Genomic DNA, 57,671 nt, shown 5'->3' on the forward strand with positions numbered 1-57,671 from the left:
GGAATCCCTGGGGCAGATGGGGTGGGTGCTGCTGCTGATGGGCCTGCCCGTGGGCCCGGTGATGGTCTCAATTTTCAGCGTGGGCAGCGTTGTCGCCCCGCAGCAGTGGATGGGCACCGTCATGACGGCCCTCTCCAGCGGCATCGTGGCAGGGACCGCCCTCGGCTCGGCCGTGTCCGGGGCCCTGGCCCAAAGCTCCGGCTACTACGCGGCGTTCCTCGTCCCCATCGCCGCGGCATCCACCTTGTTCGTGCTGGGCCTGGTGTCAGTGGTGGTCCTGCGGCGGCGCACCGCCCGGTAGGCCCGGAACCCCGTTGCGCAACTGGACGGCGCCTTGCGGAACCGGCGGCCTGGCCAAGGTCAGCCCAAGAATGCGATGGCCGCGTCCTTGAACTCCCGCGAGGTCACGGTGTTGTTGTGGTTGCGGCCCTCGATGACCAGCTGTTCCGTGCCGGGGCTGAGCTCGGCGAGCCGGCTCATGGTGCGGGCGCGCTCGTCCAGGCTGCCGGCCACCAGCAGGACCGGCATGTGCGGCACGGCGTCCGCAGGCTCAAACGGCTCCATCTTGACGGCCTGGACCAGGGCCAGCAGGGCAAAGATGTCATTGGAGGGCACCAGCTGTGCCATGTTCAGCAGCCAGACGGTGGACTCGTCCGCAATGGGGGTTCCGTCGTTGAGGAAATCCTGTGCCGCGCGCAGGTCAAAATCCGCCAGCGGGTCTTCCGGGTTGGGGCCGCCCAGCACTATCCTGCGCACCAGCTCCGGCTGCGTTGCGCCGAATTCCCAGGCCAGCCGCGAGCCCATCGAGTAACCGACCAGGTCCACCCCGCTGGTGGGGTCGCCGTCCCGCAGCGGCCGCACGCCCTGGTCAATGAGGATCTGCAGCAGGTCCGCCCTGATTTTGCCCGGCGTGTACGAGTCAAGGTCGTAGGGTGAGGTGCTTGCGCCGTGTCCCGGCAGGTCAACGCTCAGGACGTTTCGCCCGGCCCGGTTCAGGGCGGACACCCACCCGGTCTTGACCCAGTTCAATTCAACGGAGGAGGCGAATCCGTGGATCAGGAAAACAGGGGGCAGGGGGGCCGGCTCGTCGGCCTCGAAAACCACCACATGCAGCCCGGCCGGGGCGCCCTCAATGGAGTGTTGGGCCGCCGGAGCCGCGTTCTTGCCAAGGGAAGACATAACTGGACCTTTCCCGCGGCGGGCCGTGCCGCCGTCGTACGTCAACAATAGCGAATGGCGGGCGCGGCCGGGCAGGAGTCAGGCGCGCGTGGCGGACTGGGTCCGGCGGTACCGCTGCCCGACCCAGCTCAGGGCCGCAATCGCGGCGACCAGGGAGAAGGTGCCCAGCAGCTGCCTGCCGCTGACGGGATCGCTGAAGCCGACGGCGAAGATGGCGGCGAGCAGCACCAGGCCGGCGATGGTCAGCCACGGGAATCCGCGCATGCGCAGGGGCAGGGGGGTGCCGTCGCGGTCGGCCCGGCGCCGCAGGATGAACTGCGAGAGCAGCGCCGCGCCCCAGATCACCAGGCAGGTGGAGCCCACAAGGTTCAGCAGGATGCGCAGGACGGTGTCGGGGTAAAAGAACTCCCACAGGACCGTAACAAAGCCGAACGCCACAGACACGAGGACGGCGGCCACCGGTACCTGGCGGGAGTTGATGCGCTTGAACGGGCGGGGGGCCTCGCGGCGTTCGGAGAGTGAGTAGATCATCCGGGAGGCGCCATAGAGATTGGCGTTCAGGGCGGAGAGGAGTGCGGCGACGGCCACGAGGGTGATGGCGGTGCCTGCCCAGGGCAGCCCGGCATAGTTCAGCACGCCGGCGAAGGGGGACAACAGTGCCTGCGAGGTCCAGGGCAGGACGGCGGCGATGATGAAGATCGAGCCCACGTAGAACACCAGGATGCGCCACACCACGGTGCGGACGGCGACGGCCACGCTGCGGGCGGGGTCGGCTGTTTCGGCGGCGGCGACGGCCACGATTTCGGTGCCGCCGAAGGCGAAGGCCACCACGAAGAGGGCGGAGGCGATCCCGGCCATGCCCGTGGGTGCGAAACCGCCGTTGCCCGTTAGGTTGCCGAGTCCGGGGGAGGGTGTGCCGGGGATCCAGCCGAGCAGCAGCGCTGCGCCGAAGGCCAGGAACAGGACAATGGCGGCCACCTTCAGCAGGGCAAACCAGAATTCAAACTCGCCGTAGTTTTTCACCGCGGTGAGGTTGACGGCCGTGAAGATGACCATGAAGATCAGGGTCAGTGCCCAGGCGGGCAGGACGGGCCAGATGGTGACCAGCAGTTGCGCGGCGCCCAGTGCCTCCGCGGCAATGACCACCACCAGCTGCAGCCACCACAGCCAGCCCACGGTGGACCCGGCCACCTTGCCCATGGCCTTTTCCGCATAGACGGAGAAGGCGCCCGAGTTGGGGTTGGCCGCGGCCATCTCGCCCAGGGCCCACATGACCAGGATGATCAGCGTCCCGGCCACCAGGTAGGAGATGAGCACGGCAGGGCCGGCCAGCATGATGCCCTCGCCGGAACCGAGGAAGAGCCCTGCCCCGATGGCGGAGCCGAGGCCCATCATGGTCAGCTGGCGCTGCTTGAGCGAATGCCCCAGCCCGGACTTTGCGGGTGCTGTCGTGGCGGCGTCGGGTTGGTGCGTCATGAAAGGGGTGGCCTTCTTTGCTGTTCCGGGCAGGGTTGCTCCGCGGATGATCGGAATGTGTGATCCCTGTCAAGAATTATCCATCATGTGGGCGACAGTCCCAATTCGCCCGACGCCGGAGCCCGACCCCCGGCCCGATCCCTGCCAGGTGCAGGCGGGGTGGCCGCCGCCTTGTGGCGGGGGAGATTTGTTTCATTGCCCGCCGGCGTCGTAGAATCAGTTGTAGTCAAAATGACTCTAACTGGATCAGCCATCGGAAAGGTGGGGTGCAGGGCATGGAACGGACGGAATTTGTCAGCGCGGCAAACATCAGCGAGCGGCTCGCGCAGCCGCCGGCACTGGCCATCTCCACTGTCATTTTCGCGCTTCGGCCCAGTGAAAAGACCGGCCGCCCCACGCTGTGGCTGCCTCTCGTGCGGCGCATCCGCGAACCGTTCAAGGGGCTGTGGGCGCTGCCCGGCGGGCCCCTGACCCAGGCCGACTCGTTGCAGGATGCGGCCGCCCGCAACCTGCGCGACACCACGGGCCTGGCCCCGAGCTACCTCGAGCAGCTGTATGCCTTCGGGGGCCTGCACCGCTCGCCCAGCCAGCGCGTCGTCTCCATCGTGTACTGGGCCCTGGTCCAGTCCACCGAGGCCGAGCTTGCACAGGAGTCGGAAAACGTCCAGTGGTTCCGGGCGGACGGCTTGCAGGAGCTGGCCTTTGACCACAACGAGATCGTCAACTATGCCCTGTGGCGGCTGCGCAACAAGATGGAGTACGGATCCATTGCCTACCACCTGCTGGGTGAAAAGTTCACCCTGGCCCAGGTCCGTGAGGTTTATGAGGCCGTGCTGAACCGCAAGGTCGACCCCGCCAACTTCCGCCGCCAACTCAAGCAGACTCCGTACATTGAGCCCACCGACGAGTTCCTCCAGGGCGGCAAGCACCGCCCGCCCCGCCTCTACCGCTACACCGGGGAGGATGCGCACACGTGGCCGGGGGGCAAGGCAGGCGACATCGGCCCGCCCGGGCATCCCCCGTCCCGCCCCTAGCCAATCCCGCCCCTAGCACGTCCCGCCGGCCCCATTCCCCGCCCCATTCCCAACGCTGTCGCAGCAAATGCTGGATTATCCCGGACCCTGTCGCAGCATTGGCCGGATATTTTCAAACCCTTCCGCACCGTCCCACTCACGTCCCCCTGCCTCAACACCTTGGAGCAAGCCATGTCATCCGTGAACACCACCATCCAGCTCATCACCCGCGAGCAGGCCGAAGCAGTCCGGGTTCCCGGCCAGCCCGGCCGGACGCAGGAATCCTGCGACGACGACCTGGCCAAGGGCCCGTGGGAATTTGACCTGGCCGAGGCCCTCGCAGGCACCCCCGGCTACGGCCCCGGCGCCTCCAACGAGGACACCGCCCCGCCCGCGACTCCGGTGCAGGGCCAGCTGCCCCAGGAGTACAAGGACGCCTCCGACGACGAGCTTGAGGCCCGCATTCTCTCCGCCAAGGCGAAACTCGGGGACCGCGTGGTCATCCTGGGGCACTTCTACCAGCGCGACGAGGTGGTGCAGTTCGCCGACTTCGTGGGCGACTCCTTCCAGCTCGCCAACGCGGCCAAGACCCGCACCGAGGCGGAAGCAATCGTGTTCTGCGGCGTGCACTTCATGGCCGAGACGGCGGACATGCTATCCGGCAGCCACCAGTCCGTGATCCTGCCCAACCTGGCCGCAGGCTGCTCCATGGCCGACATGGCTGACCTGCCGTCGGTGGAGGCCTGCTGGGCCGAGCTCGAGGCGCTGTACGGCACCGAGCCCGACGCCGACGGCCGGGTTCCGGTCATTCCCGTCACCTACATGAATTCCTCGGCCGCGCTGAAGGCGTTCTGCGGCAAGCACGGAGGCATTGTCTGCACGTCCTCCAATGCCTCCACCGTTCTTGAGTGGGCCTTTGAACGCGGCCAGCGCGTACTGTTCTTCCCCGACCAGCACCTGGGCCGCAACACGGCCAAGGCCATGGGCGTACCGCTGGAGCAGATGCCGCTGTGGAACCCGCGCATGCCGCTGGGAGGAAACACGCAGGAGGTCATGGACGCCGCAAAGGTGGTGCTGTGGCAGGGATTCTGCTCCGTGCACAAGCGTTTCACGGTGGGCCAGATTGAGCAGGCACGGGTGGACTTCCCCGGCGTGCGCGTGATCGTGCACCCGGAGTGCCCCATGGAGGTTGTGGACGCTGCCGACGAGGCGGGCTCCACCGACTACATCCTCAAGGCGATCCAGGCCGCCCCGGATGGCACCACCTTCGCCATCGGCACCGAGATCAACATGGTGAACCGGCTCGCGGCCCAATACCCGCAGCACACCATCTTCTGCCTGGACCCGGTCATCTGCCCCTGCTCCACGATGTACCGCATCCACCCCGGCTACCTCGCCTGGGTCCTGGAAGGCCTCCTGCGCGGTGAAGTGCTGAACCAGATCACGGTCCCCGAGGACACCGCGGTCAACGCCAGGATCGCGCTGGAGCGCATGCTCGCCGCCCTGCCGCAGGCCGCCACGAAGCAGCCCGCCAAGGAGCCGCAGCCAGCACAGAGCGCCGCACGCGCATGAGCAACTCGCACCTGGTGGTGGTGGGCAGCGGCATCGCCGGGCTCTACGGTGCGCTGCTCGCCGCCGAGGCCGGGGTCCGCGTCACGCTCCTGACCAAGGGGACGCTGGCGCAGAGCAACACGCACCAGGCGCAGGGCGGCATCTGCGCCGTGTTGGCCGAGGGCGAGGCCGCACCCGGTGATTCGGTGGAGGCGCACATTGCCGACACCCTCAAGGCCGGCGCCGGCCAGTGCGATCCCGACGCCGTGCGTATTCTCTGCACGGAGGCTGCGGGCGACATTGCCGCACTGGAACGCTTCGGCGTCCGCTTTGACCGCGACGCCGCCGGCAGGCGCGCCCTCGGCCTGGAAGGGGCGCACTCCGCCGCCCGGATCCTGCACGCCGGCGGGGACGCCACGGGTGCCGCCATCGCGGACGGGCTCATCAACGCGGTCCGCGACGCCGCCGACCTGGGCCTCATGACGGTCTTGGAGGGCTGCTTCGCCACAGAGCTGCTGGCCCGCCCGGCCGCACCGGCCGCTGACCCGCACGACGCCGGCTCCCCGCCCCGCGCGGCGATCGCCGGCATCGCCTACCTTGACCAGGGAGACGAACGCCAGGCACTGGAAGCCGACGCCGTCCTGCTCGCCACCGGGGGTGCCGGGCAGCTCTTCGAATTCACCACCAACCCGGCCGTGGCCACGGGCGACGGCGTGGCCCTCGCCTGGCGCGCCGGTGCCGTGCTCGCCGACCTCGAGTACTTCCAGTTCCACCCCACAGCGCTCGCCGTGGGGCAGAACTTCCTGATCTCCGAGGCCGTCCGCGGCGCCGGCGCCGTGCTGCGCGACGCCAATGGCGAGGCCTTCATGCCCCGCTACCACCCGGAGGGTGACCTGGCCCCGCGAGACGTTGTCTCCCGCAGCATCGCCGCCCACCTGGAAACGCTCGCAGCCGAGGCCGGTTTGGCCGGCCGGGACGAAGGCCCGCACCACGTCTTCCTGGACGCCACCGGCATCGAAACGGCCAACGGCCACGGCTACCTCGCCCGCCGCTTCCCCACGATCGACGCCGCCACCGCAGCACTCGGCTTCGACTGGCGCCGCGACTGGCTGCCCGTGGCCCCTGCCGCGCACTACTGGATGGGCGGTGTCGCCACCGACCTGCACGGGCGCACCTCCGTTCCGGGGCTTTTCGCGGCCGGAGAGGCGGCCTGCACCGGCGTCCACGGCGCCAACCGGCTCGCCTCCAACTCGCTGCTCGAGGGTCTGGTCTTCAGCCGCCGTGCCGTTGCCGCCTTCACCGGCGGGAGCGCCTGGCACGTGATGCACGACGGCGCCGCGTCCCTTCCCGGTGTCCCGGCACCTGCGGCGGGGGAAGTGCGGGAGACGGCTGCGCCCGCGGCACCCCCACGCCCCGAACTGCGCCATGTGATGGCCGCGCACGCGGGGGTGGTCCGCGACTCGCACGGACTGCAGGAGGCTGCTGCAGCCCTCGGCACCCCGGCGGAAACCGGTGTGGGCCGCCCTCCCTCCGGGGACCACCCGGACACGTCCGAACGCCGGGAGCTGGAAGACCGCAACCTGGCGCTCGTGGCACGGCTCCTGGTCCACGCCGCCCAGGCACGGGAAAACTCTGCGGGGGCACACTTCCGCAGCGACTTCCCCCAGGCCACCGACGCCCCCTCCCCGCACCAAGCCGCCAGGGCGTCCAACCACTGGGTCAACCCCGTCCCCACCCTGACCACCACCGAACCCCAGCGTGAAAGCGAAACAGTATGAACGCCGTCGTGCCTGTCCTGAAGAAAACCACCGCAGCGCTGCCCCAGCTGCCGCGCACCGCCGTCGAGGAAATCCTGCAGCGGGCCTTTGCCGAGGACGCGCCATACGGGGACATTACCTCGGCCACGCTGCTGCCGGCCGACGCCAGCGCCACCGCCTGGCTCGTGGCGCGCGAGCCCGGCATCTTCTCCGGCGGGGATGTGTTCCGCGCCGCCATGGTGATGCAGGACCCGGAAGCGCATGTGGAGCAGCTGGTGGCCGACGGCGCCACGTTCGCTACGGGGGAGCGGCTCATGTCCGTGACCGGGCTGGCTCGCGGCGTGCTGACGGGGGAGCGGATCGCGCTGAACCTGACGCAGCGCATGAGCGCCATCGCCACCCAAACCGCCGAATACGCCGCGCTCATCGCCGGGACCGGCGCGCGGGTGACGGACACGCGCAAGACCACGCCGGGCCTGCGCATCCTGGAACGCTACGCCGTGCGCTGCGGCGGCGGGCACAACCACCGCTTCTCGCTCTCCGACGCCGTGCTGGCCAAGGACAACCACCTGGCCGTGCTCACCGGCGGCGATACCGGCAGGCTCACAGCCGCGCTCGCAGGTGTCCGGGCGCAGCTCCCGCACACCGTCCACTTTGAGGTGGAGGTGGACAGCATCGAGCAGATCGAGCCCGTGCTGGCGGCCGGCGTGGACACCATCATGCTGGATAACTTCAGCAACGAGGAGCTCGTCCAGGGCGTGGCGCTGGTCAACGGCCGGACCCTGGTGGAGGCCAGCGGCAATGTGAACCTGTCCACGATTGCCGGCATTGCGGCCACCGGCGTGGACATCATCTCCGTCGGCGCCCTGACCCACAGCGTGCGCGCCCTTGACCTGGGCCTGGACATTGCGGTGGAGCTGCCTGGCGCCCCGGATGTGCAGGAACGCGCGGACCTGCCGTGATCTTCCTCGACGCCGCCGCCACCACGCCAGTCCGCCGCGAGGTCATCGAGGCCATGTTCCCGTTCCTGACCAACCAGTTCGGCAACCCCTCCAGCCACCACGAGCTGGGGGAGGCGGCCGCTGCGGCGCTGGCAGCCGCCCGTGAACAATGTGCGACGGCGTTGGGCGCCCATCCGGAGGAGCTCACATTCACTTCCGGCGGCACCGAGGCGGACAACCTGGCACTGAAGGGCATCGCACTGGCCCGCCGCGCCGCTGACCCCTCCCTGAACCGGGTTCTGATCAGTGCCGTGGAGCATCCGGCCATTGTGGAATCGGCAGACCACCTGCGCCGCATCCACGGCTTCGAGGTCTGCGTGGTGCCGGTGGACGCCCAGGGGCTGGTGGACCCGGATGTGTTTGCCGGGATGCTGGCAGCTTCGGGTGCGGGCTCCGGCTCGGCTGCCGGTGAACAGGATGGTGCCGCAGCGGGGGGCGGCGTGGCCGTTGCATCCGTCATGTACGCCAACAACGAGGTGGGCACCGTCCAGGACCTGTCCGCGTTGTCGGCCGTTGCGGCCGCCGCGGGGGTGCCGCTGCACAGCGACGCCGTCCAGGCTGCCGGGTGGCTGCCCCTGGATGTGGCCCGGCTCGGTGTCACGGCGCTGAGCATGTCGGGACACAAGATCGGCGCCCCCAAGGGTGTGGGACTCCTCTATGTCCGGGGCGGAACCCTGTACGAGCCCCTGATCCACGGCGGCGGGCAGGAGCGCGGCACCCGCTCCGGAACAGAGAATGTGGCGTTCGCCGTGGCCCTTGGAACGGCGTTGGCGATGGCGGAATCGGCACGGCCGTCCGCCGCCGGCCGCGTCACGGCGCTGCGGGAGGGCTTCATGCGGCGCGTCCTGGCCGAAATCCCCACGGCGCAGTTGACCGGCCACCCGACAAGGAGGCTGCCCAATGTGGCCTCATTCTGCTTCCCCGGCACCAGCGGCGAATCGGTGCTGCTGGAACTGGAGCGGCGGGGGATCGTGTGCTCCTCCGGTTCAGCCTGTGCCGCGGGTGCGGATGAACCGTCGGCCGTGCTGAGCGCCATGGGCGTGGAGCGGACCGTTGCCCAGACCGCACTGAGGTTCAGCTTTGCCTCCGACATCACGGCGTCGGAGCTGGATGCGGCGGCCACCGAACTGGCGGCCGCCGTCGAGCGGATGTTGCGGCTGGGGTAGGGCAGGTGCCGGCCGGCTGAAGTGAAACCTCAGGCGGCCAGCGGCACCGTCCCTGCTCGCGATGATGCCGGGTCCCAGTCGAAGCGCTCGCGCAACACCCGGTTCCAGCGGTTGGCCGGCAGGTGCGGATGCAGCAGGGCGATGCCCACACAATACTTGCTCATGCTCAGGGCCCTGATGCCCATCTCGGCCAGGACCCTGTCTGCAACTCCCCGCCCGTCAGCCGATTTCGTCTCCACGACCACCAGGTCCGGACCGGCAACCTCACGGGCGCCGCCGTCCGCCCCGACACCGGCCGGGCCGTCCGCCCCGCCGGCGTCGCGGCACAGCAGCCCGACGTCAAGGGTGAGCCGTTCCCTGCTGTGCGGGTTCACCAGTGTGCCGCGGCGGTAGTCCACCGTCATGACGGGCCGCAGCTCGGGGAGCGGCAGGCCATACTCGGCGTCGAGCAGCGCGCCCAGGAATTCCCGGGCCTCACCATTCATGGTGCCGCTGTCCCCGAGGCCGTAGGGGATCCGGTGCTTGTCGGTTTCTCCGCGGGCACCCTTCAACTTGGCCTCAAACATGCACAGCCCCGAGTCCAGGTAGGTGCGGGTGCGGACCTTGAACCGGCGGCGCCGGCCCTGCCGGTGGGCACGGAACTGGTCCAGTCCGGGGGTGTCGAAGTAGGTGGAGCTGTAGCCAAAGACCCGGCGCCCGGCGATCTCCATGACGGCAAAATCACTGCCGAGCCGGTCCAGCAGCGCAGCCAGCTGGCTGCGGGTCAGGAGGAACTTTTTGTCCACGCGGCGCTGCAGTGCAGCCTCCTCGTTGACAGCTTCCAAACTGATCGGATCACGCAGCGCCAATGCTGCATCCAGGATGTCTGCGCAGCTCATGACCGGTTCCCCAGCTGGTGGGACGTCAGCTGGACCGGAATCGGTTCCATGCGGCCCGGTGCCACCGACGGATACTGCGGCAGTGCCGCGGCAGCGTGCTCGTGGATGCAGGTGCTCGAGGGTGCATTGACGGCAGCCTTGTAGCGGACGTCGGCAATGGTCAGGTCGCGGACAACATCGAGTTCCATCACTTCAATACGGGTGACAGGGCCGCCCAACAACGTTTCCAGCGCCACACGCAGTTCGCCCTCATTGGGGTAGGCCCGGTCCAAGGTGATGGTCTGCCTGCGGGTGCGCGGGGCAATGCGGGGGTGGTCTGCAATGAACAGCACGGCGACAAGCGCTGCGGACAGCACCGGGGAAAGCCATGCCGGGTCCGGGTGCAGGCCGTTCATCAGGCCCAGCACCAGGGCGGCGAAGTAGTAGCCGATCTCGCCCTGGGTCAGCGTGTCCGAACGCAAGCGGATGATGGAGAGAACACCGAACAATCCCAGCCCCAGGCCCATGCCGGCGGCGCTGCCGGACAGGAGCATCGTGACGAGCATGATGCCCACATTCAGGCATACGTAGGCAATGGCCAGGTCGCGGCGCTGGTAGCGGGGGAAGTACACGGCGTACACCAAGACACTGATGCAGACCATGTTGGCGGCGAGTGCGATCCAGAGGTTGAACATTTTTATCTCCCAAAACGTTGAGGTTGTTGACTAACCTCTACTGTTCCGCAGCCCTATGAGAGTAAAAGGAGACTGAGATGAGATCGTTCTCATGAACGCCCGGCGGCGCCCGGTTCAGTCCAACTTCAGCCGGTAGCCCATCCCGCGGACGGTCTCAATCCGCTCCGCACCGAACTTCTTGCGCAGATACCGGATGTAGACGTCCACAATGTTTGAACCCGGATCAAAGTCGAAACCCCACACCTGGGAGAGCAGCTGTTCCCGGGAGAGCACCTGGTCGCGGTGCCGGAACAGTGTCTCGGCCAAGGCGAACTCTCGGGCACTGAGATCCTTGTTGACGCCGTCCACCGAGGCCCTGCGGGTGCGCAGGTCCAGGCTGAGCGGCCCGGCCGTGAGAATCGTCTGTTCTTCCAGGACATGCCCGCGCAGGCGCAGCCGCACCCGGGCGAGCAATTCCTCGAAGGCGAAGGGCTTTGGCAGGTAGTCGTCGGCCCCGCCGACCAGGCCGGCCACCTTGTCCTCAACACTGCTTCGGGCAGAGAGAATGATGACAGGGATGTCCACCTTGTCCTGGCGCAGGCGGTGCAGCACCGTCAGGCCGTCGATGACAGGCAGGCCAATGTCCAGGATCAGCAGGTCGTGGACATAGGACCGTGCCTCATCGTAGGCGGACTGGCCGTCGCCGACCACCTGGGTGACAAAGCCTTCGGCGGCAAGCCCCTTCTGCACAAACGTGGCTATGCGGGCTTCATCTTCAGCGATCAGGATTCGTTTCATGCATGGCCTTTCTCATGGCTGCCGGGGCCTGCCCCACCAGCGTTCGATTCATCATCCGGGAGCAGGCTCACCGGCAGGAGCATGGTAAAAATGGAGCCCGCTCCCAGGGAGCTGGCCACCGTCACGGAGCCACCATGGCCTTCGGCAATCGACTTCACAATCGACAGGCCCAAGCCGGCCCCGGCACTGTGCCCGGAGTTGGGGCCTCGGTGGAAGCGGGAAAAAATCCCCGCCTGATCTTCTTCGGCGATCCCCGCACCAGTGTCACGCACCCACAAGAGGAGCGTGCCGTCGTCGTACGTGGAGCCGAGCGCAATGGTGCCGCCGGGCGGGGTGTGGTTGACGGCGTTGGAGGCCAGCTGCATGAGGGCCTGGGTGAGGCGCTGGCCGTCGGCAGCGATGTGGCCTTCGGCGAGCTCATCCAACGTCCAGTTTTGCGGGCCAAGCATGCTGGCCTTGCTCAGCGCATCCACCATCAGCTCCATGAGCTCCACCTCCTGTGGCACCACGAAGTCTGGCTGTTGGGACTTCGCGAGCAGCAGGAGGTCGTTGACGATGCGGGCCATGCGGTCCAGCTCATCAGTGACCAAGGCGATGGTTTCGGCCCGCTCGGCGGGATCCTCACTCATCATCTCAAGGTGCCCCCGGACCACTGTGATGGGCGTGCGCAGCTCGTGGCCGGCGTCGTCCACGAATTGCTGCTGCGTGGCAAAGGCGGTCTCGAGCCGGTCCAGCATGCGGTTGAACGTGGTGGCCAGGGCGGCGACGTCATCGTGCCCCTTCACCTCGATGCGGCCCTTGAGGTCTGTTTCACTGATGGTCTCGGCCGTCTCCCGCACCTGCCGCAGCGGGGCCAGCACCCGCCCGGCGATGAGCCAGCTGGCGATCCCGGCGCCGATCACGGCCAGCACGCCGGCCAGTGCGAAGATGCCCAGCGAGCTGAACAGCGGGGCGGCAACTTCACGGCGGAACTGGACGCTGACCAGGGCGCCCGATGCGGAGTCGCCCACCACCTGGACCGGGATGACGGCGTACGCGACCGGGCCGGCACTCGTGGCGTAGCGGCCGTGGACGGGCTGCTCGTGCCCGGTGACGAGCGCCAGGAACGCCGGGTCCCTGTCCAGCCGTGCGGGCGGGTCGCCGGCCATGCGCCTGTGCGGGACACCGTCGAGCAGGCTGAACGCGGTCTCGGCGCGGGTGGGCACGGTGTCCTGCAGGAACCGCGTCAGCAGCGCGTCGGCGGTGAACTGCGAACTGCCCGACGGGGACGTGGCGAAGGTGCGGAAACTTGTTGCGGCGTGCGTCAGCCGATCGTCCACCATGGCGTCGGTGCGCGCGTTCAGGATCTGCGCCGACAGCACAATCGAGCCGGCAAAGGCCACCGCCAGCAGCAGCACCATCGCACCGATGATGCGGCCCCTGGCGGTGAGGTGCCGGCGCGGGGAGTCAGTCATCATCGGGATCGTCCCAGTCGTCCGCGTCATCGCAGTCGTCGTCGCCTGCCAGCGGGGCGCAGCCGGGGACCACCACTGCGCCTCCATCTGCAGGTGGCGCAGGCGGTGCAGGTGGTGCGGACGACGGCGGAGGTGGTGTTGGGCTGGTGTCCGTTGGCGGGGCGGTGGTTGGGCTGGCAGACGGGCCGGGGCTGGGTGTCGCCGTGGCTGACGGTTCAGGTGCGGGGGTGGGCGTCCGGGAGGGTGGCGGCGTGCCGTGCGGGGTGACCACGATGGTGTCGCCAAGGCGCGGTTCCGAACTGGAAACGAGCAGGGTCGTGGCCACGATGGTCCCGCCCACCACCAGGGTGATGAAGGCGGCGAGGATGAACCGTGGGATGTGCATGGCTCAATCCTTTCGCACGGGATTGCCAATTGGATGAGGCCTGAATGAGAGTTCTCTCATCCAAACATGTTGCCAACGCGGTGGCGAATTGGCCAAGGGAAATTCGTGCTAATTGCTTGGGGGCGTGCGGACTTAAAGTGGAGGGAACCCGGCCGTGCGGGCCGGCTTCCCAGCAAGGAGCTCATCATGACTGCCACCGTTCCCGTCACAGAATGTGCAGTGTCGAACTGCTCATTCAACGACCACACGCATTGCGGGGCTGCGGGCATCACGATCGGCGGCAACGCCGACCACGCCCAGTGCGCCACCTTCATCGACACCGGCGTCCACGGCGGGCTGCCCAAGGTGCTGGCCTCGGTGGGCGCCTGCCAGCGCACCGAATGCATCCACAACGACCACCTGATGTGTGCCGCCGACTCCGTGCGGGTGGGGCCCGGTGCGGACAATGCCGACTGCCTGACCTACGAGCACGCCGGGTAGTCGGCGTGAACCCCGCTTCAGGATGACTGGTGCTGGTCCTGGCGGGCGGCGGGGCGGCCGTGGCGGGCCCGCCGGAAAATCCAGTAGCGCAGCAGCAGGAAGCGGGTCACGGCAGAGGCCACGTTGCCCAGCACAATGACGGCCAGTTCGAGGGCAACAGAAGCCTCGGGGTTGACCTGTTGCAGCAGCCACAGGCTGCCGCTTGTCATGGCCAGCGCCAGCAGCATGACCCACAGGCCCCGACGCTGGTCCCGCCACCACAGGTGCCGGCCCGTGAGGCCGAAACTCATGCGCCGGTTCAGCTCGGTGTTCAGGACGGAGCACAGCACCAGCGAGATGACATTGGCCCACTGGGTGCCCAGGGCGGGGCGCAGGCTGGTAAAGATGGCCATGGAGATGACGGTGCAGATCACGGCCACGAGGGCGAAGCCGCGCAGCTGCCCGGCCAGGACCGGATGGGCAAGCCCCCAATTTTTGGCGGCACCCAGCAGCCCGCGGGCCGCAGGGGCCTGGTCCGCGGGAACCGGTTCGGGAATTGTTGTGGTTGCCATGGTTAACTAAATCTTGCCAGCTGTGGGTGTTAAGTCCCAAACAGGAACGAGTATGTTGCCTGTGAACTCAAGGGCGGCCGCCGCCTTGCACGAGTCTGGTGCAGGGGCGGCAGCCGCCTTGCTATTGCCCGGCGGCCACTGGGTTGCGGAGTTCGCCAATGCCTTCAATGCGGCAGATGACCTCGTCGCCCGGGTTGATCCGGCGGCACTCTGCGGGGAAGCCGGTCATGATGACATCGCCGGGCTGCAGGGTCATGAAGGCGCTGAGGTAGACCAGGATTTCGTCCACGCCCCAGCCCAGGTCGTCACTCGAGGCGGGGGAAAGCTCGGTGCCGTTGTGCACAATGCTGATGGCCACGCCGTCGTCCTTCAGGCCCACAACAATCCAGGGGCCCAGGGGCGTGAAGGTGTCCGGGCTCTTGGCGCTGAGCCATAGCTCGTCGGATTTCTGGGCGTCGCGGTCGGAGACGTCGTTGCCGATCGTGAACCCGAGGATGGCGCTGCGGGCGTTCTCCAGCGTGAGGTTTTTGGCGGGGCGGCCGATCACGACGGTCAGCTCGGCCTCCGGGTCGGTGTAGCCGGTGCCGGGGCACAGCTCGATCGCGTCGCCGGGGCCCACGACGGAGCTTGCGGCCTTGTGGAAGGCCTGCGGCGGGAGGGCGCGGCCGGGGGCGCCGGTGTTGTGGGCCATGCCGAACACGTTGACCGGGGCGCAGGGTGCGAGGAAGGTGAATTCGTCCTCGGTGACGGTGGCGCCCAGTGTCCAGCCATCCCTGTAGGAGCTGTTTTGGTTGGCCGGCGAGGTGGGGAACGGTGTTTCAACAACCTGCCAGATGCGGCCTTCGGGGCTGTCGAATCCGGCAGCGTCGTTGCGGACGAAGAACTGCTCCGGCAGTGCAGGGCCGGCGCCGGCGCCCGGGCCTTCCTGTGCTGGGCTGCTGGGGCGGACACGGGCGAGGCGGTGGGGCGCAAAGGTCATGTGGACATCCTACCTCCTGTGATTGCCGGGTGCTCCCAGTCACATGGCCTAGAATCCCATTCATGCCTAAAGGATCCGTCAAATCGATCAACCGCGCAGTGACCGCCGCCCTGTCCGTGGGTGCCGCCGGCGCCGCAGCCGTCATCGGGGCCCGGGCATTCCGTGCCGGTCCGGGAACCCCCGTGGGGGACTTCGGGGCCGCCCCGCACATGGGCGAGATCGGTGCGGAGCATGCGCAGCCCGCGGCGGACATCCTCAGCGAACTGATTCGCTACCGCACGGTTTTTTCACCCGCGCGCGACCAGATTGAGCTGGAGCAGTTCACCGGCTTCATCGAGGCACTGGAGCGGTTGTACCCGGGTGTCCATGCCTCGCTGGAACGCGAGATGGTCAACGGCCACGGCCTGCTGTTCAGGTGGGCTGGCCACCTGCCCGACGCCGGGGCGCGGCCCACCGTGCTCATGGCCCATTACGACGTGGTGCCCGTGGATGAGCGCGACCCCTGGACCCACCCGGGATTCTCCGGCCACCAGAAGGACGGCTTCGTGTGGGGGCGTGGCGCGCTGGATGACAAGGGTGCCCTCGTCACAATCATGGGAGCCGTCGAGTCGCTGCTCTCCGAAGGCTTCTCGCCCGCGCATGACGTGTACCTGTCCTTCGGCAATAACGAGGAGACCGCCGGCGACACTGCAGAAGCGGCTGTTGCCCTGCTGGCCGGGCGCGGCGTCAAGCCGTGGCTGGTGCTGGATGAGGGCGGTGCCGTGGCACTGGATGCATTTCCCGGGCTGAAGGTACCCGCTGCCGTCGTCGGCGTGGCTGAGAAGGGCATCCTGGATCTGGAACTGCTGGTGCGCGGCGCCGGGGGACACGCCTCAACCCCGCCCCGGATGGGTCCCACGGCACGGCTGGCCCAGGCCATCGTGGCATTGGAGGAAAACCCGTTTCCTGCATCCATGCCGGATCCCATTGCCGAGATGATGCGCAGGATCGGCCTGAACAGCAGTTTTGCACTGCGCCTCGTGACGGAAAACCTGTGGGCCTTCAAGGGGCTGCTGACCCAGGTGTTCGGACTGGTTGGCGACGAAACCCGTGCGCTGACCCGCACCAGCGTGGCCGTGACCATGTTGGAGGGCAGCAAGGCCAACAACGTATTGGCTTCCACTGCCCGGGCCAATGCCAATATCCGCATCGCCGTGGGGGAGACCGTGGAGTCCGTTGTTGCGCGAGTCCGCGCCATCATTGACGATCCCGAGGTGGAACTTGCGGTGGTGTCCGGGCATGACCCGTCGCCGGTCTCATCTTTTTCCAACGAGCAATTTGCACTGCTGACCCGCGCCGTTGCCGCCTCCTACCCGGACGCCGTGGTGACCCCGTACATCCAGACCGGGGCCACGGATTCCCGCCATTTCACCTCCATCTCCCCGGCCGTCTACCGCTTCTCGCCGCTGCTGATGGACGCCGCCGACCGGGCCACCCTCCATGCCGTCAACGAGCGCGTTCGCATCAGCTCGCTCGGCGCCGGCGTGGTCTTCTACCGGGAGCTGCTGCAAGGCCTTCCCTGACCCCGGCGCAGCATTGCACCGCTCTGGTTTCTGGGCGTGCGTATGCATGATCTCTGGCGGCGTGAAGATCCTTGGCGCACCGTGGTTAGCAGCCGATGCCGTTGGGGTTTTCGAAGCAGTTGTCGGCGTAGAGGTTGATTTGTGCGCGCCAGACCTTGATCCAGAGCGGGGCTGAGGGGATGTTGCCTTGGCCGGGGATGGGCAGTTCGGGGCCGCCGTTGACGGTGTAGGTGCCGTTGAAGTGGGTGGTGAGGTTGATGTATTTTTCGCCGGTTTCGGTGTAGACGTGGCTGGTTCGTGTTTGTTCGCCGATGCGGTCTTCGTGCAGGGGTGCGCCGTGGACGTCGGTGGGGCCGAAGAGGGTGCCGTCGCCGTAGTCCCAGGTGTAGGCGGCCGGGGTGGCGGTGATGGTGACTTCCTGGCCCAGGAGGTTCAGTTGGAAGGTTTGGGTGGCGGCTTCTGCCCAGACGTTGGTTTCCCTGCCGCGCAGGGTGTGCGGACCGGGCTGGGAACCAATCACCGCCGGAGCAATCGGCACTTGCTGGAACTCATGGGCGATCTGCCCGGCAATCTCCGCCAGAACATCGCGGGGCTTCTCGGCTGGCTTGTCGGTGTAGACACAGTGGGGACCTGAGTCAAAGGACCATGCCGGTGGCGTAATGTCTGCCCTTGATTTGTAGCGGTAGAGAACTGTGCCGGATTCCGTCCCGGACTCACCGCCACCAGTGCTGCAGCCCGCGACGACGGCGATGCATTGATCAAACGTCCGGCTGTCGCCGTCGGTGCAGGCATCCCTCATGTCATAGATGTATGGGTCGGGGTTGGCTTCCGGCACTGTGGGTTCGTCTGTTGAAGGAGCACCGGGGACACTGCCAACCGTGCCGACGCGGGGACTGACCCCCGCAATTTCTTTGTCCTGGGAAGTGACCACCGTGGAATCAAGCCACGTTGGATCTTCGCTTGCCAGCATCGACGGCAAGACAGGCAATGCCGCACCAATTACCATTGCTGGCAAGATCAAACGCGACGAAGCCACCTCGACGAACCACATATCTAGTTCCTTTTCAGAGGTTCACTCGTTGAGGCGGTCCACTGGCCATCCGCCCAATGGGCATTAACGATGCTCGTATGCGCAGTGTTCTGCTCGTGCCTCGTCCTGACGGTGCCATCGCCGTTGTAGTAGACCACGCGAATCTGCAAGGCTTCGACTTGGGCCTGGTAGTCGCCGTCGGACAGCGGCGTAAAGTAGCAGACTGTCTGGACGACTTCCATCTGTCCGCCAACTACCCAGCCGCCCTCCGCGTAGGTCTTGGCTAGGGGTTCATTGACGTAAGCGCACGTTTCGCAGTCAGGTTCGGTGACCGCCATCATTGGACCGGAATCACCGGTCTCGTACACGTACCCAAGCGTCGAGAACCAATATTCGGCGAAAGCCTCCAGGCCTTCCTTGCTGAATTCCTTGGCTGCCTCGGGCAGGACCGGAACGGGGACGTTTTCGGCGGGACCCTTGTCGGTGGCTGGCTTGTACGGGCCTGCAATGGTCGGCCGCGGGGTGGTGCTTTCCGGCGGTTCCGTCGTGGCCGAACCAGTGCTGCCGAGCGGGGCCCCCGGCGGTGCGGAGCATCCGGCCAGGACAAGGACCACGGCAAGGAGGGTTGCGGCAACCAACCTGGCAAACGCCCGTGCACCCAAGGCCCTGCCTCCGCGACTTCGCCCCGGTGGACGGCCGCTTTTCAGAGAGTTCAGCGACCCGTGGCCGTTCGGCGTGCCTGTTCCGGGTGCGGCCGTGGTGTGCGACTCGGTCATAGCGGTCCCCCATAAGTCGTTATGAGTGGCAGGCCTCGCCGGTGAAGCCTGTCGCTGGCTGTCATCCCAAAATACACGCAGTGCAGAAAAGCCGCCAGAAGTTATCCACACCCTCCCGGCGCCTGGGGCAGGATCGCGGCATGCCGCCCCGTCATGAATGCGGGGCCCCGGGGCAGTCGGGATAGCATGGCAGCACTGGAAATGGTGCCAGCCAACGGCGGAGGGAAATCTATGACACAGCGGTCAGGATCAACAACGGCAATCGCGGCGGCAGGCTTGCTGGCACTGTCCCTTGCCCTGACCGGCTGCGGCCTCAGCCTCAAGCGCGTCGAACAGGATCCAGGTCCCTCGGCGGTGGCCACCACGGCTCAGGCGTCCCCCAGCGCAACCGCCAGCTGGGCGCCGTCGGGCATCAGCACCGCCATGCCCAGCGAGGGTGCCAAGCAGAAGCCCGGCACGGTCGCGAAGAAGTGGAAAAAGTTTGCTGACGCCGAAAAGACCGTCAGCTTTGAGCTGCCGGAGGACTGGACCGTCAAGGTTCTCCCGCCGCCGCCCGTGCCGGATGCGCTGGCGCTGGAGGTGCGCAACGCCCAGGGGACGGTGATGGCCATGCTCGGCACGCATATTTCCGGGCTGGGCGGCGCGTGCCCGGACAAGTCGAAGGCGCCATACACGGTCCTCGCGAGCATCCCCATGGACATCCCGTCCAACAATTCCAGCGACGGCGCCGTGGATCCGCGCTACGTCTACCGGGTCATCCAGGGCAGCACGCACTTCTTTGCCTCATATGGCATCACCGACCATTCCGCGGGCGCCGACGGCACGGCCTGCCTTGTCTACAACACGGTCACCTCAAAGCAGCTGGGCATCTACATGTTCGGCGATGCCCTGCAGTTTACCAGCGACCCCTCCGGCACCCCCGGCTTGCGCGCCTTCGCCACCATCGCCGACGCACAGGCCTACATGCTCTCCAGCGAGTACCAGAACATCCAAAAGATGGTCACCTCGCTCAAGTCGCTGGGCTAATTCCCGGCCACGGAGGCGCTGAGCTTGCCCGTCAGTTCCTGCAGGGTGCGCATCTCGTCGTCCGTGAGCGCCGCCTCCATGAGCTCCAGGATGTTCTGCACATGCGCCCGCCCCACCTGCTTCTGCAGGGCGGCGCCTTCCTCAGTGAGCCCGATCAGCACGCCGCGGCGGTCATTTTCCGCCGTCTTGCGCTGGATCCAGCCGCGCGCCTCGAGACGGTCCACCATGCGCGAGATGCTCGGCTGCGTCAGCAGCACGTGGTCGTTGAGCTCGTTGAGCCGCAGCCAGCCGCTGGGGCAGCGCGAGAGGTTGTACAAAATGTCGTACTCCCGGCTGCCCAGCGCCTTGAAGCTGGGCTCCTTCTGCAGCTCGCGCATCATGGCCACCTGTGATCTCAGCAGCGACTCCCATGAATCCGTCGCGAGCCTCCTGTGTGCTGCCGCGTTCATCTCACTTCACCTCTTCATCTGCAGGCACGACGCCGGAACCCGCCTGGGCTGCCTTGCGGCGGGCCTCGAAGGTGGGTGCGTCCGGGACGGACGCGGGGCGGTTTTTGGCAAATTCCTCGCGCAGCGTGGGCAGGACGTCGGAGCCGAACAGGTCCAGCTGCTCCAGGACCGTCTTCAGCGGAAGGCCTGCGTGGTCCACGAGGAACAGCTGGCGCTGGTAGTCGCCGAAGTAGTCGCGGAAGGTCAGGGTCTTCTCGATCAGTTCCTGGGGACTGCCAACCGTCAACGGAGTCTGCGAGGTGAAATCCTCCATGGACGGGCCGTGGCCGTAGACCGGGGCGTTGTCAAAGTAGGGGCGGAACTCGTTGACGGCGTCCTGGGAGTTCTTGCGGATGAAGAACTGCCCGCCGAGGCCCACGACTGCCTGCTCCGGCGTGCCGTGGCCGTAGTGCGCGTAACGCTCACGGTAGAGCCCGATCAGCTGCTGGTAGTGCTCCTTGGGCCAGAAGATGTTGTTGGCGAAGAAGCCGTCGCCGTAGTACGCGGCGATCTCCGCGACCTGGGGAGTGCGGATGGCGCCGTGCCAGACAAAGGGGGCAACGCCGTCGAGCGGGCGCGGCGTGGAGGTGAAGCCGCGCAGCGGAGTGCGGAACTTGCCCTCCCAGTTCACCACTTCCTCATCCCAGAGGCGGCGCAGCAGGGCGTAGTTCTCCACGGTCAGCTCCACCGAGTCCTGGTTGTTCTTGCCGAACCAGGGGTAGACGGCGCCCATGTTGCCGCGGCCCAGGACAATGTCGGTGCGGCCGTCGGAGAGGTGCTGCAGCGTGGCGAAGTCCTCGGCGATCTTGACGGGGTCGTTCGTGGTGATCAGCGTGGTGGACGTGGAGAGGATGATCTTCTCGGTCTGGGCAGCGATGTAGCCCAGTATGGTGGTGGGGGAGCTGGGGTAGAACGGCGGGTTGTGGTGCTCACCCGTGGCGAAGACGTCCATGCCGACGTCCTCTGCATGCTTGGCGATGGTGGTGATTGCCTTGATCCGCTCATGCTCCGTGGGGGTGCGGCCGGTGGTCGGGTCCATGGTGATGTCGCCGACGCTGAAAATTCCGAACTGCATGGTGTGCTCCTTCGCCCCCGGAACTCCGAGAGATATATGCGTTTGTATCTATTATAAGGCTCAACCTGCAATGGTGTGAATATGTTCCCTACCGGGTAGTAGCATGGGTATGCGCTGCACCATGTAAGGCGCGTCACATTATTACTGGAGGGCTCCCTTGGCATCAGCGCAACGCAGCGTGGCGGGCACCGGCCTGAGGCTGGCACCCACGGCCACCGCCATTGTGGGCTTCCTGGTCCTCGTTGAGCTGACGAGCGGCATCCTGCAGGGCTACTACACGCCGCTGCTGACGGACATTGCCCGCCACCTTGGCATCCACGACGCCGACGTCAACTGGTTTGAAGCCGCCCAGCTCATGGTCAGCGCCCTGGTGGTCCCCGTCCTGGCCAAGCTGGGCGACATGGTGGGCCACCGCAAGATCCTGCTCATTTCCACGGCGCTGACGGCAGCCGCATCCTGGGGCGTCGCCTTCGCCCCGAACTTCTGGATGTTCCTGGCCGCCTGGGCGCTGCAGGGCTTCTACGTGGTGTGGCTGCCGCTGGAAGTTGCGCTGATCTACAGCCGCTCCCACTCCCAGCCCAACGGCGCCGCGCTGACCCGCAAGTCCGCCGGCATCCTCGTGGCCGGGCTGGAATTCGGCGTGATCGTCGGCGCCCTGGCCGGCGGATTCATTGGTGGACTGCTCCCCGGCCAGCTCTGGCTGACACTCATGATCCCCGCCGTCGCCGTGACCCTGTGCTTCTTCGTGGTCCTGGTCGGCGTGCCGGAATCCGACTCCCGCACCGGCGGCCGCATCGACACCATGGGCCTGGCCCTCCTCTCCACGGGCCTGCTGTTGATCACCGCCGGCCTGACGTTCATGCGCATCAACGGCCCCGGAACCTGGTGGGCCTGGGCCGCCGTCGTCCTGGGCGTCGCCTCGCTCATACCGTTCACGCGCTACGAACTGGGCCACAAGGACCCCCTGATCGACATCCGCCTGCTCCGCCAACCCAGCATGTGGCCCGTCCAGCTGACCGCCTTCCTGTTCGGCGTCTCGGTCCTGGGTGCACAGGCCCCGCTGTCCACGTTCGCGCGCACCGACCCCGCCGAAGTGGGCTACGGCCTCGGCGCCAGCGCGTCGGTGGTCTCGATCCTGATCGGCGTGTATGTGCTCGGCATGCTGGGCGGGGCACTCCTGTACCCCTTGGTCACAAGATGGACGACGCCGAGAATCACCTTGATGGGTGCGGCCTTCCTCGTTGCTTTGGGTTACCTCCTGTTCCTGCCGTTCCACGATTCGACGCCCCAGGTGCTGCTCAACATGGGGATCGCGGGCATTGGCAGCGGCGCCCTGGTGGCAGCACTGCCCTCGGCAGCCGCGGCTGCAGCGCCGCTAACCCAGACGGGCATGGCCACGGGGCTGACGAACGCCACAAAGACCGTGGGCGGGGCATTTGCCTCCTGCATCTTTGGCATCGCCCTGGCCGGCGCCGCCTTGGGGACCCTGACTGCGGGAGCCGGCTCAACGGCCGCTCCGCTGGCGGGATACATGACGGTCTGGACCATCTGCGGCGTCACGGCGCTCGTGGCGGCAGTGGCCCTGTACTTCGTCCCGAAACTGGCCTTCAGCCCCACCCTCCCGTCCTGACGGGCGCATCTGCTGCTTCGAATCGGATGCGTGGGTCGGGATCGCAACTGCTGCTGCTTCGATCCGTTGGGTGCAGCCAGGAGTTGGGCTGGCTAGTCCGTGGCGGCGCGGCGGCCGCGCACCTTCGGGATGGCGCCTGTGGTCCAGTCCTGGAACTCGGGGTTGGGATCCTTGGACGAGTCCGTGGGCTTGGCACCCTTCAGTTTGGACTTGGACACGGGATTGCCGCTTTCCGGCTGGTCCTTGGCCTTGCCGCCCTCCAGAGTCGATTCCTTGCTGGCGGACTTGCCCGTGGACGCGCCGGTGCCGGCCGTCTCAGCCGTGGCCGGAAGGTCGGAGTCGTCGAGGGGTATGCTCTTGGGCGCCGAGGCAGCCGGAGTGTGCACCTGCTTCAGCGCCTTCTTGAGGTCATGCTTTTCCTTTCGGCCCTCAACGAGCCGGTACAGGACCGGCACGAGGACCAGTGTCAGCAGGGTGGAGGAGATGAGCCCGCCCACCACCACGACGGCCAGCGGCTGAGAGATGAATCCGCCGCTGCCGGTCAGCCCCAGGGCCATGGGCGTCAGGGCGAAAATGGTGGCCAGGGCCGTCATCAGGATGGGGCGGAGCCTCTGGCGGGCGCCGTGCTCGATGGCGTCGGCCACGTTCATGGCAGGCCTGTCCCCGGAAGGCTGCCGGTACTGGTTGATGAGGTCAATGAGCACGATGGCATTTGTGACCACAATGCCCACCAGCATCAACATGCCAATCAGGGACGGCAGGCCCAGCGGAATCCCGGTGATGAGCAGCAGGGCAATGGCGCCCGTGGCGGCAAACGGGATGGACACCAGCAGGATGAGCGGCTGGATGAGCGACTTGAACGTTGCCACCATGATCACGTAGACAATGGCGATGGCGGCCAGCATGGCCAGACCCAGCTGCTGGAACGATTCGGCCTGCTGGGTGGCTGCGCCGCCAATCGTGGCGACGGTGCCTGCCGGCAGCGTGGTGGCGTCAAGCCGGGTCTGCACCTCTGCACTGAGCGAACCCAGGGAGTTGGTGTCCGGCGTGACGGAGACGGTGGCGGTGCGCTGGCCGTTGGAGGAGGTCACCGTCAGCGGGGTCTGGACCTCTGCCACGGTGGCCACATCGGAGAGCGGAACCGGTCCTGCCGGGGTGGGGATCTCGGCGGCGGCCAGGGCGTCGACTGAGTCGAACTTGGTGCCAGTGCCGATCTGCACGCGGTAGTCGGTGGTGTCGATGCGCACCGTGCCGCCGGGGATGGGGCTGACGGTGGCGGCCAGCAACCCGGTGATCTGCTTCTCGTCCAGACCGGCGGCCACGGCCTTGTTCCGGTCAACGGTCACCTGCACCACGGGCTGGGCGCCGGAGAGGTTGCTCTCCACCGACTGCGCGCCGGGGATGCCCGTCATGGCCTTGACCAGGGCGTCGGAGGCCTGCTGCAGTTCCTCGCCCGTGGTGGCCTTGACCGTGATGTCCACGGAAGAGGACATGCCGAAGCCGCCGCCCTGGGAGCCCACGGTGATGGTCCCGGCGTCCTTAATGCCGTCGACAGCGGTGCGGACCTGGTCCTGCAGGGCCACCTGGTCGGCGTCGGGGTCGGTGATGACCTGGAAGGATGCGCTGGATGCGCCGGAGGACAGCAGCGCGGCGAATCCGCCGGTGCCGTTGCCGACAGTGACCTGGACGTCGGTGACGCCGTCAATCCCTGACAGGACCTTCTCCACCCTCTGGGAGGCCGCGTCGGTCACCTCAAGGCTGGTGCCCGGGGGCATGTCCTGCTGGATGCTCATGCTGTTTTGCCCGGTGTCGCCCAGCAGGTTGGTGGGCAGCAGCGGGGTCATGGCCAGGGTGGCCGCCAAAATCACGCCGCCGGCTATCAGCGTCACCACGGGGTGCTTCTGCGTCCTGGCCAGGATGGGCAGGTAGCCGCGCTGCAGCCAGGACGAGCGTTCCTTGGCCTCCACGGCGTCAAGGAGCGCCTTCCCGCTCAAGGGGGCGCCGCCGTCGTCCTTCAGGGCGGTGGATTCCGATGGTGCGGGGGACTTCAGGAACCAGTACGCCAGCACCGGGACAATGGTCAGCGACACCAGAAGCGAGGCGAGCAGCGCGAAGGTGACGGTGAGGGCGAAGGGGCGGAACAGCTCGCCGGCGAGGCTGCCCACGAACGCGATGGGCAGGAACACGGCCACCGTGGTCAGGGTCGAGGCGGTGATGGCCGCGGCGACTTCCTTGATCGCGGCGAGGATGGCGGTCTTCTTGTCCTCGCCGTAGCTCAGGTGCCGCTTGATGTTCTCGATGACCACAATGGAGTCGTCCACCACCCGGCCAATGGCGATGGTGAGCGCGCCCAAGGTCAGGATGTTCAGCGAGTAGCCCGTGGCCCACAGCCCGATGAACGTCACCAGCAGTGAGAGGGGGATGGAAATTGCGGTCACCAGGGTTGAGCGCACCGAGAGCAGGAACAACAGGATGACGACGACGGCGAACCCGAGTCCCAGCAGGCCCTCCACCGTGAGGTCGTGGATGGACTTTTCAATGAAGGGTGCCTGGTCCAGGACGGTGGTGAACTTGGTGTCGTTGCCCATCGCCGCCGTGATCCCGGGCAGGGCCGCGGAGATTTCCTTGGACAAGGTCACGGTGTCGGCGGCTGGCTTCTTGGTGATGGACAGGGCCAGGGTGGGCACGCCGTTGGTGCGGGTGATGGAGGTGGTGGGGTCGTCGGCCAGGGCCACGGTGGCCACGGATTCGATCGTGGGAATGGGTTCGGTCTCGGCGCCGGGTGCGGCTGGAACTGCCGGCGCGCCGGGAAGGGTCTCGGCCGTGGCCGTTGCGGCGGGCTCGAGCGGCAGGGACTTCACGGCGTCGATCGAGTCGACGGGGCTGCCGGCCTGGACGGAGAGGGTCTTGCCGTCGGTGCTCAGGGAGCCGATCGGGATGAGGGTGCCGTTGTCGGAGAGCGCCTGTGTGATGGAGGAGACGTTGACGCCGGCGGCAGCCATCTTGGCGGGATCCGGCATGATCTCAATGTGCTGGGAGTTGGCGCCGCTCACGTCGGCGCTGCGGACGCCGTCGATCTTCATGAGCTGGGGCACCGCAACCTGCTGCAATTCCGTGTTCAGCGCGGCGAGGCCCTGGTCGGAGGAGACAGCGAGGAAGACGATCGGGAAGTCGGCGATGCTGCCGGCAATGGGCTGCGGCTGGACGCCGTCCGGGAGCCGGGAGCTGACGTTGGAGATGGCCCGGTCGATCTGGTTCCGGGCCCGGTCCAGGTTGGTGCCGTAGGTGAAGGAGAGGTTGATGGTGGAGACGCCCGTGCGGGAGGTTGAGGTGCTGGACTCCAGCCCCTCCACCGCATTCAGGGCGGCCTCAAGCGGCTCGCTGACCTGCTTGTCCACCACGGTGGGGGAGGCCCCCGGCATAGAGGAGATCACCGTGATTTGCGGGAACTCGATGCTTGGAATGAGTTCCTGCTTCAGGGAGCCGAGCGTGATCACGCCAAACACCATCGCGAAGATGGTGATCAGGGCAATCAGCGCCCGGTTTCCCAGGGACATTTTGGCCAGGTTGTACATCTTTCTCCCACTGCTTTATGCCGGCCCCCCACCAGCTGAACGGGGAGCTTTAGACCTTTTCCTGCTTGAGCTGCAGAGAAGCTGCCGTGGCGGCCAGTGACTTCTCAAAGGCGTCCGCGTCATCGTTGAGCTTGGTGCCGTAAGTGGGCATCATGGTGCGCAGGGAATCCTGCCACTCCAGCTTGAACTTGCGCGGGAAGCAACGCTGCAACAGCTCAAGCATAATGGGCACGGCCGTGGACGCCCCGGGGGATGCGCCGAGCAGTGCGGACAGGGTGCCGTCGGCCGCCGTGATGACCTCGGTGCCGAACTGCAGCACGCCGCCCTTCTTGGCATCCTTCTTGATGATCTGCACGCGCTGGCCTGCCGTGATGAGTTCCCAGTCCTTGCCGTCGGCCTCGGGGAAGTACTCGTGGAGGGCCTCCACCTTGCCGGCGCGTGACTTGGTCACCTCGCCCACCAGGTACTTGACCAGGTCCAGGTTGTCCTTGCCCACGGCGAGCATGGGGATCAGGTTGCCGGGGCGGATGGAACCGGGCAGGTCCATGTAGCTGCCGGTCTTGAGGTACTTGGTGGAGAAGCCGCCATAGGGGCCGAACAGCAGCGAACGCTTGCCGCCCACGTAGCGGGTGTCCAGGTGGGGCACGGACATGGGCGGGGCACCCACGGAGGCCTGGCCGTACACCTTGGCACTGTGCTTCTTGGCGATGTTTTCATCCGTGCAGCGGAAGAACTGGCCGGAGACGGGGAAGCCGCCAAAGCCCTTGCCCTCGGGGATGCCCGACTTCTGCAGCAGGTGCAGCGCGCCGCCGCCGGAGCCGATGAACACAAACTTGGCCTTGATCTTGCCGTGTTCCCCTGAAGCCGGGTGCTTGAGCGCAACGTCCCAGCCGCCGTCCGTGGTGCGCGAGACATCGGTGACGGACGTGCCGTAGTTGATTTCGACGTCGTGCTTGCCCATGTAGCCGATCAGTTCGCGGGTCAGCGCGCCAAAGTCGACGTCGGTGCCCTCGGCGGAGCGGGTGGCGGTGACCATCTGCCCGGCGTCGCGGCCCTTCATGACCAGCGGCGCCCACTTGGCGATCTGGGCCGGGTCCTCGGAATACTCCATGGAACCGAAAACGGGGTTGGGCTTCAGGGCTTCGTGTCGGGCCTTGAGGAACTTGCGGTGCGCCTCGCCGATGACAAAGCTCATGTGCGGGACGGTGTTGATGAAGCCCTTGGGGGAGCCGATCAGCTGCTCATCCACCAGGTGCGACCAGAACTGGCGCGAAAGCTGGAATTGCTCGTTGATGTGGATGGCCTTGGCGGGATTCACCGAACCATCGGCGGCTGCAGGCGAGTAGTTGAGCTCACAGAGCGCGGAGTGTCCCGTGCCGGCATTGTTCCAGGGGCTTGAGGATTCAAGGCCGGGAGTGTCGAGCTGTTCGAACAGCACAATCTTCCAGTCTGGTTCCAGCTGCTTGAGCATGGTGCCCAGCGTTGCGCTCATGATGCCGCCTCCAATGAGGACAACGTCAGCGTCTTTGGTGTTCGAAATGAAGGTCACAGTCAACTCCGGTAGAGGCTCTTCCTAGCGGTAGAAGCGTATCGCGGCAGGCACACTATGAGTAAATCGCGGCGCTTTTCCGGGTTTTTTGATGGGCGACGGCGCACGGCCCGCCCGGGTGCCCTGCCGGGCTGGGCGCGTGGCCATGCCGGACTGCCCGGGTGCGCTGGGCGGCGGGCCGGTTCTGCCGTGGCCCGGCTCAGCCGGCGGGTTCGGGCGCCAGTTTGACCTGGTTGAAGACCTCGTTCAAGACGGGGCTCAACGGGTAGGAAAGCACGCGGTCGGAGAGGGCCAGGGCGGAGATGGGGAAGGCGATGGGAACCGCCGGAACCGTTTCGGCGAGCTGCTTGTTGATGGAATCATAGGCCGCGTCCCGGTCCGGGCCGTTGGGCATGCTGCGGGCGCGGGTGATCTTGGAAACCAGTTGGGGGTCGTCCATGCCGAGCTCGGCGTTGGGGGAGCCGAAGAGCGGTCCCACAAAGTTGTCGGGGTCGGCGTAGCTGCCGTTCCACCCCATCAGGCTCAGTGCGTGGTCGCCATCGCCGGTCACGGCGGTGACGTAGCCGTCGCTCCACGGGATCGGGACGGGCTTGATGTTGAAGCCGATTGAGGTCAGCTCCTTCGCGATCTGCGCATACACCTTTTCCGGCTGGGGCAGGTAGGTCCGTGCGGCGTTGGTGGGGTAGTAGAACTTGAGTTCCTCCCCGGCATAGCTGGACGCGTCCAGCAGGGACTTCGCCTTGGCCTTGTCGTAGGGGATGCCGGCCACGGCGTTGTTGAAGCCGCTGAGCTTGGGAGGGATGAACTGGCCCGTGGGCGCCGTGCCGGCGATGAAGTAGTTGCCGGTCAGCGTGGCCTTGTCCACTGCGGAGGCGATGGCCTGGCGCACCTTCAGGTCCTGCAGCACTGGGATCGCCTGGTTGATCCCCAGGTACATGACGGAGAACGGGTCGCGCTGGAGCACCTGCTTGCCGTTCTTGATCAAAAGGTCATAGTTGCCGGGTGTCACGGGGTCGAAGCCGTCAAGGGTTCCGTCCTCCAGCGCCGCGAAGCGGGTCTCGGGCTGTTCAAAGGTCCTGAACTTCAGCGTGGTGATGGTGCCCTTCTCGCCCCAGTAGTCCGGGTTGGCGGTCATGGTGACACCGCCGGGGGCCGCCTCCGTGAAAGTGAACGGGCCCGTTCCCACCGGGTGCAGCCCGTACTTGGAGACCTTGTTGGCGGAAAACGTCTGGTCCAGCACGTCGGCGGTGCCGGCCTTGAGCGCGGCAGGGGAGGAGATGGCAAACGCCGGCAGCGTCAGGGCCTGCAGGAATCCGGTCAGGCGCATCTTCAGCCCGATCGTGACCTCCAGGGGCCCGTCCGCCGTGCACCCGTCGTAATTGGAGTTCTTGGCATCGTCCTTGAATGCGCGGAAGACCTGCTTGAACATGGTCGAGGACCCATCGCCGCGCATCGCCGGCGTGAACGAGTACCACCGCTCAAAATTGCGGCACACGGCGGCGGCGTTGAATTCCGTGCCGTCATGGAAGTTCACGTCGGGCCGCAGGGTGAAGCGGTAGCTGAGCCCGCCGTCGAGCTCCTCCCATTCCGTGGCCAGGCTTGGGGCGGGCGCGCCGGTGACCGGGTCAATGGTCAGCAGCCCCTCCAGCACCTGCCGTGTCACCCGGTACGACTCCGTGTCGGACACCAGCGCCGGGTCAAAACCCAGCGGGTCCGCGCCGGTGCCGAAGGTGAACGTGGTCTGCACGGGCAGCAGCGGGGGCGCGGTGGTGGGTGCGGGGCCGGGCATGGTGCAGCCGGTCACCGCAAGAAGCACGACGGCGGACATTGCGGCCGCGAGCCGCAGCGCCTTGGGCAGCCGGCCGGCCGGGCATGTCACGTTGTGGTCTCCTTGCAGCATGGATTTTCCGTCAGCCACTCATCATAGTGCGGAAATCTGGGTGGTTGCCGGTGCGCGGCCGCCGTGGTCGCCGGGGCAGCGCCCAGCCGGTAGTATTGTTGGTGCTTCACGGCTCCCGCGCGAGTGGTGGAATTGGTAGACACGCAGGTTTTAGGTACCTGTGCCTTCGGGCGTAGGGGTTCAAGTCCCCTCTTGCGCACATCGAAAAAGGCCCCTTCCGGAAAGAAACGGAAGGGGCCTTTTGCATGCCCGCGAACAGCCAATTCTGTGGCGGACACGGGAAGGTGGGGCTATCCGGCGTCGATCTTCAAGTCGCGGCGCAGCTTGGCCACGTGCCCGGTGGCACGAACGTTGTACTGGGCCACGGCGACCGTACCGTCCTCGACCACGATCGTGGAACGGATCAGGCCCTCATAGGTCTTGCCGTAGTTCTTCTTCTCGCCCCAGGCGGCATAGGCATCGGCCACGGCGTGGTCCTCGTCGCTCAGCAGCGGATAGCTGAGTTCATCGCGGGCGGCGAACTTCTCCAGCTTGGCCACGGGGTCGGGCGAGATGCCCACCACCTTGTAGCCGTGCGACTGCAGTGACGCCAGGTTGTCGCGGAAGTCGCAGGCCTGCTTGGTGCAGCCCGGTGTCATGGCTGCCGGGTAGAAGAAGAGGATGACCTTTTGGCCGGCAAAGTCGGCGAGCGAGGTGGTGGTGCCGTCGGCGTTGGGAAGTGTGAAGGCCGGGGCGGGATCGCCGGCAACAAGGCGTTCAGTCATGGAAGGCTCCTGGTGGTTGGGGTTTCATTTCAGCGTAGGCCAGTTGCTCCTGTGAGCTAAATTCGGTCGACGGTGCAGAGCCGTTTGGTGGGGTTCAGGCCGGCATGGCCTGGCGGGCATGTCTGCTAACAGTGCCGGGTCACGCACATGCATCAGCGCCCGCCGTCGATATTGGCCTACGCCGCGGAAATTTCGACGGCAGCGGTCAATATGACAGTCTGAAACCTACCTGTCAAGGCGACTAGCGATGAATCCGTGCCCTGTCTGCAAAGATGTACTTGTTACTTGTCAGGAAAACTTTTTCGGCGCTGGCTCAAGTGTTGAACCAAAGGGGAGAGTCGTCGTGAATGAACCTCAAAACTTCCGGGCGCTGGTAGAGTCTGCCAGCGCTCGGCACGAAACATTTGGGCGCCAGTTGGCGTTCCTTACGCAGAAGGAAGACATCACCCGCGCTACGACCACAGTGAACGCGATTCGCCAGGGCACCTACAAGTCGGTGCCCACGGATGAAAGCATCCAGTGGACTGCCTGGCTGGCCGGCATCAGCGACGAGGTCGCATTCCGCGCCGCGGGACAACCCATCCCCGGTCCACCCCTTGCAGAGGAACTCCCACCAGTAGTTGGCAACGTCCCGCGAAAGCGCGAAAGGCCGCGATGGACATGCTGAGGGTCCTCATAGACATGAACAATGAAGTGGTGGGCAATGACGAACAGCATCCCACCCATGTGACCCAGACAGGGGACAAGCCGTGCAAACTCACCGTGCGGGTCCCGTGCCTGGACCCGCACGCTCACCCAGACGCAGTCAGTGCCGGCAACATCCCGCTGCCGGCCAACTACTTTGAGCTAGCCGCCAACAGCTCCCGCAATCTGGGAGCCGACGACGAGGCGCGCTGGGCCGAACGCGGCGAAGAAACACAATACACGGAAAAGTTGGGGAAAGAGTGATGTCGGTAAGTGACCAGGAGGCCCATCTCCGCTCAGCCAAATTCGAAAACGTCCAGGCAACGGTTCTGGCACTCCGGAGCTCACTGAATGACAGCCTGGGCACTCTCGAGCCTGAAGACAACATCAACCCATCCCACGTCACTAAGACTGTCCAAGCAGTGGTGTTTTTTCTTAGTCACGACATAGTACGCGAGGCCTATCTAACCGCCCCCCAAGCGTCTCTGGGTCGACACCCGGTAAATGATTCGTTTCTAAACACGCTGCACGTGACCTCAGATGAGCTTCAGCGTTATCTGGAATCGCAGGAGCAACTGAATCATGTATACGTCGTTCTGGGTTACTTTCATGATGCCTTCGATCAAGCCCAGGAGCGAAACTCCCGAACGCAGCACAGGTTTCTGGGCCCACAACAACAAGCCGAACTCGACAACGCCCTCCATGAGGCGATCGCCCAGTTTGAAGAAGTTCAAAAAGAGACCAGCACCGAGGCCGCCATTCGGCGGCTCGAGCAGGCCGCAACACAAGCTGAAGCGTCCGCAACTGCTGCATCGAAAGCCGCCGGGAAAACAGCTGACGATACAGTCTCGAGCCATTTCCAGTCCATGGCCGCCAACGAAGCCGAGGCTGCCGACAAGTTCCGGCTATGGACCATGGCCGCAATGGGTCTTGGTGGCATCATCGCCACCATCTACCTGCTCGGACCGGTCGTTGGGCTATCAGGGCTCGAAATCGGAACGGGTGACTACGTACACCTCCTCCAGCGCGTCCTAGTTGTCGGCGCAATATTCGCCTTTGCGGCCTACACTGGCCGGCAGGCACATAACCACCGCACACAAGCCAACTGGGCAGACTCATTGGCCGTTCAACTTCAGTCATTCGATGCCTATTGCGACGCCATCGCCGATCAAGCATCAAAAGATCAACTCAGGACAACATTTGCCGCACGTGCTTTCGGCGAGCATCCAGCCCTACGGGGTGGGTCCTCCCCAGAGAGCGGCGACGCGCTAATCCAGAAAGCCGCAGACCTGGTCTCCAAAATTATTCCGGGTGACAAATCATGACGGCCCGCGAGCACGACGAAGAAACTCAAGACTCAAAAGATGGAGGCCTCCAGTAAATGGCGGATTACGGATTCAAGATCGCTACTTTTACGCTGGCCTCGCTCCGAAGTACGATGCAGGTCCTTCCATTGAACTACCCGGTGATCGGGCCAGAAGGCGCTTACGGCCTGTTTCAAGAAACGATTGCTAAGGCGTTTGCCGATGGGGGCAAGACTGGTCCACGGGGAGACTACCTTGAACTGGTAGATATTCGGCGCCTCCAGAACGCCCTAGTCATTACGTCAAAGGGAGGCGGCACGGGCGAGGAGTTTGACATCATTCGCACAAGCACCGGCACCCAAGAAGGTGTAGTTGGTGAAGACGACGCACTTACTTGGACGAGTAGGATCGTCATCATTTTCCCGCAGGACAAGTACGACGGCATGATCGTGTCCGAGACCAAGGGAAACCGCCATCACGCTCCCAGCCTCATCAATGCTCTCGAAGCCGCCCTTAGGACGGAGCACGAATATAAGCTGGACGTAACGCATGATGTTGCTGACCTCGTAGGCTGGAAACAGATCCTTAAGTCAGAGACTCTGGCAGTCCCAACCGTAGAATTTTGGTATGCCCCTGGCCACAACGACGACACGGAGTATCCGGAGGACTCGGACATCTCGAGGATTAAGATCGAGTACTCGATAGCCAAGGGCAGCCGTCTTGAACGTCAGGTGGCCAAACTCATCACGAGTGAGAAACCCGACAAGAAGCAGTTACTCAAGCAACTTGTCGGTGGTCGTCGCTACACTGGCACTGACCTCGACGGGGAAGCGGCAACGATCGTTTCCAATGGTCGACCAAGGAAGTACCGTGTATCGAAACGGCAATCATGGTTCAACTACCACATTGAGAGCAATGCAAGACTTGAAGACCGAGAATTCATATATGAGATTACACCCGCTGTAATCGAGACGTATTCAAAACTAAGCATCTCACTTTCTGGACAGTGGGCCACGCCAGTAGAGTAGGCAGAAAGGAGGCTCGACGTTGACTCGCAACAAACGATTCAGTGTTTGGCCCATCTTCACCAGACACTACAGAGGCATGATCCCGACCGGGCGCCGTCGTCTTGAATTCAAAACGGTCCTGTATCTCTTCATTGCGCCAGCCACGATAGGTGCTTGGGCCGCGCTTGGCAATGTCGGTTTCGATAAACTGGAGCCAGCCATTGCTGGACTGGGCGTCCTTGCCGGAGCCTTCTTAGCGGGGTTTGTCCTGCTTACTGATCTTCGTATCAAGATTCGCGAGACCGAAAGCTACCGTGTTCACCTAGGCCGCCTCATAGGCCGCACTGCTGCAAGCACTATGTACCTAATGGTCATGTCGATTCTGACGCTGATGCTGATCATATTGGGAGGAGTTTTGACAGGATCACTTCCGGAAGATTTGCTTGTCGTCCAGCACATTATTGTTGGAATCTCCGTGGCGGCTCTCGTCCACATCGTTGCTACCGGAATGACTTTCCTGCGGCGACTTTTCAATGTTTACGTTCAACTATTCAGCGGTGACTTCGCGCCGGAGCTTCATATAGTCGATCAAGATCCAACCGACGGATCCGCTCCACGTCAACGTAGAGCTCGATAGCCCGCACAATATCGGAGGCTCCCACCTGCTCTAGAATGAACGTTTGATTCGGGGGTGTGGTGCTTCGGCGGCTACCCCACATCCACATGTGTATTGTTCGCATGCCGGACGGCGCCCCTGGGTGCACTGACGGGCAGCGAGTAGGCTGGTTGGACAACAGGCTCCAGCAGGACCAGCGGGGCTGCACCTTGACGGACGTGCTCGTCCACGTGGAACGTGGGCATGCCGGCTACCAAGAGCCGGGGGATTGAATACGGGGTCGGCGCCGAAACCGCGCGGCGTCTCATCCCCATTGACGCGCTCTGCAAACACGCCGTTTGGGCCGCGAAGTTCTATGCGTGGCCCCTCACGTGGTCACCGACCGCCTGCAAAATGCTCACGCCCGAAGAGAAGGCGCAGCTGTCTCGTGTCGAGCTTCAACCCCTCTGGCCTCAGGGCTCCTGACATCACGATTTATTTGATGAGAGCCGAGGCCTTGGTTTTGATGGCGTATTTGAGGATGAGATTGGTGCCGGGGTAGCGGGTTTCGGTGGCGGTGAGGTGCTCGCACAGCTGAGCGGCGGCCGCAGTTTTGGCCTTGGTCGGTAGCGGGTCCAGAGTGATGGTGAGATGGCCGGGGTCGGTGGTATTCACGTCACCGGGCTGATTGAACATCTGACGCATGAGGGCGTGGGCTTCCTGGTTCGCGCGCCGGTAGCCAGTGTTGGTACGGATCTCTCTGGCGATCGTCATCGCCGTGTTGTAGGCGGCCATCCGGATCCCGGTGTGGATCAGTTTCACCTCGATATCCAGGACTTGTTGGCCCGGGTTCAGGTCACCGAGGCGGATCTTCGCCGGAATGCTTTGATGTACATTCTCAGCAGCAACCAAAGCACTTTCTGCTTCCCATACTGGTGCCATGACGTGGTTGTGCATGGCACTGGTCACCGTGATTTCATCGGTGCCCTCGGTCGGGGTTTTCAATGCCAACAGGTTCAGATCAGCTATGGCTGCTGCTTCTGCGTGGTGGCGCCGGGCGGCGACAACTTTTTGGTAGGCGCGGGCCTTCGCCGGTTCCGGCACCAAACGGTCCTCGTTGTCATCGGTGCTGGTGTAGGAGTCGTGTGAGTCGAGGGCGAAGTGCATGCGCGCGTAGCGGAACTGGTTTTCCTGCCGCCACCGATTCCCCATCCGATACACGACCTCCCCAGCGCTCATGGTCCGGTCAGTGGTGAGGATATGAATTTGCCTCGTGCCACCACCGGTGGTGCCCACGATCCGGCTAATCTGGCGGATACTGAAGACTTCACCGGTCTTCTTCGTGGTGTTCAGGGGCAGGTCAACGACCGTGTCAGCAACCGACCAAGTCTTCTCTTCACCGTGTTCGTCGGTGTAGGACACCTGGGCGAACAACTTTTCTTCGATGTCTTTGGTGGTGCCTTTGCGCCAAGTCAGCACATCAAAACCAGCCGCATCCATGTGCTTGAACAAGGCGGGGGACCATCCTCCGCGGTCGAAGCCGACCAGCACCCGCCGCTCGTCCCCGACCGTGGTGCGCAGTTCCGGCAGGAGGTCGCGGAGTTCGGCGGCCAGGGACGCACCGGGCGCGGCCATGACGACAAAGACAGGGGCACCGTGCGCGTCGGTGACCCAGGTTTCCTCGGTCGCCGGAACCGGGAACTTCAACCGTGTGGAGTAGATCTTCCCGATCTTCTTCGTGCCCTGGTAGGCGCGCACATGCCCATCAACATAAAGAATCGCCGCCAGGTCCTCACCACCGGAACCGGTACCTGACAAGTGGTGTTTGGCGAGGGCAGCGATCAGTTCCCCGGCTTTGCCCGTTTCGGCAAGTTGGCTGATCCGGCGGCGGATGGTTTTTACTTCCGGGGCCCGATCCAACCCCAACACCCGCCCAAGTTCCTCCGGGTCAAAGCGGGTCGCGCCCTCGGCCCGGGCTTCCCCAGCTAGTGCCCGCAGCACACTATCAATCAGTATCGTTTCCAGGCCGTAGAAACCATTCGGCAACGCCCCGTACACTTGCCTAGCGCAGGCGAGTAGTCCGGTGGTTTCCAGTGCGGGGAACGCCAGAAACAGTCCGGCATAGCGAACATGGGCGGCCGGGGCAAACAAAGGCGCTGCAGCCTCGAGCAGGCCGGCGGCGGCACGCTCAGCAGTGCGGGGTGCCGGGGCTGGAAAGAGCGGCAGCTCAGGCTGTGGTGCTGGTGCTGGTTCCAGGGGTTCTGGCTCGAGGGCTGCTGTTTCTGTGGCAGTTTGTTCGGCAGCGATTTTCAGGGCGCGGCGGACACTGAATTCCGAGACGCCAACCATGTCGCCGACAGCCTGCTGGGACAGGCCAGTGCTGCGCAGTTCCACGATCCGGGCGATGACAGTGTCACTAAGTCGGGAAGCCTTCTTCGGGCCCTTCTTTTCCGACACCAACGCAGCAATGCCACCGACGGCCGCCCGCTGGACCCATTTCCACACCGCCACCGAGGAAACTCCGAAAGCTGCCGCGACCTGCTCCTGCGAAGCCGCACCCAAACGCACCAATTTCACTGCCGCCCAGCGACGTGCAGCAGCGTCTTCGGCGTCCCACACGTCACACAGTTGCCCGCGAATATAGACTTCCCCGCCACGATCGTTCTCCACCAGGGACACCGCCAGGCCCACCGACACGGCAACAGGATCCATCGTCACAGGCAGGGGAAGTTGAGCAGTCATAAAAACCATCATTTCACCCCTCGATTGACGACAAAACACTAACTCTATTTTTCGTATCGCGGGCAAGATTAACAGCCCTTCAGCCACTCAAAACCCCTGAAAATCAACGAACTTCAAATGCCTGTCCCCGACCATGACCGGAGCCCTGGGCCTCCAGGCAGTCCAACCAAAACGACAAGACCACGCGAGGCGAACCCAAACTCGGAACTCGCCATCGGCTCCCACGGGGTCATCCGCGTCAGCAAACACGGAGGGTCCTTGCAACCGCGCTGCAACTACCGCGACACTGACGGTGAAACCCGCCGCGTGGAAGCCTTCGCCCCCTACCCAAGGCAAACCCCGCCTCCGCCTCTAGGAGAAACACAAAACCCGTGGCCGCGCCGGCGGCGAAGAACTTACCGGGTATACCACCGTCGCCCAGCTGCTCCTGTTCTGGCTCCGCGCACTCACCCAATCCGTGGCCACCACCGATCAATGCCAGGACAAAGTGGACTAGCATATCGTCCCCGCGCTGGGAGACCTCGCCATTCATGAAGCCACCACAGGCCGTCTGGAGGCCTTCCTGCGAGCGGTTCGGGCAAAGACTCCCACGACGGCCCGGATGACGTGTACGGTGCTGTCCTTGATGTTTAGCATGGCTGTCCGGCATGACGCCATCACGGTTAACCCAGTGGGGGAGGTGCTGGCGCTGCGGTTCAGCGACGCCGACTACAAGGCCGGCACGATCGAGGTGACCGGGGCGGTGAAGCGGGACTCTCTCGATGTTCTGCATCGGATGGATTACCTCAAGTCGGAGTCCGGCGTGCACATCCTCTCCCTGCCGTCCTTCGGCATCAAGGTGCGCCGGCGCCGGCGGCTGTCGACAAAGTCCGGCCAAGTATTCACCAGCCGGTCAGGCGACGTCATGGAGCCGTTCAACTTCCGCCGACAGTGGTGGGACACGCGCGGGGAGAAGTGGGGCCACATCCAGCCTCGGGGCTTCCGGAAGGCCGTGGCCACGCTTATTGAACGTGAGTCCGGGGCGGTGGCTGCTTCGCTGCAGCTGGGCGACAGCTCCGACGCGGCGACTAAGAATCACTACATCGCCCGCGACAAACTCGCTCCGTACGACAGCTCCACGCTGGATCAGTGGGGCACCAAACGTGCGGCGAAATCATGATTTCTCACGTGAAGTCACGAAATGAGCGGCGAGTCGGAGCATTGAACGGCGAACGAAAAAACCGCTCCAACCCCGGCGCTTGCCAGTGTTGGAGCGGTCTGTGCCTTGTGCACCCCTCGGGACTTGAACCCGAAACCCATTGATTAAGAGTCAATTGCTCTGCCAATTGAGCTAGAGGTGCGGCTTTTCACTGCAGTAAAAAGCCGTTCCGGCACCCGTTGTTACAGGTGCTGGAACGGCCCCTACTCTGTGCACCCCTCGGGACTTGAACCCGAAACCCATTGATTAAGAGTCAATTGCTCTGCCAATTGAGCTAGAGGTGCATCTTATCGTTGCAGTGGCGCACAACAGTTTGTGTCCGTCGTGTTCTTTGCAACGACATGAAACTATACGGGTTTTTTGCGCAGGTGTGAAATCGAAAATGGGGTTTCGGCACGTTTTGCGGCGCGGATCACACCCGGAAGGTTCCCCTGCCGCGGAACGACGCGGATTTTGCCCGCGCAGGCAGTGCTCAAATTTTTGCATACAGTGGCCCGGATCACCTTTGCGTCCTAGACTGGCGCACATGAGCCCGGTGAAGAATTCTGCAGAAGATCCCGTTGTCCGCACCAAGGACGGCAGCCCGGACATCAAGCCGCGCAGCCGCGTCGTCACCGACGGCATCCATGCCGCCCCGGCCCGCGGCATGTTCCGTGCCATCGGCATGGGCGACGACGACTTCCGCAAGCCCCAGATCGGCGTGGCCAGTTCCTGGAACGAGATCACCCCGTGCAACCTTTCCCTGAACCGCCTCGCGCAGGGAGCCAAGGAGGGCGTCTTCGCCGCGGACGGCTTCCCCATGCAGTTCGGCACCATCTCCGTCTCGGACGGCATCTCCATGGGGCACGAAGGCATGCACTTTTCCCTGGTCTCCCGCGAAGTCATCGCCGACTCCGTGGAAACCGTCATGATGGCCGAGCGCCTTGACGGTTCCGTCCTGCTCGCCGGCTGTGACAAGTCCCTGCCCGGCATGCTCATGGCCGCCGCCCGCCTGAACCTCGCCAGCGTGTTCCTCTACGCCGGCTCCATCATGCCCGGCTTCGCCAAATTGGAGGACGGCACGGAGAAGGAAGTCACGCTCATTGACGCCTTCGAAGCCGTGGGCGCCTGTGCTGCCGGAACCATGAGCATGAAGGACCTCGACTCGATCGAGCGCGCGATCTGCCCCGGCGAAGGCGCCTGCGGCGGCATGTACACCGCCAACACCATGGCCTGCATCGGCGAGGCGTTGGGCATGTCCCTCCCCGGCTCCGCAGCCCCGCCCAGCGCCGACCGCCGCCGCGACATGTTCGCGCGCAAGTCCGGCGAGGCCGTGGTCCACCTGCTCGAAAAGGGCATCCGCGCCCGCGACATCATGACGAAGAAGGCCTTCGAGAACGCCATCGCCGTCACCATGGCCTTCGGCGGCTCCACCAACGCCGTGTTGCACCTGCTCGCCATTGCCCGCGAAGCCCAGGTGGACTTGACCCTTGCCGATTTCAACCGCATCGGCGACAAGATCCCGCACCTCGGCGACCTGAAGCCGTTCGGCCGCTACGTCATGTTCGACGTCGACAAGATCGGCGGCGTGCCGGTCATCATGAAGGCACTGCTCGACGCCGGACTCCTCCATGGCGACGCCCTCACCGTCACGGGCAAAACAGTTGCGGAAAACCTGGCGGACATCAACCCGCCGGACCCCGACGGCAAGGTCCTGCGCGCCCTGGACAACCCCATCCACAAGACCGGCGGCATCACCATCCTGCACGGCAGCCTCGCCCCCGACGGTGCCGTGGTCAAGAGCGCCGGTTTCGACCTCGACGTTTTCGAGGGCACCGCCCGCGTGTTTGAGCGGGAACAGGGCGCACTCGAGGCCCTCGACAAGGGGCGGATCCACGCCGGCGACGTTGTCGTCATCCGCTACGAAGGCCCCAAGGGGGGCCCGGGCATGCGTGAAATGCTCGCCATCACCGGTGCCATCAAGGGTGCCGGCCTGGGCAAGGACGTCCTCCTGCTGACAGACGGGCGCTTCTCCGGCGGCACCACGGGGCTGTGCATCGGCCATGTCGCCCCGGAAGCGGTCGACGGCGGACCCATCGCCTTTGTGCGCGACGGCGACCGGATCCGGGTGGACATCGCGGCGAGGTCTTTCCACTTGCTCGTGGATGAGGAGGAATTGGCGGCGCGCAGGGTTGGCTGGGAACCGCTGCCGGCCAAGTTCACCTCCGGCGTCCTCGCAAAATACGCCAAGTTGGTCAACAGCGCCTCCACCGGCGCGTATTGCGGATAGCCCCTGTGCCGGGGCCCGTTTGGTTCGGCAGGAGAAGTGGTTGCGGTGAGGCAATGGGGATGCGGGCAGTGGCGCGGGCGCCGGGCGGAACTGCCTGGTCGGCCGGGCACCCTGGCTGCAACGTCCCGGCCCGTAACATTCAGCGGCGCGACGTGGTGGACGCAATAGGCTGCGCAGGGTAGGTATTACAAACGCTGGGGGCGGACATGGTTGGCATGGGTGGAATATCGGCGCGGAGAAGGCGCCACCTGCGGTGGGCGGTGCCGCTGGCGACCGCGCCCGCCATTTACGTCGCAGCCATGCTCGGCGTCGCCTGGACCGAGCAGGGCCTTGACAGAGGGGCCCTCGGCGCCGGCTGGGCCTGGGCGGCCATGCTGCTCCTGCTGCTGGCCGTCGTTGGCACTGTCATGGCGCTGGTCCGTGCGGCCCGGGCCGGGTACCGGGCGTTCCGCCACTGGCGCCGGGACTCTGGCCACCTGACGAAATCCGAAAGGGCCGCAGCCCGCAGGGTAGCCTCCTCCGCAACGGCGTGGGAGGAAGCCCGCGTCCTGCAGGCCAGCCTGGCGCGGCATGAGGTTCCGCCGTCGATCAGCATCTGGGATGTTGTGCCCAATCCCGGCGAAGTATTTTTCCTCGATGTCCCGGCGCACTATGCACGCCATTACGGCATGGAAGTCCCCTACTCCCAGACCTCGGCGTTCTATTACGGCCGGCCGGCCTTCGTGCTGGCCGGGGTGGGGCTGACCGCCATGTCCAACGCGTCCCGGCGCCGCGCCGCCGCCAGCCAGGGCGTCGCCCAGTGGCGCGAGCACCAGCCGTGCCGGCTCGTCGTGAGCAACCAGCGGCTGCTGTGCCGGGTGGGAGGGCGGTGGCTGAGCTTTCACTACTCCGCCATGACGGCCGTTTATCCGGAGGTGGGGGACTGGACGCTCATCACCCAATACGGCGCCACGTCGCCCCTGATGTTCAGCGGCCTGCATGTTCCGGCGGCGGCCGTGTTCACCGTCCTTGGCACCCACGGTCCCGACGCCGTGGCGGCCCATCCAAGCCTCCAGTTGCTGGCTGCTGCAGGCGTCTCGGCGCACCACTGACCATAGGGTGGACATCACGTCCACATTGTGAGACGGGCGTGCGGTCTGTTTGACACTCGAGAGACCAAAACGGGAGACTACAGGTATGCAACCAAAGCTTCCAGTCGTCATTAGCTAGCGCGTGACGCAAAATGGCCACACCCATGGCCATTGGCTCCGCGGCCTTCCAATGAGAGAAGGCTGCACCACGTGCATACCCCTCGATGAAAGCCTTATGGGCTGAGGGGTTTTTTTGTTTCCACCACCAGCGGCAACTCGAATCACTGCGTGATCCACCAAGAATTGAACGCAACCACAGAAGATTTACCCGAGTACATGAGTTTCCCAAAGGAAGAACCGATGAGTAAAGGAACGCCCGCCAGCCCTGCGCTGATGGCAGCCAAGTCCTCCGGGCATGGTGCCCAGGGAGGCGCCGCGTCAGGCGCCGTGAGCACCCAACACCCAGCCACCGACGTCGTGGGCCCCAACAATGTTGTGGCGCCCGTGCAGATGACCGGCTCGGAAGCATTGGTGCGCTCGCTTGAGGAGCTTGGCGTCAAGGACATTTTCGGTCTTCCGGGCGGGGCAATCCTCCCCACCTACGACCCCCTCATGGCCTCATCGCTCAACCACGTCCTGGTGCGCCACGAGCAGGGTGCCGGCCACGCCGCCCAGGGCTACGCAATGGTCACCGGCGAGGTGGGCGTCTGCATCGCCACCTCCGGCCCCGGCGCCACCAACCTGGTCACCCCGATCATGGACGCCCACATGGACTCGGTCCCGCTCGTGGCCATCACCGGCCAGGTTTCCAGCGCAGTGATCGGCACCGACGCCTTCCAGGAAGCCGACATCGTGGGCATCACCATGCCGATCACGAAGCACTCGTACCTGATCACCGACCCCAACGACATCCCGCGCGTTTTGGCCGAGGCATTCCACCTCGCCTCGACCGGCCGCCCCGGCCCCGTCCTGGTGGACGTGGCCAAGGATGCCCAGGTGGGCCAGATGACCTTCTCCTGGCCCCCGACCATTGACCTGCCCGGCTACCGCCCCGTTTTCCGCGGCCACTCGAAGCAGCTGCGTGAGGCCGCCCGCCTCATCCGCGAATCCCAGAAGCCGGTGCTGTACGTTGGCGGAGGTGTGCTCAAGGGCAACGCTGCCGAGGAGCTCCTGGCCCTGGCGGAACTGACCGGCGCACCCGTGGTCACCACGCTGATGGCCCGCGGCGTCTTCCCGGACTCGCACCCGCTGCACGTGGGCATGCCCGGCATGCACGGCTCGGTCTCGGCCGTCACCGCCCTGCAGCAGTCGGACCTGCTCATCACCCTGGGTGCTCGCTTCGACGACCGCGTCACGGGCGTGCTCAGCAGCTTCGCCCCGCATGCGAAGGTCATCCACGCGGACATCGACCCGGCGGAAATCTCCAAGAACCGCACGGCCGATGTGCCGATCGTGGGCTCCGTCAAGGAGATCATCCCGGACCTCGCCGCCGCAGTGAAGGCCGAGTTTGAAGCCAATGGGCCCTCCGACCTCGGCGACTGGTGGGCGTTCCTGGGCAACCTGCGCGACACCTACCCGCTGGGCTGGACCGAGCCGGAAGACGGCCTGATGTCCCCGCAGCGCGTCATCTCGCGCATCGGAGAGCTGACCGGACCCGAGGCTGTGTACGTGGCCGGCGTGGGCCAGCACCAGATGTGGGCCGCGCAGTTCATCAAGTATGAGCGCACCCGCTCCTGGCTCAACTCCGGCGGCGCCGGAACCATGGGCTACTCGGTGCCGGCCGCCATGGGCGCCAAGGTGGGCAACCCCGACCGCGTGGTCTGGGCCATCGACGGCGACGGCTGCTTCCAGATGACCAACCAGGAACTGGCCACGTGCCGGATCAACAACATCCCCATCAAGGTTGCCGTCATCAACAACTCCTCGCTGGGCATGGTGCGCCAGTGGCAGACACTGTTCTACAACAGCCGCTACTCCAACACCGACCTCAACACCGGCCACGACACGATCCGCGTGCCGGACTTCGTGAAGCTGGCCGACGCCTACGATTGTGTTGGCCTGCGTTGCGAACGCGTTGAGGACATCGACGCCACCATTGAGGCCGCACTGGCCATCAATGACCGCCCCGTCATCATCGACTTCGTGGTCAGCCCGGACTCCATGGTCTGGCCGATGGTCCCGTCCGGCGTCAGCAATGACCAAATCCAGGTTGCCAGGAACATGACCCCCGTATGGGATGAGGAGGACTAGAGCATGACACGACACACCCTTTCCGTACTGGTGGAAGACAAGCCGGGCGTCCTGACCCGAGTGGCCAGCATGTTTGCCCGCCGCGCCTTCAACATCAACTCCCTCGCCGTGGGCCCCACCGAGAACCCTGGCATCTCCCGGATGACCGTGGTGGTCGACGCCGACGGAGACTTGATCGAACAGGTCACCAAACAGCTCAACAAGCTGGTCAACGTCATCAAGATCGTTGAACTGGTTCCAGAGAATTCCGTGCAGCGGGACCACATCCTGGTCAAGGTGCGTGCGGATGCCGCCGCGAGGCTGCAGGTCACCCAGGCTGCAGACCTCTTCCGCGCCTCAGTGGTGGATGTGTCCACAGACTCATTGACCATTGAAGCCACCGGCTATGCAGACAAGCTTGCCGCACTGCTCAACGTCCTGGAGCCCTTCGGCATCCGGGAAATCGTGCAGGCGGGCACCCTGGCCATCGGCCGCGGATCCCGCTCCATGGGCGACCGGACCCTGCGCGCCTCCTAGCGGAGGCGCCAGCCGCAGACCGGTTCGCCGTGCCGCGGCAGGCCCGCACCCGCCACGTTGTGCGCCGGGCCGCCAGAATACTTTTCACCCCAAGCAACAAACCATTAATCAAGGAGTTACTAAAGTGACCGACATGTTTTATGACGACGACGCCGACCTGTCAATCATCCAGGGTCGCAAGGTCGCCATCATCGGCTACGGCAGCCAGGGCCACGCCCACGCACTGAACTTGCGCGATTCCGGCGTCGACGTCCGCGTCGGCCTGAAGGCTGGCTCCAAGTCGATCGCCAAGGCCGAGGCAGAGGGCCTGCGCGTCCTCAGCGTCGCCGAGGCAACCGCTGAAGCAGACGTCATCATGATCCTCACCCCGGACCAGGTCCAGCGGTTCGTCTACGCCGAGGACATCGCCCCGAACCTGAAGGCCGGCGACGCCCTGTTCTTCGGCCACGGCTTCAACATCCGCTTCGGCTACATCACTCCCCCGGCTGATGTCGACGTCGCCCTCGTTGCACCGAAGGCCCCCGGCCACACCGTGCGCCGCGAGTTCGAGGCAGGCCGAGGCATCCCCGACCTGATCGCAGTGGAGCAGGACTTCACCGGCAACGCCACGGCCCTGGCCCTGTCCTACGCCAAGGGCATCGGCGGCACCCGCGCCGGCGTCATCGAGACCACCTTCACCGAAGAGACCGAAACGGACCTGTTCGGCGAGCAGGCAGTCCTCTGCGGCGGCGCCTCGCAGCTGATCCAGTACGGCTTCGAGACCCTGACCGAAGCCGGCTACAAGCCGGAGATCGCCTACTTCGAGGTCCTGCACGAGCTCAAGCTCATCGTTGACCTCATGTGGGAGGGCGGCATCGCCAAGCAGCGCTGGAGCGTTTCCGACACCGCAGAGTACGGCGACTACGTCTCCGGCCCCCGCGTCATCACCCCCGAGGTGAAGGAAAACATGAAGGCCGTCCTCGCGGACGTCCAGAACGGCAACTTCGCCAAGCGCTTCATCGAGGACCAGGATGCCGGCGCACCGGAATTCCTGGCACTGCGCAAGAAGGGCGAAGAGCACCCGATCGAGTCCACCGGCCGCGAACTGCGCAAGCTGTTCTCGTGGGTTGGCAGCAACGACGACTACACCGAAGGCTCCGTCTCCCGCTAACGGTTGACCCACCCCAAGAGCTAGGTGAGCTGCCGAGGATCCCGCTGCGAGCTTGCGAGCAGTGGGAGGCAGCGAACGGACGGCGCCTGCCGGACCCCAAAGGTCCGGCAGGCGCCGTCGTGCTTCCTTGGCAGCCCAGCACGCCGGAGGGTGCGCCAGGGCGTGTGATTTGTGTCGCTTACGTCGCTGTTTGAGGCAATTGTTACGGCGTGCCATGGGCTCTCCCATAAACTGGAGACCGGTTTTGCCGATGCAATCGCACCCCAAAGCCCCTTCACCAAAATCCCCACCAGAACACAACCGAGAACTAAAGAGGTCACCAGGTGAGCGCCACCAAACCCGTAGTACTCCTCGCTGAGGAACTTTCGCCCGCCACGATCGAGGCCCTGGGCCCCGATTTCGAGATCCGCCAGGCCGACGGCGCAGACCGCTCCGCACTGCTGTCCGCCATTGTTGACGTCGACGCGATCCTGGTTCGCTCCGCAACGCAGGTTGATGCCGAGGCCATTGCTGCGGCGAAGAACCTGAAGGTCATTGCACGTGCCGGTGTGGGGCTGGACAACGTGGACATCAAGGCCGCAACCCAGGCCGGTGTCATGGTTGTGAACGCGCCGACCTCCAACATCGTCTCCGCTGCCGAGCTGACCATCGGCCACATCCTCTCACTGGCCCGCCACATCCCGGCCGCCAGCACCGCCCTGAAGAACGGCGAGTGGAAGCGCTCCAAGTACACCGGCACCGAGCTGCTGGAAAAGAAGCTGGGCATCATCGGCCTGGGCCGCATCGGCGCCCTCATCACCGAGCGCGCCAAGGCCTTCGGCATGGAGATCGTCGCATACGACCCCTACGTCACCTCGGCCCGCGCCGCGAGCCTGGGCGTGCAGCTGCTCTCCCTCGATGAGCTCCTGGAGCAGTCCGACTTCATCACGATCCACATGCCGCGCACCCCGGAAACGCTGGGCATGATCGGCACCGAGGCATTCGCGAAGATGAAGAAGAGCGCCTACGTCATCAACGTGGCCCGCGGCGGACTCATCGACGAAGCAGCCCTGAACATTGCCCTGCGCGACGGCGAAATCGCCGGCGCCGGCATTGACGTGTTCGTCAAGGAGCCGGCCACCGACGTCGACTTCCTGGAACTCGACAACGTCATCGCCACCCCGCACTTGGGTGCCTCCACCGACGAGGCACAGGAAAAGGCCGGCATTTCCGTGGCCAAGTCCGTGCGCCTGGCCCTGGCCGGCGAGCTGGTGCCGGATGCCGTGAACGTCGCTGGCGGCGTCATCGCCTCCGACGTTCGCCCCGGCATCCCGCTGATCGAGAAGCTGGGCCGCATCTTCACCGCGCTGACCCACGCCTCCGTGACCCAGATCGACGTCACCGTGGCCGGCGAAATTGCCGCCCTCGACGTCAAGGCCCTGGAGCTCTCCGCTCTCAAGGGTGTCTTCAAGGACGTCGTGTCCGAGCAGGTCTCCTACGTCAACGCTCCGGTCCTGGCCGAGCAGCGCGGCATCAAGACGAACCTGATCACCACGCTGGAATCCGCCGACTACCGCAACGTGCTGACCATCAGCGGCGCCCTGTCCGACGATTCACAGATCTCCGTCTCCGGCACCTTGACAGGCCCGAAGCAGATCCAGAAGATCGTCGCGGTCAACGGCTACGAGCTGGAAATCCCCATGAGCGACCACCTCCTGGTCATCTCCTACGCGGACCGCCCCGGCGTCGTGGGCACCCTGGGCCGTCTCCTCGGTGAGAACGGTGTCAACATCGCCGGCATGCAGGTTGCCCGCCACAGCGAAGGCGGCCAGGCCCTGGCCCTCATCACTGTGGACAGCTCCGTCCCGCAGGAACTGCTCGAAGCCATCAAGGCCGAGATCGGCGCCTCCATGGCCCGCGAGGTCGACCTGGAAGACTGAGCGTTCTGACGGACGACGGCGGCACTTGGGTGAGTTTTTCGGCTCACCCGGGTGCCGCCGTCGGACTTTAACGTACGGAGGGCCCATGGAAAGGGCCACGAATCGGTGTTTGACGGGGTTCACGGTAAATTTGGGGGGTGACATCTTCTGAAACGGCCAAGACGCCTTACTACCTGACCACCGCCATCACGTACCCGAACGGCGATCCGCACATCGGGCACGCCTACGAATACATCGCCACCGACGCCATGGCACGCTTCAAGCGCCTGGACGGGTACGACGTGATGTTCCTGACGGGCACGGATGAGCACGGCATGAAGATTGCGCAGACGGCCGAGAAGGAGGGCATGACGCCCAAGGAGCTCGTGGACCGCAACGTCACGATCTTCAAGGAGACGCACAAGGCCCTCGGCATCACCTACGACCGCTTCATCCGCACCACGGACGCCGACCACTACGCCGCCTCGCAGGCCATCTGGAAGAAGATGGAAGAGGCCGGGGACATCTACCTCGGCAAGTACGAGGGCTGGTACTCGGTCCGCGACGAGGCCTACTACGGCGAGGACGAGACCGAACTGCGCGAGGACGGCAAGCGCTACTCCAAGGTCACCGACACCGAACTGACCTGGACTGAGGAGGAAAGCTACTTCTTCCGCCTCTCCAACTACCAGGACAAGCTCCTGGCGCTCTACGCCGACCAGCCCGACTTCGGCGCCCCCCGCACCCGCTTCAACGAGGTCATCAGCTTCGTCAAGGGCGGCCTCGAGGACCTCTCCGTCAGCCGCACCACCTTCGACTGGGGCGTCCCCGTCCCCGGCAACGACAAGCACGTCATGTACGTGTGGGTGGACGCCCTGACCAACTACCTGACCGGCGTGGGCTACCCCGACGTGGATTCCGAAGCGTTCAAGAAGTACTGGCCGGCCGACGTGCACATCATCGGCAAGGACATCTCCCGCTTCCACGCCGTCTACTGGCCCGCGTTCCTCATGTCCGCCGGGATCGAGCTGCCCAAGCGCGTCATGATCCACGGCTTCCTGCACAACAACGGCGTGAAGATGTCCAAGTCGCTGGGCAACGTGGTGGCCCCGGCCGACTGGGTCGCCCAGTACGGCCTGGACCAGGTCCGCTTCTTCCTCCTCCGCGAGGTCCCCTTCGGTGCGGACGGCTCCTACAACCACGACGCCGTGGTGGGCCGCATGAACTCCGACCTTGCCAACAACCTCGGCAACCTGGCGCAGCGGTCGCTGTCCATGGTGGCCAAGAACTGCGACGGCGTTGTGCCCACGCCGGGTGCCTTCACGGAAGCCGATGAGGCGATCCTGGGCGCCGCCCGCGAACTGCTGGAGCACTCCCGCCACGCCTACCAGGTGCAGGACTTCCACGGCTCGCTGGAAAAGATCTGGCACGTGCTTGGCGACACCAACGCCTACTTTGCCGACCAGGCCCCTTGGGTGCTGCGCAAGACGGACGTGCCCCGCATGGAAACCGTGCTCTATGTGACGCTGGAGATCCTGCGCATCGTCTCCATCCTGGTGCAGCCGGTCATGCCCGACGCCGCCGCGAAGCTGCTGACGGTCCTGGGCCAGGGTTCCACCGAGGACGACGCCGTTCGGCAGTTCGCTGCCATTGCGGCACCCTTGGTGCCCGGTACAGTCCTGCCCGCCCCGGCGCCGATCTTCCCCAAGTATGAGGAGCCGGCCGAGGAGGCGTAGCTTCACGCCCGCATCGTGAAAATGATCCCGTTCCCGCATTCTGACCCCGAAATCCCGGGATCAGAATGCGGGACCGGGATCATTTGCGTCTGTGGTTTGTTTTCTGTGGCAGGCCAGCCTGCCGCAGAACCTGTTCCAGCAGGTTTTTGTCAGACGCCACTCGCCAGGTCCATCGCACAAACCTGACTCCTTGGCTCCTGATGTCGTCTTCACGCTGCTTTTCTTTCCAGAGCCGTTCCTCCATGGAGCCGCCGCTCCAGTCTTGGCGCAGGTACTTTGCCTTGCCATCAAATTCACCCGCGAGATTGAGCTCCTCGAACCAGAAATCAACAGCAGCATTCCTGCCATCCCGGAGTCGGTACTCCTTTTGCAGGACGGGCGTGGGAAAGCCAAGCTGGAACATCTTGGCCCGGCTCAGTGACTCACCGGCTGATCCCGACAGTGGTGAGGAAAAGTTGATGACGGCGATTGTTCGATCTCTGGCTGCCTGACTGGGCAGCTGCTGCGCGGCAGCCAAGAGCAGGTCCTTGGTCAGCGGATCTCCTTGCGGTTCGTCCATTTCCCACACCGCTACTGCCGTGGATTCCTGCGAGGCCGGGACAAAGGTGTTGACCTGTCCGCGAGGGTTCTTGGGGCGCAGACTGGAGTCGCAAACGGCGACGGCAGCGGGAAATGCGAACTTGCTGATCAAGGCAATGGTGGTGGTGAGTTTGTCGGTGATCAAGAACTGGCCACAGCGCAGGACCCTGTCCGTTGGCGCCCCTATCTTGCGACGGACACCGTTGCGGCTTTGCCCGCCCGTGGTGACTTCCGTGCGTACCATCAGTTCCTCCGGCGTGCCGACGATCCACAGCCCCCACAACAGACCCGCTGTCAGGTGGCAGTAGACCGGCTCTGTCCGGGCCAAGTGGCGGAAGGCGTCGGCCTGCAAACCGTATTTGCCTGCTGGCGTGAGCAAAGCCCACTCGGACGCCTTGACATAGATCCCCTGCCTGACGCGCTTGAGCACGCCCTTCTTGCAGAGCTTTGCCAGGGAACGGGGATCTTGGCCGGTCAAGGCGAGATCGGAACTGAATATGAGGCGTGGCTTGTTCATGAATTCAGCGTTGCACTGGAGCAAACTCCCCGTCAGTGCCACTGTTCGGAATGTGAACAACGTGGCGTGTAGGGCTGGCTGTGGAGGAATGACAATGCCGACATGGAGGATGCAACAGCACGGTCGTGGGCATGTGCAGGGGCGGAGGCGGCGCCTCGTGGGTGAAAAGGGCGCCAGGCGGGGAGGTGGCGTTGAAACGGCGAGAAATGAAGCCGGTCCCGCGTTCTGACCCCGGGATTTCGGGATCAAAACGCGGGACCGGCTTCATCTGCGCAGTACGCCTTGGTTCGTATCGTTTAGTCCATGGCCAGGCCTTCCACGGGGGAGAGCTTTGCCGCACGGCGTGCCGGCACCACGGAGGCGAGGAGCCCGGCAACGGCAGCCACCAGCACAACCGCCCCGATCTGGCCCCACGGAACCACTGCGGTGACTTCGGTGAAGGTGCCGAGCCCCGACTGCGCCCCGGCCCAGCCGTAGAGGGTGCCCAGCACCGAGCCGATGACGGCGGCAACGCCCGCAATCAGCACCGCTTCCAGCGCCAGCATGCCGCGCAACTGTCCGCGGGTCAGGCCAAGCGCACGCAGCAGTGAATTCTCACGGGTTCGTTCCAGCACCGACAGCGACAGCGTGTTCGCAACACCAATCAGCGCAATGAACACGGCCACTGCCAGCAATCCGGTCACAACCAGCAGCAGCATGTTGATGACCTGGCTGAACATGGCCTTCTCCAATACGGCTCCGGAGACCATGTACTCATTGACGCCAAGCGCGGAAGCCAGTGACGTGCGCAGGTCCATCAGTTCGTTGGTGTCCAGCGACTGGTCCACGGAGATCCACAGCGGGGCAGCCTCCTGGGTGCGCAGGGGGTCTCCGGCCGCCAGCGGCGTGAAGGAACCCAGCGACACCAGGGCCGTGCCTCCGTTGTTCGTGCCGGGCGTGGCTGTCAGGTTGGTGGTCTGCGTGCCGGCCGCCAGGGTTGCGGTCGTCGCCGTGAGGCTGGACGGCAGGACCACGGACGTGCCGGCGGGGCGGTTGGCCGGGTTGGCCAGGAGCGCCGCGGCGTCCGAGTCGGAAATGCCATACGCCGGCAGTTGGGTGTCCCCGGCCGTCACCATGCCCACCAGTTCCAGCCGGGCAATGTGCTCGACGCCGGGAAGGGCTGCGGCGGCGGCCACGGCCTGGTCGGTGATGGCGGGATCGCCGGGGAACGACTCGACCGTGACGTCCACAGGGTAGATGGCGTCCAGTTCGGTGTCGAAGGCATGCCGGGCCGTCGCGGCACCGGTCATCATCATGGTCACGAGCGTGACGCCGATGAGGAGGGCCGACGCCGTCGCCGTGGTCCGCCGGGGGTTGCGCACAGCGTTGGCTGCGGCCATTTTTCCGGGAACTCCGGCCGGTGCGGCGAGGCTGCCGGCCAGGGACACCAGCTTCGGCACGAACAACGTGGCCGCCATGAGGAAGCCGACAAACGAGGCGGCGCCGGCCGGCAGGGCAATCAGCAGGTTGGCTGAAATTCCGCCGTACACCAGACCCGCACCGCCGGCGAGCAGCAGCAGGATGCCAATGCCCAGGCGCAGCCGCCCGCCGGAATTGTGCACCGAGATGTCGTCGGCCGGGCGCAGCGCTGCCAGCGGGGCAACCGCCGTCGCGGCACGGGCAGGAACCAGCGCGGCCAGGACGGTGAGCAGCGTGCCCACCACAAGCCCCGCGATGACGGCGGACGGCGGCACCGCCAGGGTGGCGAAGCTGAAGTCGGGATTCTGGCTCAGCAGCGTCAGGACGAGTGCCATCGTGCCCACGGCAAACAGCACGCCCAGCACGGAGGCTGTGAAGCCCACCAGAAGCGCTTCGAGCATCACCGAGTTGCGCACCTGCCGGCGGCTGGCGCCGATGCAGCGCAGCAGCGCCAGCTCACGGGTGCGCTGGGCAACCAGCACCGAGAAGGTGTTGGAAACCACCAGGGCGGAGACCAGCAGGGCCACGCCGGCGAAGGCCAGCAGAACAATCGTCAGCTGGTCCTGGCCGCCGGTGAAGCCGGCAACCATCTCTGTGGTCTTCTCATCCGGTGTCTGGACCGAGTCAACGGGGAGCGAGAGGGCCGTGGACAGGCCGTTCTTCGCGTCGGAGATGGAGACTCCGGGTGCAACCTTGACCAGGATGGCCCCATAGCCCGGACTTGCGGCGCCGAGCGCCTCCACATCCGCGGTGGTGCCCACAAATTGCGCCATGCCGGACATCTGCGGATCCTTCGACGTGGCCGAAATGCCCGTGACCGTCGCGGCCACCTCCGGCTCCACCGGGGTTCCTTCCTGGCCTTCCGCGGGCGGGGCAGGCTGGCCCGTCAGGGTGACCTTGCTGCCCACGGACAGGGAGTTGCGTTCAGCCGTGACCGAGTCCACCACAATCTCGCCTTCGCGCGAAGGCCAGGCTCCGGAGTTCAAGGGGACAGATTCCAGTGCGGGGTCATTTGGCACGCTGCGGATGAAGGAAGCCACCGTGGCGGAACCGAGGCTGCTGTCCACGTAGACCATGCGCTGGGCATAGGAGGCGGAGACCAAAGGCGAGGAGGCCGCGGAGTCCGCGTTCGCCGTCGTGAGCGGCTCGTTGCCGGGAGGTGAGATGACGAGGTCGGCGGTGGAGTATGCCTGCCCGATGGACGCCTTCAGCGACGCCTCGGTGGAGGCATTGACCATCAGTGTGGCGGAGAGGAACGCGACCGCCAGCAGCACGGCGAGCGTGATGGCGATGAAGCGGCGCGAGTGCGTCTTAAGTTGGCTCAGGGCTACCTGCAGCATGGACTACGCCCCCAGCGATGCCAGCGAGGCCAGCACGGTTTCGGCGGTGGGGTTCTCGAGTTCGCCCACGAGTGCGCCGTCGTTCATCAGGACCACGCGGTCGGCATAGGAGGCGGCGACGGGGTCGTGCGTGACCATGATGATGCTCTGGCCCATCTCGCGCGAGGAGCGGCGCAGCATGCCCAGGACCTCGGCGCCGGAGCGCGAATCCAGGTTGCCGGTGGGCTCGTCGCCGAAGATGACGTCGGGGCGGGTGAGCAGGGCGCGGGCCACGGCGACGCGCTGCTGCTGGCCGCCGGAGAGCTCATGCGGCTTGTGCGCCAGTCGGTCGGTCAGGCCCAGCGTGGAGGTGATGAATGTGAACCACTCCTTGTCCACGGTGCCGCCAGCCAGCGCCACGGGCAGGGTGATGTTGGCTTCGGCGGTCAGCGTGGGGACCAGGTTGAATGCCTGGAAAACGAAGCCGATCCGGTCGCGGCGCAGCTGTGTTAAATCCTTGTCGTTCAGCGAGGTCAGCTCGGTGTCGCCCAGGTGGATGGTGCCGGCGGTGACGGTGTCGAGGCCTGCGAGGCAGTGCATCAGCGTGGATTTTCCGGAGCCCGACGGGCCCATGATGGCGGTGAACTGCCCTGCCGGGAACTCCAGGTCCACGCCCTTGAGGGCCGTCACCTCGGTCTCGCCCTTGCCGTAGGTCTTGCGCAGGCCGCGGGCCTGAACCGCCAGCGTGCGTTGGTTGTGCTCAGTTGTGATGGTCATGGCACCAGCCTATTTCCGGCCCGGGTGGCGCGGATCGGAGCGCGGTCGGATATCGGGCGGAAGTTCGACGCCGGACCCTCCTACCGTGGGTGGAGGCGCCGTGCGCCGGGGTGCTCCGGGCTCCCGCCGCGGCGCTGCCCGCCCGATGCCGCCGCGGCGCCACCCGCCCGCCCGCCGCCACCCGGGGTGAGGGAAGGCCGGTGTCGCGGTCATTCTTTTCAGGGGGCGTTGCAGGGAGGAGAATTGTTGCCATGGTCCAGGTGCCGGACGGCGTGGTGGAGGCGTACTCGGACAGGGTGGTCAATGCCCTGCTCGGTTTCGCGGAGCTGTCGAGCATTGTGCTCGGCGACGGGCTTGGCTGGTACGCAGCCCTGGACGCGGCCGGGAGTGCCGGGTTGTCCCCGGATGAACTTGCGGCAGCCACCGGAACGCAGGAACGCTATGCGCGTGAATGGCTGGAACAGCAGGCTGCCGCGGGATTCGTTGGCGTGGTTCCAGCTGGTCCGGGCGGTGCCGGGCAGCCCGCCCGCCGGTTCACGCTGCCGCCCGGCGCGGCCGAGGTGCTGCTGCAGCCGGACTCGCTCTCGGCGGTGCTGCCGATGGTGCGGATGCTCCGGGCCGGGGTGGCCCAACTGCCGGACCTGCTGCAGGCCTACCGGCATGGCGGCGGCGTTGGCTGGGCGGAGATTGGCGACGAGGCGCGCGAGGCCCAGTTCGACGGCAACCGGCCGTGGTTTGAAAAGCGGCTGGGCCCGGCCCTGGCATCGGCACCGGCCATCCATGAGGTGCTGTCGCGGCCGGGCGCGCGCATCACCGACCTGGGTGCCGGCTGCGGCTGGTCCACGCTGGCGCTGGCCAGGGCCTACCCGGGGGCCGCCGTCGTCGGAATCGACATTGACGGGCCCTCCATCGAGTGGGCACGGGAGCACGCCCGCCGCAGCGGCCTGGAGGGCCGGGCCACGTTCCGCATTGCCGACGCGGCGGATCCCGTGGCACCCGCCAGCCAGGACGCCGTCTTCATCTTTGAGGCGCTGCACGACATGCCGTTTCCCGTGCAGGTGCTGGCCTCCGTCCGTGCCATGGTGAAGCCCGACGGCGTGGTGGTGGTCATGGACGAGGCCGTCGCCGATGCCTTTGCTCCCGACGCGGACGAACTGGAACGGCTCATGTACGCCTACAGCCTGTTCATCTGCCTGCCCGACAGCCTGTCCACGCCGGGGTCGGCGGGCACTGGAACGGTCATGAGGGCGCCGGTGCTGGAAGGGTATGCAGCGGCTGCAGGCTTTTCATCCGTGGAGCGCCTCCCCATCAAGGGGTTCGCGGTGTTCCGTTTTTACCGCCTGCATTTGTAGCGACGGTTCCTTCGCCGGACGCTTCCGAAGGCGGCTATTTTCCGAACAGGCGGCTGAACCAGTTGCCGGAGGAGGCAGCGGGCGCCTTGGGTGCGTTGCGGTCGCAGCTGCAGCGGTCTGCCCGGGCAACGTTGGCCATGACGGCATCCACGTGGTTGCCGCAACCGGCCCAGGTGGTCTTGTTGCAGCTCTTGCAATTAACGGCTCGGCACATGGGTTCTCCTTAGACCTGAATACCCTAGGGGGTATATTTACTGACCAGTCTACATACCCCGGGGGTATTGTTCGAACCGGTCCGGGGCCAACTGTGCCCGTGCGTTACACCCACTCCAGCGCGCCGGGCAGCCCGTGGAAGGCGGAGAAATCCGCAGCTGCCGCTTCGACTGCCAGCCGTTCCGCGGTGGCAAGGTGCCGCAGGGGAGCCACCAGGACCCGGGCAGCACCGGGGGAGGGGGCATATTTCCACGTGCCCGCGATCACCCCGTCGATGAGCACCGGGTGGTAGAAGGCGGCTGCCGGAGCAGGGCCGGGCCCTGCCTGCATGAAGATCAGCGGCTTCGACTCAAAGTACGACATCACATACTCGTCATAACACTGGAGCAGGTCCACCCGCGGAGCCGCCGGTGCAGGAATCACTCCCGACGGTTCCCACCACAGGGACATGCCGTCCACCACGCAGGGCTCAAAACGTCTGGGGGATGCCTCCACCGCCGACACCACGCCGGCACGGGCATCGGCCATGGGCAGGCCGCTCCACACGGCAAAATCCTTGACACCCACCGGCCCGCGCGTGCCAAGGTACCGTTCCGCGAGGGCCTTCAACGCACCGTCCCGGTCCGCGGGTGCGCCGGGCACATGGCCGGGAACGCGCTCGTCGAACAGGGCATAGCCGCGCTGCCTGCCCTGGGAAGCGCCGCTGATCACCAGCCGCTCCAGCTCGGCATGCATCAAGATGTAGCTGAGCCGGATGCCCGACGCCTCGATGCCCGAGCGCACCAGGGCATCCTGCAACTGCCGGCGCGTGCGGTGGCGGCCATTGGCCAGCTCCGCAGCCAGCACGCCATGCGCCGCGGACAGGGTTTGCCCGTCCAGCCCGGACTTGCCGTAATACAGCTTGTTCGTGCGGTGCACGTGCGGGGCCGTGAGTTCAAGCAGCCACCGTGCGTCGGCCGGCGACACAAAATGCCAGGTGGGCCGCAGCACGTGGGTGCGCAGGATCTCGCCGCGGTCGACGGCGGACGCGAGGTCCGCGGCCCTGTTGCCTTCCGCCGTGGGCAGCCTGCGCCGTGCCATGCCCCACAAGGCGTAGGCATAGTCCTGCGCCTGCATGGCGACATGGCGCTCGACCACGCCGCCGGCGCTCGCAGGCAGGGGCGACCACAGGTTGTGGCGGTGCATGCGCAGCGAGATGGCCTCTGCGCGGCTCAAGGTCTGTGGCACACACCAAGCGTAGCCCCGGGCGCCGTCCAGGCCCGCGCCGCCTCCCCTTCCGACGCCGCATCACATAAGTCGCGTTTTTCTCCGACGCCGCATCACATAAGTGCCACATACGGCCAACGCCGCATCAGTAGGGGTTGTGCCGTGTTTTTCGCCAACGCCTGCGAAGTCCCACGCCAGGGCACGGCGGCGGGAGGGCAGCCTCTTTGCCGAAAAGCTGGCTTCCCGCCGTCGTGCCCCAGGAAGGGAACAAGGGAGATTTTATAGACTGGGGCATGGCCATCTCGCCGAACCCCTGGACCAACACCACCCACGACTGGGCCGCGGCCGTCGACACCGCGCACCTGGCCTCGATCGCGGCGGACCCGGGCCGGTACGCACCCGGAGGGGTGTGGCACCTGCTGCTGGAAGTGGCGGCCCACCCCGTGGATGAGGCCGAGGACCGCGGGGCCCGGGGGCTCTGCACCGTCACGGCGCATGCCGACGGCTCCTGGTCAGTCGCCGATGACGGCCGCGGCACCGACACGCGCCTGGATGCCTCCGGCCAGCCCGTCAAGAAGCCCGTCATGTCCACGAAGGACCTGCGTTTCTTCGACGGCCCCGCCTCCGAGATGCTCCCGGACGGGTTCGCGCGCCGAGGCATGTCCGTCGTGTCGGCGCTGAGCACCTGGCTGGTCCACACCAACCGCCGCCTGGACGGCTCGTGGACGCAGCGCTACGAACGGGGTGTTCCGGCCGCCCTGCTTCCCGTCCCCGCCGACGGCACCACCGGCACAACGGTCCGCTTCATGCCGGGCCGGGAGGTTCCCGGCGGGATTCCGCCGGAGCGGGAGACCCTGCAGCGCCTGTCCCGTGCCTGGCCGCAGCTGGAGTGGCGCTTCCGCCAGGATTGACGACGGCGCAGCCCGCCTTCCAGCGAACCGCCGGCGACTGCGGCCGCAGCGCGCAGGTGACGGGGCGCCGTCGTGCCCGGGGCGTGCCTTGGCGTTCCACCGGCAGCCGGCGGGGACGACGTAGGATTAATCGACAATGCCGGCTTCTGCCTTGATGTGGGCCAGCCTGCAGCCTCCATCCGTTCGAGCGAAAGCCAGCCGTGCCCAGTACCGCGCCAACCGCC

The 57,671-nt window shown here is 65.5% G+C and carries 49 protein-coding genes and 3 tRNA genes (2 of these 52 running past the window's edge); 26 read left to right on the top strand and 26 right to left on the bottom strand.

Annotation, left to right across the window (positions count from 1 at the left end):
* On the top strand, positions 1-301 hold the 3' portion of the coding sequence (locus tag JOF48_RS13710) for an MFS transporter (RefSeq protein ID WP_209681545.1). 1,001 nt of this gene lie to the left of the window's left edge; the window shows 301 of its 1,302 coding nt (coding positions 1,002-1,302); the start codon falls outside the window, past its left edge; the stop codon is at positions 299-301.
* A gap of 59 nt (positions 302-360) precedes the next feature.
* Here the strand turns inward: JOF48_RS13710 and JOF48_RS13715 are convergent, their stop codons facing one another.
* Entirely contained in the window at positions 361-1,179 is an 819-nt protein-coding gene (locus JOF48_RS13715) for an alpha/beta fold hydrolase (protein ID WP_209681547.1), read from the bottom strand.
* A gap of 78 nt (positions 1,180-1,257) precedes the next feature.
* On the bottom strand, positions 1,258-2,655 hold the full coding sequence (locus JOF48_RS13720; RefSeq protein WP_209681548.1) for an amino acid permease: 1,398 nt from the start codon (positions 2,653-2,655) through the stop codon (positions 1,258-1,260).
* 275 nt (positions 2,656-2,930) lie between these two features.
* Here JOF48_RS13720 and JOF48_RS13725 point away from each other — a divergent pair, with 275 nt between their 5' ends.
* The 5 genes from JOF48_RS13725 (at position 2,931) to JOF48_RS13745 (ending at position 9,143) form a co-directional block, all read left to right on the top strand.
* Positions 2,931-3,689, top strand: a complete 759-nt coding sequence (locus JOF48_RS13725; RefSeq protein ID WP_209681549.1) for an NUDIX hydrolase — start codon at positions 2,931-2,933, stop codon at positions 3,687-3,689.
* Positions 3,690-3,860: 171 nt separating this feature from the next.
* A complete protein-coding gene (nadA, locus tag JOF48_RS13730; RefSeq protein ID WP_209681550.1) occupies positions 3,861-5,240 on the top strand; it encodes a quinolinate synthase NadA in 1,380 nt (459 codons plus the stop codon).
* Positions 5,237-6,997 (top strand): L-aspartate oxidase, encoded by a 1,761-nt coding sequence (gene nadB / locus JOF48_RS13735; RefSeq protein ID WP_209681551.1) that lies wholly within the window; start codon positions 5,237-5,239, stop codon positions 6,995-6,997. The genes nadA and nadB overlap by 4 nt, the downstream gene beginning before the upstream one ends.
* The gene (nadC, locus tag JOF48_RS13740) at positions 6,994-7,938 is read left to right on the top strand and encodes a carboxylating nicotinate-nucleotide diphosphorylase (RefSeq protein WP_209681552.1); all 945 of its coding nucleotides are present in this window, start codon (positions 6,994-6,996) and stop codon (positions 7,936-7,938) included. Before nadB ends, nadC begins: the two co-directional genes overlap by 4 nt.
* Positions 7,935-9,143: a cysteine desulfurase family protein gene (locus JOF48_RS13745; protein WP_209681553.1), complete on the top strand. Its 1,209-nt coding sequence runs from the start codon at positions 7,935-7,937 to the stop codon at positions 9,141-9,143. The genes nadC and JOF48_RS13745 overlap by 4 nt, the downstream gene beginning before the upstream one ends.
* A 29-nt stretch (positions 9,144-9,172) precedes the next feature.
* On the opposite strand, the gene JOF48_RS13750 is transcribed toward JOF48_RS13745, so the two are convergent.
* The 5 genes from JOF48_RS13750 to JOF48_RS13770 all read right to left on the bottom strand — a co-directional run bounded on the left by JOF48_RS13750 (position 9,173) and on the right by JOF48_RS13770 (position 13,311).
* Positions 9,173-10,021 carry a polyphosphate polymerase domain-containing protein gene (locus JOF48_RS13750; RefSeq protein WP_209681554.1) on the bottom strand — a complete coding sequence of 283 codons (849 nt, stop codon included), beginning with the start codon at positions 10,019-10,021 and terminating at the stop codon, positions 9,173-9,175.
* On the bottom strand, positions 10,018-10,695 hold the full coding sequence (locus JOF48_RS13755; protein WP_209681556.1) for a DUF4956 domain-containing protein: 678 nt from the start codon (positions 10,693-10,695) through the stop codon (positions 10,018-10,020). Before JOF48_RS13755 ends, JOF48_RS13750 begins: the two co-directional genes overlap by 4 nt.
* Before the next feature lie 114 nt (positions 10,696-10,809).
* Positions 10,810-11,472 (bottom strand): response regulator transcription factor, encoded by a 663-nt coding sequence (locus JOF48_RS13760; protein ID WP_209681558.1) that lies wholly within the window; start codon positions 11,470-11,472, stop codon positions 10,810-10,812.
* Positions 11,469-12,926 (bottom strand): sensor histidine kinase, encoded by a 1,458-nt coding sequence (locus tag JOF48_RS13765; protein ID WP_209681559.1) that lies wholly within the window; start codon positions 12,924-12,926, stop codon positions 11,469-11,471. The genes JOF48_RS13760 and JOF48_RS13765 overlap by 4 nt, the downstream gene beginning before the upstream one ends.
* The gene (locus JOF48_RS13770; protein ID WP_209681561.1) at positions 12,919-13,311 is read right to left on the bottom strand and encodes a hypothetical protein; all 393 of its coding nucleotides are present in this window, start codon (positions 13,309-13,311) and stop codon (positions 12,919-12,921) included. The genes JOF48_RS13765 and JOF48_RS13770 overlap by 8 nt, the downstream gene beginning before the upstream one ends.
* Before the next feature lie 186 nt (positions 13,312-13,497).
* On the opposite strand from JOF48_RS13770, the gene JOF48_RS13775 reads away from it, so the two are divergent.
* Complete coding sequence (locus JOF48_RS13775) at positions 13,498-13,791, top strand: DUF1540 domain-containing protein (RefSeq protein WP_209681563.1); 294 nt, start codon at positions 13,498-13,500, stop codon at positions 13,789-13,791.
* Positions 13,792-13,808: 17 nt separating this feature from the next.
* On the opposite strand, the gene JOF48_RS13780 is transcribed toward JOF48_RS13775, so the two are convergent.
* Positions 13,809-14,342, bottom strand: a complete 534-nt coding sequence (locus tag JOF48_RS13780; RefSeq protein WP_209681564.1) for a GtrA family protein — start codon at positions 14,340-14,342, stop codon at positions 13,809-13,811.
* A gap of 121 nt (positions 14,343-14,463) precedes the next feature.
* Positions 14,464-15,321 carry a fumarylacetoacetate hydrolase family protein gene (locus JOF48_RS13785; protein ID WP_209681570.1) on the bottom strand — a complete coding sequence of 286 codons (858 nt, stop codon included), beginning with the start codon at positions 15,319-15,321 and terminating at the stop codon, positions 14,464-14,466.
* A 62-nt stretch (positions 15,322-15,383) separates the two neighbouring features.
* On the opposite strand from JOF48_RS13785, the gene JOF48_RS13790 reads away from it, so the two are divergent.
* The gene (locus tag JOF48_RS13790) at positions 15,384-16,883 is read left to right on the top strand and encodes a M20/M25/M40 family metallo-hydrolase (protein WP_209681572.1); all 1,500 of its coding nucleotides are present in this window, start codon (positions 15,384-15,386) and stop codon (positions 16,881-16,883) included.
* 85 nt (positions 16,884-16,968) lie between these two features.
* Here JOF48_RS13790 and JOF48_RS19715 read toward each other — a convergent pair whose 3' ends face one another.
* Complete coding sequence (locus tag JOF48_RS19715; RefSeq protein WP_245346545.1) at positions 16,969-17,871, bottom strand: hypothetical protein; 903 nt, start codon at positions 17,869-17,871, stop codon at positions 16,969-16,971.
* 65 nt (positions 17,872-17,936) lie between these two features.
* Positions 17,937-18,575 carry a DUF6318 family protein gene (locus tag JOF48_RS13800; protein WP_209681573.1) on the bottom strand — a complete coding sequence of 213 codons (639 nt, stop codon included), beginning with the start codon at positions 18,573-18,575 and terminating at the stop codon, positions 17,937-17,939.
* A 345-nt stretch (positions 18,576-18,920) separates the two neighbouring features.
* Here JOF48_RS13800 and JOF48_RS13805 point away from each other — a divergent pair, with 345 nt between their 5' ends.
* Positions 18,921-19,715: a hypothetical protein gene (locus JOF48_RS13805; RefSeq protein ID WP_209681575.1), complete on the top strand. Its 795-nt coding sequence runs from the start codon at positions 18,921-18,923 to the stop codon at positions 19,713-19,715.
* Here JOF48_RS13805 and JOF48_RS13810 read toward each other — a convergent pair.
* Positions 19,712-20,164: a MarR family winged helix-turn-helix transcriptional regulator gene (locus tag JOF48_RS13810; protein ID WP_209681577.1), complete on the bottom strand. Its 453-nt coding sequence runs from the start codon at positions 20,162-20,164 to the stop codon at positions 19,712-19,714. The two genes, JOF48_RS13805 and JOF48_RS13810, sit on opposite strands and share 4 nt — an antisense overlap.
* Position 20,165: 1 nt before the next feature.
* On the bottom strand, positions 20,166-21,278 hold the full coding sequence (locus tag JOF48_RS13815; protein ID WP_209681579.1) for an LLM class flavin-dependent oxidoreductase: 1,113 nt from the start codon (positions 21,276-21,278) through the stop codon (positions 20,166-20,168).
* A 157-nt stretch (positions 21,279-21,435) separates the two neighbouring features.
* Here JOF48_RS13815 and JOF48_RS13820 point away from each other — a divergent pair, with 157 nt between their 5' ends.
* Positions 21,436-22,908 (top strand): MFS transporter, encoded by a 1,473-nt coding sequence (locus JOF48_RS13820; protein ID WP_425353721.1) that lies wholly within the window; start codon positions 21,436-21,438, stop codon positions 22,906-22,908.
* Between the two features lie 92 nt (positions 22,909-23,000).
* Here the strand turns inward: JOF48_RS13820 and JOF48_RS13825 are convergent, their stop codons facing one another.
* The 3 genes from JOF48_RS13825 to JOF48_RS13835 all read right to left on the bottom strand — a co-directional run bounded on the left by JOF48_RS13825 (position 23,001) and on the right by JOF48_RS13835 (position 29,911).
* Positions 23,001-26,483, bottom strand: coding sequence for an efflux RND transporter permease subunit (locus tag JOF48_RS13825; protein ID WP_209681580.1), 3,483 nt, complete (start codon positions 26,481-26,483; stop codon positions 23,001-23,003).
* Between the two features lie 49 nt (positions 26,484-26,532).
* Positions 26,533-28,032 (bottom strand): malate:quinone oxidoreductase, encoded by a 1,500-nt coding sequence (locus JOF48_RS13830; RefSeq protein ID WP_209681582.1) that lies wholly within the window; start codon positions 28,030-28,032, stop codon positions 26,533-26,535.
* Positions 28,033-28,231: 199 nt separating this feature from the next.
* Positions 28,232-29,911 carry an ABC transporter substrate-binding protein gene (locus JOF48_RS13835; protein ID WP_342591248.1) on the bottom strand — a complete coding sequence of 560 codons (1,680 nt, stop codon included), beginning with the start codon at positions 29,909-29,911 and terminating at the stop codon, positions 28,232-28,234.
* A 138-nt stretch (positions 29,912-30,049) separates the two neighbouring features.
* Here JOF48_RS13835 and JOF48_RS13840 point away from each other — a divergent pair.
* Positions 30,050-30,131 (top strand) — tRNA-Leu (locus JOF48_RS13840).
* 91 nt (positions 30,132-30,222) lie between these two features.
* On the opposite strand, the gene bcp is transcribed toward JOF48_RS13840, so the two are convergent.
* Entirely contained in the window at positions 30,223-30,696 is a 474-nt protein-coding gene (bcp, locus tag JOF48_RS13845; protein ID WP_209681584.1) for a thioredoxin-dependent thiol peroxidase, read from the bottom strand.
* A gap of 681 nt (positions 30,697-31,377) precedes the next feature.
* Between bcp and JOF48_RS13850 the strand changes: the two genes are divergently transcribed.
* The 4 genes from JOF48_RS13850 to JOF48_RS13865 all read left to right on the top strand — a co-directional run bounded on the left by JOF48_RS13850 (position 31,378) and on the right by JOF48_RS13865 (position 34,328).
* Positions 31,378-31,644, top strand: coding sequence for a hypothetical protein (locus JOF48_RS13850; RefSeq protein ID WP_209681585.1), 267 nt, complete (start codon positions 31,378-31,380; stop codon positions 31,642-31,644).
* 266 nt (positions 31,645-31,910) lie between these two features.
* A complete protein-coding gene (locus tag JOF48_RS13855; RefSeq protein WP_209681587.1) occupies positions 31,911-32,705 on the top strand; it encodes a hypothetical protein in 795 nt (264 codons plus the stop codon).
* Between the two features lie 56 nt (positions 32,706-32,761).
* Complete coding sequence (locus tag JOF48_RS13860; protein WP_209681588.1) at positions 32,762-33,712, top strand: hypothetical protein; 951 nt, start codon at positions 32,762-32,764, stop codon at positions 33,710-33,712.
* 19 nt (positions 33,713-33,731) lie between these two features.
* Positions 33,732-34,328 (top strand): hypothetical protein, encoded by a 597-nt coding sequence (locus JOF48_RS13865; RefSeq protein WP_209681590.1) that lies wholly within the window; start codon positions 33,732-33,734, stop codon positions 34,326-34,328.
* 71 nt (positions 34,329-34,399) lie between these two features.
* On the opposite strand, the gene JOF48_RS13870 is transcribed toward JOF48_RS13865, so the two are convergent.
* Together JOF48_RS13870 and JOF48_RS13875 are read right to left on the bottom strand one after the other, a co-directional pair.
* On the bottom strand, positions 34,400-34,552 hold the full coding sequence (locus JOF48_RS13870) for a hypothetical protein (RefSeq protein WP_209681592.1): 153 nt from the start codon (positions 34,550-34,552) through the stop codon (positions 34,400-34,402).
* A 229-nt stretch (positions 34,553-34,781) separates the two neighbouring features.
* Positions 34,782-37,115, bottom strand: coding sequence for a helix-turn-helix domain-containing protein (locus JOF48_RS13875; protein ID WP_209678885.1), 2,334 nt, complete (start codon positions 37,113-37,115; stop codon positions 34,782-34,784).
* Between the two features lie 535 nt (positions 37,116-37,650).
* Here JOF48_RS13875 and JOF48_RS13880 point away from each other — a divergent pair.
* A complete protein-coding gene (locus tag JOF48_RS13880) occupies positions 37,651-38,187 on the top strand; it encodes a site-specific integrase (RefSeq protein ID WP_209681594.1) in 537 nt (178 codons plus the stop codon).
* A 108-nt stretch (positions 38,188-38,295) separates the two neighbouring features.
* Here the strand turns inward: JOF48_RS13880 and JOF48_RS13885 are convergent.
* Together JOF48_RS13885 and JOF48_RS13890 are read right to left on the bottom strand one after the other, a co-directional pair.
* A tRNA-Lys gene (locus tag JOF48_RS13885) sits at positions 38,296-38,368 on the bottom strand.
* A gap of 69 nt (positions 38,369-38,437) precedes the next feature.
* Positions 38,438-38,510, bottom strand: a tRNA-Lys gene (locus tag JOF48_RS13890).
* Positions 38,511-38,752: 242 nt separating this feature from the next.
* On the opposite strand from JOF48_RS13890, the gene ilvD reads away from it, so the two are divergent.
* From ilvD to metG, 7 genes are all read left to right on the top strand, one after another.
* On the top strand, positions 38,753-40,495 hold the full coding sequence (ilvD, locus tag JOF48_RS13895) for a dihydroxy-acid dehydratase (protein ID WP_209681596.1): 1,743 nt from the start codon (positions 38,753-38,755) through the stop codon (positions 40,493-40,495).
* 215 nt (positions 40,496-40,710) lie between these two features.
* Complete coding sequence (locus JOF48_RS13900) at positions 40,711-41,586, top strand: hypothetical protein (protein ID WP_209681598.1); 876 nt, start codon at positions 40,711-40,713, stop codon at positions 41,584-41,586.
* A gap of 339 nt (positions 41,587-41,925) precedes the next feature.
* Positions 41,926-43,815, top strand: a complete 1,890-nt coding sequence (locus tag JOF48_RS13905) for an acetolactate synthase large subunit (protein ID WP_209681599.1) — start codon at positions 41,926-41,928, stop codon at positions 43,813-43,815.
* Between the two features lie 3 nt (positions 43,816-43,818).
* Positions 43,819-44,331 (top strand): acetolactate synthase small subunit, encoded by a 513-nt coding sequence (gene ilvN / locus JOF48_RS13910; RefSeq protein ID WP_209681606.1) that lies wholly within the window; start codon positions 43,819-43,821, stop codon positions 44,329-44,331.
* A gap of 124 nt (positions 44,332-44,455) precedes the next feature.
* Positions 44,456-45,481 carry a ketol-acid reductoisomerase gene (gene ilvC / locus JOF48_RS13915; protein ID WP_209681608.1) on the top strand — a complete coding sequence of 342 codons (1,026 nt, stop codon included), beginning with the start codon at positions 44,456-44,458 and terminating at the stop codon, positions 45,479-45,481.
* A 323-nt stretch (positions 45,482-45,804) separates the two neighbouring features.
* On the top strand, positions 45,805-47,400 hold the full coding sequence (gene serA, locus JOF48_RS13920) for a phosphoglycerate dehydrogenase (protein ID WP_209681610.1): 1,596 nt from the start codon (positions 45,805-45,807) through the stop codon (positions 47,398-47,400).
* A 137-nt stretch (positions 47,401-47,537) separates the two neighbouring features.
* The gene (gene metG, locus JOF48_RS13925; protein ID WP_209681612.1) at positions 47,538-49,115 is read left to right on the top strand and encodes a methionine--tRNA ligase; all 1,578 of its coding nucleotides are present in this window, start codon (positions 47,538-47,540) and stop codon (positions 49,113-49,115) included.
* Between the two features lie 79 nt (positions 49,116-49,194).
* Here metG and JOF48_RS13930 read toward each other — a convergent pair whose 3' ends face one another.
* From JOF48_RS13930 to JOF48_RS13940, 3 genes are all read right to left on the bottom strand, one after another.
* Positions 49,195-50,211, bottom strand: a complete 1,017-nt coding sequence (locus JOF48_RS13930) for a type IV toxin-antitoxin system AbiEi family antitoxin domain-containing protein (protein ID WP_209681614.1) — start codon at positions 50,209-50,211, stop codon at positions 49,195-49,197.
* Between the two features lie 296 nt (positions 50,212-50,507).
* Positions 50,508-53,009 (bottom strand): ABC transporter permease, encoded by a 2,502-nt coding sequence (locus tag JOF48_RS13935; RefSeq protein ID WP_209681615.1) that lies wholly within the window; start codon positions 53,007-53,009, stop codon positions 50,508-50,510.
* A gap of 3 nt (positions 53,010-53,012) precedes the next feature.
* Complete coding sequence (locus JOF48_RS13940; protein ID WP_209681616.1) at positions 53,013-53,765, bottom strand: ABC transporter ATP-binding protein; 753 nt, start codon at positions 53,763-53,765, stop codon at positions 53,013-53,015.
* 251 nt (positions 53,766-54,016) lie between these two features.
* Between JOF48_RS13940 and JOF48_RS13945 the strand changes: the two genes are divergently transcribed.
* Positions 54,017-55,117 carry a class I SAM-dependent methyltransferase gene (locus tag JOF48_RS13945; RefSeq protein ID WP_209681617.1) on the top strand — a complete coding sequence of 367 codons (1,101 nt, stop codon included), beginning with the start codon at positions 54,017-54,019 and terminating at the stop codon, positions 55,115-55,117.
* A 34-nt stretch (positions 55,118-55,151) separates the two neighbouring features.
* On the opposite strand, the gene JOF48_RS13950 is transcribed toward JOF48_RS13945, so the two are convergent.
* Together JOF48_RS13950 and JOF48_RS13955 are read right to left on the bottom strand one after the other, a co-directional pair.
* Positions 55,152-55,331, bottom strand: a complete 180-nt coding sequence (locus JOF48_RS13950) for a hypothetical protein (protein ID WP_209681618.1) — start codon at positions 55,329-55,331, stop codon at positions 55,152-55,154.
* 104 nt (positions 55,332-55,435) lie between these two features.
* Positions 55,436-56,557 (bottom strand): winged helix DNA-binding domain-containing protein, encoded by a 1,122-nt coding sequence (locus JOF48_RS13955; RefSeq protein WP_209681619.1) that lies wholly within the window; start codon positions 56,555-56,557, stop codon positions 55,436-55,438.
* A 272-nt stretch (positions 56,558-56,829) separates the two neighbouring features.
* Between JOF48_RS13955 and JOF48_RS13960 the strand changes: the two genes are divergently transcribed.
* Both JOF48_RS13960 and JOF48_RS13965 read left to right on the top strand, forming a co-directional pair.
* Positions 56,830-57,447, top strand: coding sequence for an ATP-binding protein (locus JOF48_RS13960; RefSeq protein ID WP_209681620.1), 618 nt, complete (start codon positions 56,830-56,832; stop codon positions 57,445-57,447).
* Between the two features lie 200 nt (positions 57,448-57,647).
* A protein-coding gene (locus JOF48_RS13965; RefSeq protein WP_209681621.1) for an aminotransferase class V-fold PLP-dependent enzyme crosses the window boundary here: on the top strand, positions 57,648-57,671 show its start. Its footprint extends 1,209 nt past the window's final position; 24 of the gene's 1,233 nt are visible here — the first part of the coding sequence; it begins with the start codon at positions 57,648-57,650; its stop codon lies beyond the right edge, outside the window.

Origin of the sequence: Arthrobacter stackebrandtii, assembly GCF_017876675.1 — a bacterium.
GTDB classification, from domain to species: domain Bacteria; phylum Actinomycetota; class Actinomycetes; order Actinomycetales; family Micrococcaceae; genus Specibacter; species Specibacter stackebrandtii.

Bases quoted from the DNA above. Each gene is read 5' to 3' on its own strand.
- JOF48_RS13785 (WP_209681570.1), bottom strand. From the start codon at position 15,321: ATGACCTTTGCGCCCCACCGCCTCGCCCGTGTCCGCCCCAGCAGCCCA.
- JOF48_RS13750 (WP_209681554.1), bottom strand. From the start codon at position 10,021: ATGAGCTGCGCAGACATCCTGGATGCAGCATTGGCGCTGCGTGATCCG.
- JOF48_RS13930 (WP_209681614.1), bottom strand. From the start codon at position 50,211: ATGAACAAGCCACGCCTCATATTCAGTTCCGATCTCGCCTTGACCGGC.
- JOF48_RS13770 (WP_209681561.1), bottom strand. From the start codon at position 13,311: ATGCACATCCCACGGTTCATCCTCGCCGCCTTCATCACCCTGGTGGTG.
- JOF48_RS13860 (WP_209681588.1), top strand. From the start codon at position 32,762: ATGGCGGATTACGGATTCAAGATCGCTACTTTTACGCTGGCCTCGCTC.
- JOF48_RS13810 (WP_209681577.1), bottom strand. From the start codon at position 20,164: ATGAACGCGGCAGCACACAGGAGGCTCGCGACGGATTCATGGGAGTCG.
- JOF48_RS13960 (WP_209681620.1), top strand. From the start codon at position 56,830: ATGGCCATCTCGCCGAACCCCTGGACCAACACCACCCACGACTGGGCC.
- ilvN (WP_209681606.1), top strand. From the start codon at position 43,819: ATGACACGACACACCCTTTCCGTACTGGTGGAAGACAAGCCGGGCGTC.
- nadB (WP_209681551.1), top strand. From the start codon at position 5,237: ATGAGCAACTCGCACCTGGTGGTGGTGGGCAGCGGCATCGCCGGGCTC.
- JOF48_RS13775 (WP_209681563.1), top strand. From the start codon at position 13,498: ATGACTGCCACCGTTCCCGTCACAGAATGTGCAGTGTCGAACTGCTCA.
- JOF48_RS13760 (WP_209681558.1), bottom strand. From the start codon at position 11,472: ATGAAACGAATCCTGATCGCTGAAGATGAAGCCCGCATAGCCACGTTT.
- JOF48_RS13900 (WP_209681598.1), top strand. From the start codon at position 40,711: ATGGGTGGAATATCGGCGCGGAGAAGGCGCCACCTGCGGTGGGCGGTG.
- JOF48_RS13725 (WP_209681549.1), top strand. From the start codon at position 2,931: ATGGAACGGACGGAATTTGTCAGCGCGGCAAACATCAGCGAGCGGCTC.
- JOF48_RS13815 (WP_209681579.1), bottom strand. From the start codon at position 21,278: ATGCAGTTCGGAATTTTCAGCGTCGGCGACATCACCATGGACCCGACC.
- JOF48_RS13950 (WP_209681618.1), bottom strand. From the start codon at position 55,331: ATGTGCCGAGCCGTTAATTGCAAGAGCTGCAACAAGACCACCTGGGCC.
- JOF48_RS13755 (WP_209681556.1), bottom strand. From the start codon at position 10,695: ATGTTCAACCTCTGGATCGCACTCGCCGCCAACATGGTCTGCATCAGT.
- JOF48_RS13905 (WP_209681599.1), top strand. From the start codon at position 41,926: ATGAGTAAAGGAACGCCCGCCAGCCCTGCGCTGATGGCAGCCAAGTCC.
- JOF48_RS13765 (WP_209681559.1), bottom strand. From the start codon at position 12,926: ATGACTGACTCCCCGCGCCGGCACCTCACCGCCAGGGGCCGCATCATC.
- bcp (WP_209681584.1), bottom strand. From the start codon at position 30,696: ATGACTGAACGCCTTGTTGCCGGCGATCCCGCCCCGGCCTTCACACTT.
- JOF48_RS13790 (WP_209681572.1), top strand. From the start codon at position 15,384: ATGCCTAAAGGATCCGTCAAATCGATCAACCGCGCAGTGACCGCCGCC.
- nadA (WP_209681550.1), top strand. From the start codon at position 3,861: ATGTCATCCGTGAACACCACCATCCAGCTCATCACCCGCGAGCAGGCC.
- JOF48_RS13720 (WP_209681548.1), bottom strand. From the start codon at position 2,655: ATGACGCACCAACCCGACGCCGCCACGACAGCACCCGCAAAGTCCGGG.
- nadC (WP_209681552.1), top strand. From the start codon at position 6,994: ATGAACGCCGTCGTGCCTGTCCTGAAGAAAACCACCGCAGCGCTGCCC.
- ilvD (WP_209681596.1), top strand. From the start codon at position 38,753: ATGAGCCCGGTGAAGAATTCTGCAGAAGATCCCGTTGTCCGCACCAAG.
- JOF48_RS13940 (WP_209681616.1), bottom strand. From the start codon at position 53,765: ATGACCATCACAACTGAGCACAACCAACGCACGCTGGCGGTTCAGGCC.
- JOF48_RS13935 (WP_209681615.1), bottom strand. From the start codon at position 53,009: ATGCTGCAGGTAGCCCTGAGCCAACTTAAGACGCACTCGCGCCGCTTC.
- JOF48_RS13715 (WP_209681547.1), bottom strand. From the start codon at position 1,179: ATGTCTTCCCTTGGCAAGAACGCGGCTCCGGCGGCCCAACACTCCATT.
- JOF48_RS13870 (WP_209681592.1), bottom strand. From the start codon at position 34,552: ATGCCCACGTTCCACGTGGACGAGCACGTCCGTCAAGGTGCAGCCCCG.
- JOF48_RS13825 (WP_209681580.1), bottom strand. From the start codon at position 26,483: ATGTACAACCTGGCCAAAATGTCCCTGGGAAACCGGGCGCTGATTGCC.
- JOF48_RS13945 (WP_209681617.1), top strand. From the start codon at position 54,017: ATGGTCCAGGTGCCGGACGGCGTGGTGGAGGCGTACTCGGACAGGGTG.
- JOF48_RS13805 (WP_209681575.1), top strand. From the start codon at position 18,921: ATGACACAGCGGTCAGGATCAACAACGGCAATCGCGGCGGCAGGCTTG.
- JOF48_RS13850 (WP_209681585.1), top strand. From the start codon at position 31,378: ATGAACAATGAAGTGGTGGGCAATGACGAACAGCATCCCACCCATGTG.
- JOF48_RS13780 (WP_209681564.1), bottom strand. From the start codon at position 14,342: ATGGCAACCACAACAATTCCCGAACCGGTTCCCGCGGACCAGGCCCCT.